Below are 48,108 nucleotides of genomic sequence, written 5' to 3'. Positions count from 1 at the left end.
GATCCTCGACTCCATCGCACACTACTGCGCCAGAATTAAAGACTCAGGACACTAGTGCACTCCCAGCGGCCTCACGGAGAGTAAATCTCGGACAGGGGCGGGGAGCAGGACGGCTAAGGAAGAGCGACTGCAGCGCGAACACCGAGCTGATCTCAAATCGGTTCGAGCCTCCGATTGGGTCTGCGTCTCTGACTGAAGTTTCACCAAATGACGCTGACCCGAATAGAGAAAATACACGGCGGGGCAATCTTATTCACGACGGAGGATCCTATCGCGATCCGCGGAGCGGCGTCATGCTGGCGGGACGAGGGCCGCCCTGTCCACACCCGTTCCGTGAGGTGACAGCGGACGAGGCCATCGAAGATAACCCGAGACCTATCCCGGTGCCTCCGCATCATGCGGCCGGGAGCATGATGCGGAGGTCGGGTCTACTCGCACTTGATTGATCGGGTTTGGTTCCCGGGGCTACGCGGGTGCGTGCGCGGTGGCGCGGCTGGAGTAGATATCGACGAGGATGTTGATGCGACGCTGCAGGTACCGGGTATGGGAGCCGAACCAGATCGGTGCCCACAGCCAGGTGACGATCGGGGACACCTGCGTCGAGGACCCGACCTGGGTGTGGGCCTGGTTGAGGCGCTTGGCGGTCAGGGACAGGCCGATGAGCCCGTAGATGGGGACAAGCTGGGACCACCACCGGGTCCAGGATTCGCGGCTGACGCCGGCGGTGGAGGCCAGTTCCCCGCCGATGCGGTCGTACCAGACCAGGTAGTAGATGCCGAAGGTGATGACGGTGAGCCACCACAGGCCCCAGGCCCCTTGTTTGCGAATCGCCGACGGCGGTTGAACAGTGGTCACAATTTCCCCCTTGATGTGAAGTTCTTCCTGACCGCCCGAAAGCCACGGTGTGAATTCTCTTGTGCGGCTGGGTCGGCGATCGAGAGTCGTCACCGGATCAGACCAGGTAGTCCGGAGCGGCGGTATAGATCGAATGACTGTATCTGCAGGTATCGCAAATGGGCGGAGGTGATGTTGTTTTGACTTGGAAGGCCCCCGCACACCGGGGCGACGCACAATTTTCATCCGGTGCGCAGGCTTTTCAGTAGCCAACGTCGGCGCAGAGTTTCGGGTCGGTGATGTAGCCGGCTTCGCAGCCGTTGCGGGTTTGTATCTCCCCTGAGGCGGGTGCCTCACCGCATCGGGTGCCGCATCGGTCGGCGCCGATGACCGGGGTTCCGTCGGGCCAGTAGCAGCCGTTGTCGTAGCAGGAGTATCCGCGATCGGAGGTGGTGCCCACGGGTGCACGGGTGACGGCATCGGGGTCGGGGTAGGTGCCGCCGGTGTAGGGGTTGCGGCAGGTCACGCCGTCGCATTCGAAGGTGTTGGCTTCGCGTTCTTGGCGTAGGTATTCGTCGCCGCCGAGCTGGTCGAAGCACCATTGAGAGAAGGCGAGGGTGCCGTCGCTGAATCGTGCAGGTCCGGGTGTGCCTTCGAGGCATTCGACGATGTACGGCTCCTCGTTCACCGGTTCGACGGGTGCGTCGGTGGTGACGGGCACGGCGGCGGTCGTCTCCGGCGGGGGTGGTGCGTCGAGTGTGGTGGACGCCGGGGCCGCGGTGGTCGTCGCCGGCGGTGGCGTCGTGGTGGAGGACGGCGCCGTCTCCGACCGGCTTGTCTGGTCGCCGCTTCCACATCCCGTCAACATCAGGGCACCAGCGAACACCCAGACCGCCAGATTTCGTGTCATTGAGGTTCCTTCCGATGGCGACGGCATCCCGTGCGTCGTCCAGACGCGATTGCCTCTCGGTTTCAGGCGGTCACATCCGATCGCTCCGAATACCAGCGCCGGGACGAATAGCCCTGTCAGGGCGCAGAACAGTGCCACGATCGCGCATACATTGGTGCGCTCAGCCGCCTCGATACCGAGGTCGGTCTCGTCAAATGCCACCACGGGGATATTCCTCTCAATCATTGGTGCAGAAGGTGCGGCCGGGTCGGGCCATTGAGCCTCGGCGCAACCGGTCACGCTGTCATGCGTGAGCTTGGTGCCGGAGTCGCACCGGAGCGAAGTGTTCACCCCGCCGTGGTTGGTGGGTGTCTCCGGTGCTCGAGGCGGACGAGGGCGGTGGCACTGACCGCCCATGCACCGAGCCCGATGACGCACATGGTGGGTGACCATGTGGTTGCTGTCAGGTAGAGGCAGTACACGCCAGTTGCCGTGACGAGGCCGGTGGCTGGGGTGATCCGTGGTGTCATCGTTCCCGTTTCGCTTGTTGCTCTGCGCGATGTGTCGTCGATTGTGTCAGAGCATCGGTGTGGCAATGCGGCGGGACCGTGTGTTTGCTGGGGTTTGCTGCGATGACTGTGGATGAGAGTGCTGGCGGTGGCGTTGGTCGCCGGAGTGGTGTGCGTTTTGGCGGGTCCTGTGGGGGCCGGTTGGATAGTGGCTGGTCTGATCCTCAATGGTGTTGCGCGTGAGCAGGCCGCGAAGCGGCAGGCGGCACGCGCGGCGGGTGTCGAGCCGCCGCGCCCCTTCCTCGAGTTGTTCGGCGGTTGGGGAGAGTAGCCGCCATCGCGCCGGGGATTGGGGCTGGCGCTACGTCCGCACCGCGGAGTGGCACCCCGATGCGCTTGCCCTGTGTCGTTCATGTGAATGACAGAGGGGCGCAGGGGGAGTGCCCGAATCCCACACCGCCGATCCGGAGGAGTTCGTGTTCTGGGTGGAGCGGTGGGTGTCCGAGCGGACTTCGTTGAGTCTGCATCTACCGGAGCGGCCGGATTTTGAGGTCCGTCCTGGGCCAGCCAGTCTCAACTGTTGAAGGACATCGAAACCGGGTGGGCCGATGCGTGGCTGAGCGCCACCCGGACGGCGTTGTCGGCGGCCGGCGCCGAGGACCGTCCTGGACATGCTGCCACCCGGCCCGTAGACGGACGGCAGCACCCGTAGCGGGTGTTGATGGGCGGATGGTGGGGCACCGCCGGGAACGCGCACGAACGCGAAGTGGGGCGCACCTCGTGATAGGCGCGCCCCCACTTCCGGTGTTCGGGTCGAGCGAGCAGGTAACGCGGCACCGCGTGACTGCTCGACCGTCACCACCCGGCGGCTGGTTCTAGCTCGCGGCCTTCCACCGGTTGCGTCCGTCGGAACCGGGTGCGCAGACCATCGGTGTTCCGGTGCTGGTGACGCCGGTGCCGCCGCTGCAGAAGGCGCCGGGTTTGACGACATTCCCCGAGGGTGCCGGGTTCGGTGCGGGGGTGGACGGTGTGGGTGCGGGGCGAGATTGCGGTGCCGGCGCGGGACTCGGTGCCGGGGTTCCGCCGTCGCAGGTCCACAGTCCGCGGTCGGCGGCGCGGGCGGCGGTTTCGGCTTCGATCAACCGGTCTGCGGTCCGAAGGTAGTCGGCGGTGTAGGCGCGGGCGGCGCCTTCGCGGGCGGCCTTGATCGCGTAGTCGCCGTCCATGTCGTTGTCGAGCGCGACGTAACGGTTGACCTGACCCGTGCTGTCGGTGTCGGGTTGCGCCGGTTCGGGGTTGAGTTGGATTGCCCGGCCGAGGAGGTGATCCTTCGCGAACTGGGTCGATTGCGCTGCCCAGCAGTCTTGGCCTTCGGGGGCGTCTATGCCGAGGACGGATACGGTGAGCGTCTCGCCGCTGGTGGGGTGTCGGGTGATGATGGTGTCACCATCGATGACCTCGACGACCTGGGTGACGCGCTCGATCGTGTATGGGTTTGCCGGTCCGGCCACCGCCGGGGATGCCGGTGCGCCGAGGGCGGCGAGGGTGGCGGCGCCGACGAGGACTGCTCGCGCGGCCTTGGGGTGCATCGTTGTCACTCTGCTGTGCACGTGAATTCTCCTGATCTGAATGGACGCCCGGAGGCCGCGGCCTGATTGCGGCCCATGTGGCGATGGTGTGGCTGTGTGGCAGTGCCGGGACCTACGCGTCATCCACTGTGGACGCGAACATCGGTGTGGTGATGAGAGGTTCGGGGGTGGCTGAGCGGCCCGGCTACTGTGGTGGCCTCGGTCCGCTGCTGCCCGTCCCACCGCCAAGCCGCGGCCGCCAATCTGAAGGGGCGGTGTGCCAGTCAGTCGGTGAGGTTGGCTGCTGATACGCGCCCGGGGGTTGCTGGCCGCCGGGGGTGGTGTGATCGCCCATCGATATGTCCTTCGAATCCAAGTGATGCGGGATGGCGGACATGGGCAGCTGATTGTTTGCTCAGAAATCCGCCGGGAAGATAGATACCAGACGAACCGGACGTAACAGATACCGTGGGTTGGTTCTCCGAGGATATGGGATGACGAGGGTTTCCCGTGAGCTTCCGTGGCAGTGCTTACGTCGGGTGTCCGAGTCCGCCGGACCTGGCTCCTGGAGAAGTCGACACCGCGAGGCCGAGCCTATTTCTGAATGCCAGGTCAGGCGGCGCATGGGCGTATCTGCTGGCACGAAATACCGGCCCGCCGTACCCGCACCACGGTGCTTCGTCGGTGCCAGCGGGCGACCGCACAGTTTTGTGAATCATCGAAATATGCGATGGCACGCGACATCACACGAATGCAGCGAGGTGTCATTCACACGATCGACATCTACATCCCGAAGCTGAAGGCCGCATGCACCACGTCGGCGTGGTCTGCTTTGATACGCGCAATAGGCTTCAATTGGCGCCGGCAAGCAGACGCGGCATCGCGGACCCGTCGTACCACGCCTTGCCTTCACACGTCGGGCGTGCCCGAGTTAGGAGACATATGAAGACAGCAACGCAGGTGTGGTCGTGACCCAACTGATCGAGATCGCATGCGATGAGTCAGGTTCCGAAGGCGAGAACCTCATGGAGGCTGCTCACAGTGTCTTTTCGCACGCGAGCGTGAACCTGTCGGTGGACGAGGCCGAAGCGATCATGTCTGATCTCGCCGGTCGCACGAGGTCGAGCGCGCAGGAGCTGAAGTCGAAGGTTCTGCTGCGACCAGCTAACCGGCGACACCTCATCGAAGTGCTCAGGCCGGACGGGCCGCTTACTGGACGCGTGAACATCTATCTCGCGGATAAGAGCTACTTCGTTGCCGGAAAAATTGTCTCGCTCCTGATCGAAGAAGATGCACACGCGCGCGGCCTGAACATCAACGCATACGAGCGGGCTCTCGCCAATCAGCTGTTCGATCTCGGCCCCCGTGCGCTTGGAGAAGCCGACTGGAAACGCCTTCTGGTCGGATTCAACAGTCTTGTCCGCACCAAGAAGAGATCCGACTCGATCCACCCCAGCTTTTCCGATTTTGTCGCGTTGCTTGACGACGTCCGTCTCCGGAGCAAGCGCAGGCGCGTCACGGAGATCCTCGGCCTCGTGTGGGAGGCCCGTGAGCAAGCTCGCCAGTTCGAGGATCCATCGGAATCGCTACTCCGCGAGTTAGAGCCGATTGTCCCCACACTGAACTGGGTCGCGACCAGTTGGCGATTACGTCTTGGCGACGTGCCCATCGCATTCATTCACGACGAGCATTGGGCGCTCAACGAGGAAGCGACCGAGTTGCTGGTCAATGCTGCGAAGGCCCGAGTAAGTATTGGTGGGCTTTTGATGCCCTCGGTGGATCTTCGCTCAATCACTCTGGTGGACTCCAAGTCGGATCCGCGCGTGCAAGTTGCCGACATCCTTGCGGCTGCCGGGCGGGTAGTCGGCGAGGATGCTTTGAAGGGAAACACCTCAGGCACGCTGGCCGATAGCATCAAGCCAATGCTCGATTTCAATGGCCTATGGTCCGAAAATTCCCCTCTTGGAACTCTTATCCCGCCCGAAGCGACGGCACACCTCAGTCGCGAGAGCTTCGCTTGATCACGGCTGAGGATTGCCGCGAGGCTGAGCGCCACGAGGTGTAGTCCGATGAGTCTCGTCCGAGGTCAGGGTTGTCCTCTCCGTGACGGTCTATGCGGGGATGTCGAACTCGGTGCGGGTCGCGGCGAGGAGTGTGTCCACGTGTTCGGCATAGGTGGCGCAGGCGTGCGACAACGTCTGGAAGGCTGCGACGATCGGTCGTGGGTCTGCCGCGCTGAACAGGGCCGGCATTGCGTAGTACGGGCGGTGAATCGGTCCGTGGTCGAACATTTTCGCGGTCGGTGACTTCTCGCTGCCGGGCGCCGTACTCGGGCGGTAGGGGCCGCCTCGTCCTTCGGGTGGAAGGTTCTCCGCCGCGAGACGGGAGGACGCGGATTGGGGATCGTCGAAGGGTGCCGGGAGTTCTTCACCACTGCACAGGGCCGTCAGTGCCGGTGTGACCCAGGGCCGGTCGGCGAGTCCGGCGAACTCGAACGCACGGACCACGGCCCACTGCGCCAGGCGCCGTTGGGTCTGCGGGTCCATCGCCACGATCGCGGCTGCAACGTCCGGTGCGCAGTCGTCGAAATCGCGTAACGCCAGGACTCCGCGTAGTTCAGGATGTGCGTCGAAGTCGATCGCCGTGGGCTTGTTGGTCGCGGTGGTGGTCGTCGTGCCAGTGGCCGACGAGCTGCCGTGAGCCGGCTCCTCCTCGCCTGCGGGTACCGGGGCAGGGGTGTTCTCGGGTACGCCGAAGCAGGCATGTCCCACATCTGAGCCGGGGACTTCGTGACCCCGTCGTACGGCCACAGCCGGATCCGCCACACATCGCCGGGTGTCGTCGATCCCGGCCACCCGTAGTTGACGAATCCCCGCCCGGAGACCTCCACGGTGTACCTGCCGGCAGGAACGGCGACCTCCACCGGGTCGGTCGTCGGTGACGACACGGCCAGCACCCCGTGACCGTCGACTTCCAGGCGCTCTTCGCTGGCCTGTTGCCACTGGTCCCGGTCCGCGGGTGGTCGTGACGGCCACACCTGCACGGTTACCGCCATCTGGAAGTTGTTCTGGTGGGGGCACAGCACCAGCAGCATGGCCCCGTTGCCGGCGCTGGGTTGATCGGCCTGGGCTCGCTCGAGGAGGGCGAGTTCGACGTCCGGATCTCCGAGGCCGCCGTCGAGACAGAATTGGCCGTAGTCCATCGCCACGGTCACCTGTGTTTCGCTGACCGGCCGGGTGCGCTCATCCATACCGGTGATCCTGTCACGGAGCCCGGACGCAGTGTTCGCACTTCGAAGCGAGACCGGCTCACTGCCTCCCGGTCGGAACGCGTTGCTGGTCGATCCAGCGAGTATCCGCTCGGCGCAACCGTGTACAGCGAATCGGGAAGGACGATCGACTGATCGATCTGACGCATCAGCGTCGATGCGTAATCTCACGTACAGACTCGCACCGGGCAATTGGTCCGCTCGTGAGCGGTGCTCCAGTCTCGACGCGAAAATGCGTCTGAACGGACGCAAAGAGTGTCAGATCAGATGCTTGTGGCGTCCATACTGGCGCTACTTGTGTTCCATATGGAGCACCTAGAGGTAGCATGTGCGGTGTCCGGGGTTGCTTGCGAGCAAGCACGGGCGTTTGCGCAAGCAAGCAAAGTGGGAAAGAAGGACGCCCGGGTGCGCGCCCGAACGCCCTTCCTCGATTTCCCGCAAGCGGGGGTCTCGGCTCGCTAGAAGAGTCCGAGTCCCGCAACAGCGAGAATCACTTTGGCGATGGCTCCGACGACAGCGCTAGCCGCTTGGACTAGCTGAAAGCGCTCCGTCGGGGTCATTGCCCTTTTTCGAGGGGATTTCATCCCCTCACCTCCTTCCTTCCCCTCGGCCCCCATATGTCGAGGCCGGGTCGATCGGAAGTTGAGGAGGTCTTCGTACAGGGTCACCCCCGCACAGAAGCACAGCTTAGCGGTAGTGGCCGAACATCACTGTCAGCCGAAAACCCAACGCCGCCTGTCATGGTGCGTAACGAACCTGCACTTTATGCGTAACGGTGCGAAGCGATCCTCGTAACGGTGCGCAACACTGCGTCACCGCTCGAATTGCGTGACATTCATCACCTTTGAAAGTTGGCTTGGGTCAATTGTGGGGCTGCTGAACGCTTCACCTGCTCGTTGGGCCGATCGTCCGCACCTTCGTGAGGGGTCGTGGTGCTCGCGTACTGCACGTGGACCATGCGGTGGCTGCCCACGGCCGCAGCTCCGCGCGAGGTCGCCGTCCGGGCATCGACGACTACGACCGCTGTGGGGCCCGCGCTATCCGGTGAGGGTGTCCAACAGTTCGGTGACGAGCAGCGCGGTGTTGATCGAAACCTGGGCGGGATTACCGACGCCTTCTTCGGCTTTGCCGGCCATGTCGGCTCCGGTCGCGGACGCGTTGCCGAACATTTCGGGTAGCCATGCGAGGGCGTGTTCGGTGGTGGTGACGCTGACTGGGTCGGCGAGGAGTCGGCGGAAGGCGTCGGCGAGGTCGTCGGGATCGGAGGCGACGAGCATGCGGTAGATGTCGTGGGCGTCCTTATTCTGCAGGCGCCCGGGGGTGCCGAGGCGTTCGTGGATCTTGTGGATCTTGGCGACCAGGAGCGCGGCGGTCCCGGCGACCCGAACGTCATATCGCCGGTGATCAGCATTGTCGAGGGCGGTGATGGTCATGATGGTGTTGTCGACGACGCAGCCCTCGAGGCCAGTGGCGATCCGCATCGCATTCTTGGCGTGCGGCGGCAGCCGCGGTGAGCGCCCGGTGGGACTGGTCCGGTTGGACAGGGCGGACGGGACCATCAGGTCGACGGGGATACCATCCCGGTTGACCCACGCGCCGGGCTGACCGTTGGTGTTCAGGTAGAACCCGGCACCGGTCATGGCGTCCTGCAGGTGTGGGTCGTCCCGGAGGTTGCGTGGGTTGACGGCGAGGTCGCTGTCCTTCGTCGACTCGGCCAACGCGACGACGGCGGCCCCGCTGCGCAGGTACACCGCCTGCGCGCCGATCACGATCAGCGCGTCACGGTGGTCGTCGAGGGCGTGCAGGGCGTCGAGGAGTGCGCTGCGTGCTTCGGCGAGGAGGTTATCGCCGCCAGGCTGATTCATGTACCTGCATCCATCCTATGAGTTCTTCGCCTTCGGCCGGGTTGCGGCCGGGCCCGGACAGCAGGTCGACGGCGACCTGCTCGATGGCCGCGATCGTGTACCCGTCCTTGGCCTGGGAGGTGTTCTCGAAGACGACAGGGTATTCGGGCTCTCCGAGAATCACGTTCGCCGCTTCCGCGGTGTCGGGGTCGACCGGGTGCAGGCGCCACTTCTTCACCGCCTCGTCCAGATTGTCGGTGTAGATGAACGCGGCCCGCGCCGGCGCGTACGGGGCCCATTCGGCCGCGGCGACGGATCCGGTGACCGCGTACCGGAACCCCGGGTCTTTGTCTTTTGCAAGCTTTTTCAGCAGTGATGGGACACCGCGGGGGTCGATGAACTGATACGTCTGGGTGTTGTCGACGAAACTGTAGTCCCGGCTCCACCGCCGGAGCAGCTGCGGCCAGTCGGTGACCTCGAACCTCTTGTCGGCGGTCCTGGTGACCAGCTCTTCTTCCTGCAGGAGTTCCAGGACCCGGTAGGTGGCACCGGTGGAGACCCCCGCCCGTGCGACGAGTTCGCGCGCCGACCAGGGTCCTTGCTCCCGGGCCAGGGTGCGGATGAGCCTGGCGGCGGGCTCACCCTTGAGCGTCGCCCGGGGCCGGCCCGGACCGCGGAACGGGTCCTGGCTGGCGCCCCGGTCGCGCAGGACCATGGCCGGTCGCCGCGCGGTGACCATCACATTGCCCGTGGCATCGATGTACGACAGGTTCAGCTCACGTAGCAGCTCTTGCAGGGGAGGGGAGATGTAGCGGGCCATCACCATCCCCTGGCCAGGACTGTCGTCGGTGGCATCGCCGAGCCGACGCGCCACCACACTCAAGTCCCGCCGGTTCAGCACGCGCTTGACCTCGACCAGGAAATCAGCGGCCTCACCGCCTGGAGGCGCGATGCGAAGGCGGCCATCCACGTCCGCCGAGGCCGACCGTGACCCTCGTGCCGATTGATCGGTGAACGCCTCGGACCGTACGTCCCAGTCCTGCGGCAACAGGCCCCGCAGCAGCTCGGTGCATTGCCGCAGGATGGCACGCTCGCTCGTGGTCACAGGCATCACATCACCTCCTCTGTTCGGAATATTACAGCATTCCGCTGTGTAGCGGACGGGAATAATTTCACGAACAGGATGGCGGTTCCGCCGTCTACCATTCATGTTCGGGATATAATCTTGTTCCGATGCGCACCGGAACGCTTGCTTTCTGTGCACAATTGGGGGAGATGAGGGCGTTCATGCCGTGCGAGGTGTCGGCGGGCGGCTGGTTCGCCCCGTTCAAGGAGACTCCGAAATATGTTCACTTGAGTCGGAGGAACAGCCGAAGTGACCGGGCGGCTCCACACGCCTACCACCAGTGAGACCACCGACCCATACGAGGTCGGCCAAAGAAAGCGACATAACCACAATGCGCGAAGTGCTCGAAAAGTTCGCCGCATCCGACAAGCAGGCGAAGGTTGGTCTGAAGAACGGGGAGAAGCACTCCGCCAAGGTCAGCAATGTGTCTGACACCGTCGCCACCATCACCTCCAGCGGGGGTCGGCAGGTGTTCATCGACCGGAGTGAGGTCGCCAGCGTCACCGAGTGCACCCAGCGCGCCGAGGTGATCTCTGCGGCTCGGCGGCGCCTCCCAGGGAGGCGGAACTACGGCCCAGGCAACACCTACTGACGGCTGCCGCGTAAGGCCCTCTCCCGACCTTCACTGGGGTCGGGAGAGGGCGGCTCTACCGCGCTCACCCCGATTGTCGACGTCCTGGACTCGGTCGCATCACCACGACCTCACGCTCACGCATCACCACCACCGGCTCGAACACACTCCCCGGACGCGAACGTCGCCGAGCACGTGCGCGATCGTCCTCCCGGGCCTCGTTCACCCAAACCTGCCGCGCCTTGTCCACCGACTTGCGCCGTCGGAGACCGAGGAAGACCAGACCAGTGCCTATCAAGAGAAGGATCGGGCCGAGCGCTGTGAGCACCACGTGCACAGTGCCTTCGGTCGCCCGAGTAACGGGGATCAACGCGTAGGAGGAACCCGTCAGTACCCACCCAATGACATGGAACTTTACGTCCTTGGCCGGATGCTTCCGCTTTGCTGCCAACCTCATCGCCAGCACGAAATTGTCCACCCGCATCACTCGCACCGCGGCCGGCGCATCCTTCCCGACCGCGTCAATTACCTTCGCCTGACGCTCGATCCGCGCTGCCCACCGCACCGCCTCAGACCAGTGCTGGATCACCGAAGGCAGGGACAGCACCAACACTAGCCCCGCGACTACCATCTGGGCCGTCACCACCCAGTTCACGTTCTGCCACCAGTCCATCCCGGAATCGTAGAGTCAGAAATCCCCCATCCAGATATGGAGAGTGGCGCGGAGCGGGACATCCGACGGCCCTACCCACGCCCAACTCGGCGGAGACGGTTGGCATCCTGCTTGCTGCGCCTACTAGTCGTCGAACGTCTGTGTGATGTCCCGGAACGCCAGACGCGTCGCAACGTCAGCATGCGTCACCGCGGCATCAATGTCGAAGCCCTCGCGGTCGGCATGCTGATAGAGCTGATCGGTGATCGTTAGCCAGCGACGCCAGGAGGTTCGGCTGGCTCGAACTCACGAGCGCCTGAACGAAACCCTCCTGTACCTTCGCCGCACTCGACAGATGCGCGACGTACCGGACAGCAGTCAGCTGGAACTCAGCGGTGCCGGCGTCTTCGGGAGGGGGAATAGAGGCGTCGCAAGCATGATCACGCGCATGACCCACGACACGGTCGTACACAGTATTCGTCATCGCCGTATTCAAACTTCACCTGCCGACGGCTGTGGTCAGGCGCACTAGTCCGACTCGGCGGCGGTTAGCAAGTTCACGAACGCGGAGCACGTCACCAACATGTACCGGGCGAGATCCTGATCGATGTCAGGCGCCGTCTCACCCCCGTGCCGCAGCCCGTTCTCGTCGCTTGCCCAGCCGTAGATCTTCTTCCAGCCCTCGATCAACGCAGGGTGTACGTAGGGGCCGTTCTTCTTCATTTCGTCGAGCGCCGCGCCCAGCGTTCCTTTGCCTGTCATCACGACGGCCTTGGACTCCACTGCGGTTACAGATTCCTTGATCGAATTGGCGTAGTCGGGATTCTCGCGATCCGCAAGGTGCTCTAGCGCCTGCCGGAGGTGATAGCGCACAGCCTCGTGATCAGATCCGATCGCGATCTCGATCTCCGACAACTCCGTCGTGTCCGAGATCGGAGCGACCTTGCCGTCGACTACTCGATATGCAGCCTTGACTTTTTCCAGCACGGAGTTAATGGGTGGCGTGAAGTCAGGGAATCGTCCGTCCAGCTCTTCGATCAGGTCGTATACGCGATACCAGGGTTCGTCCTTGATCCACCCCTTTACGATGTCGCCGATGTACGTAGCGCCGGGGTATTCGTCGACGTCCCCCCGAAATAGGTTCGCCCATAGCGGAATGAACGCCTTGTCGATCACCTGCCCATTTGACCGGTTCGGTCTCAGAATTAGGACGTATACAAGGTTCCAAATATCAGTCCGAGCTTCATCATCCAGATCCTCGAGTTGAACCGCACTACGGATGTCGGCATACCCGAACTTCTCAGAGAATCGCATCGCGCAATCATGCTCCTGTAAGAGGATCGTTCGAACTTGGGGTCTTCGGTCTATCTAGATGTCTAGGACCGGCAGAGCCGGTATTTTGAGTCAAGTTCGTTGTTCTCGGGTCGGCTTCGAACGCGTAGCGTGGAACGTGCTTGCTCCACAGCGCACAGACAGCGCACCTGACCTGCCGAAACTCATTTCGCGTCGTGGTCAACATACATAGGCGTAGCGGGTGGTGGCGGTCGGCCATTCTGACCGCGAGTCCCTGCGTAAGCCTGCGCCGAAACCAGAGTCGACACGGCATGCCTTGTCGGGCTGGGGCGCAGCCCCGGTAGTACTACAGTCGCGTTTATTTTGATCTTGTCGGTGTGTCGGCGCAGGTTCCGAGAGTCGCAGGATGCATGGTCCGTGTGTGGGCGATGATGTGTGCGTGGCTGAGGTGCGGGTGTGGGCAGAGGGGCTGGCGGAGATCGATGCCTTGATCGGGCATCGTTTCGCCAGGTCCGAGCCCCGCAAGCATGCGGTGGAATACGTGCAGGGGTTGCTCTCGGGCGAGGCGCGGAAGAATTCGTGGACCCTGTCCGAACGCGCGGGCGATCGGTTGCCGGACGGTATGCAGCGACTGCTCTCGACGGCGGACTGGGATCCCGACGCGGTCCGCGACGACGTACGACCTGACTTGCACAGGTCGATGGGGATTTCCGGCTTCGGCTGGCGTTTGTGCTGATAGTGGATTCGCGGGTCGGGGATATGGGGCACTAATCGGTCGGTAGGATCTCCGGTTGTGGCTGCCTATATCCGCAAGGTTCGGACCGCGTCGGGGGCGACGGCGGTGCAGATCGCCGCGAAGGACGGGGGCCGCCACAAGATCCTTGAGCACCTCGGTTCCGCCCACACCGAGGGCGAGTTGGCGGCACTGTTGCAGGCGGCCCGGGAAAAGCTGCAGGCCGGCCAGCAGGAACTGGAACTCGACCTCGACCTCGGCGGTGGTGGGGAACGCGGATCGGTGATCGCGACGAAACGGTCCCGCTGGCTGATCGAGGCGATCGAGACCGGGTGGCGACGCCTGGGTCTCGATGCTGTCGACGACGACGCGTTCTTCCAGCTGGTCCTCGGCCGGCTCGTCGAGCCGACATCGATGAGCGACACCAGCCGGGTCGTCGCCGAGATCGGCCTGACCCCGGCCCACCGCAACACCTACGCCAACGCATTGAAGCGTTGCGCCACAAACGATTACCGAGATACTGTCGCGAAGAAATGTTTCGAGCATGCCGCCGCGACCGGCGGATTGAACTTGGTGCTCTACGACGTCACCACGCTGTACTTCGAGGCAGAGAAGGAAGACGACCTGCGCAAGGTCGGATATTCGAAGGAACGCAGGGTGGATCCGCAGATCGTGGTAGGCCTGCTCGTCGACCGTACCGGATTCCCCCTCGAGATCGGCTGCTTCGAAGGGAACAAGGCAGAAACCCATACCATCGTCCCGATCGTCCGGCAGTTCCAGGCCCGCCACGACATCGAGGCCGTCGAGATGGTTGTCGCCGCCGACGCAGGCATGCTCTCCGCCGGCAATCTCAAGGACCTCGACGAGGCCGGACTCAAGTTCATCGTCGGGTCCCGCGTCACCAAAGCCCCCGCCGATCTCGCAAACCATTTCCATTGGAACGGAAATACTTTCGCCGACGGACAGATAATCGATACGGTCACTCCCCGGCACGCGAAGAGCACCGTCAACAACGTCAACAAGCGCACCGAACCGGTCTGGGACGCGGCCGGACATCCGAAGTCCTGGCGGGCGGTCTGGCAGTACTCGAAACGACGGGCGGTCCGCGACAATCAGACACTCAACGCCCAGGAGGCCCGGGCCAGGGAGGTCGTCGACGGCGGTACAGCTCCGAAGTCGACGCGGTTCGTCAAGACCACCGCGGGCGGCCGCACCCTCGACACCGCATCTCTCGATCGGGCCCGATCATTGGTCGGGTTGAAGGGCTACGTCACCAACATCCCCGCCACACTGATGGACCCGGGCGAGGTGATCGGCAAGTATCACGACCTTTGGCATGTCGAGCAGTCGTTCCGCATGTCGAAAACCGACCTACGGGCGCGGCCGATGTTCCACCACGCCCGCGACGCGATCGAAGCCCACCTCACGGTCGTGTTCACCGCGCTCGCGGTCGCCCGCTATCTGCAGGCCGAGACCGGAGTCTCGATCGGGCGCATCGTGAAAACCCTGCGCCCGCTGCAAGAATCAGCCTGACCATCGCCGGCCACCCCCACACCGCCGCCGACCCGCTCACCGTCGAACCCGCAGCCATCCTCACCTCGCTGGAACTACCGACACGTTGACCGGGGCACTAAAACTGTGCAAGTCAGGCGGTCCGCGACGACGTACGAGATTACGCGGTCGAGCACCTCGCGGATCCGTCCGGTGTGTTGATCCTCGACGAGACCGGGTTCTTGAAGAAGGGCACCCGCTCGGCCGGGGTGGCCCGCCAGTACTCGGGGACCGCGGGCCGGGTCGAGAACTGCCAGATCGGGGTGTTCTTGACCTATGCCACCCCGGCGGGTCGAACGCTGATCGACCGAGAGTTGTACCTGCCCACAGCCTGGACCGCCGATCGTGACCGGTGCGCGCAGGCCGGGATCCCCGCCGAGCGTAAGTTCGCGACCAAACCCGAGCTGGCGATCGCGATGCTCGAACGCGCCGTCGCCGCCGGTGTGCCGGCACGATGGGTCACCGGAGATGCCGTATACGGGCAGGTGCACCGGCTCCGGGCCCGTTGCGAGGAACTCGGATTGTCCTACGTGCTAGCTACTTCGGTGAACCAACACGTCATCACCGTCGACGGCGCCGAGCTCCGTGCCGACGAGGCGATCGCGGCGTTGCCTGCCCAGGCGTGGCGGACCCGCTCGGCCGGTGACGGCGCGAAAGGCGAGCGACTCTACGACTGGGCGCGCACACCGGTGCGCGGGTTGAACTGGCCGAAGACGGTGTACTGGCTCCTGGCCCGGCGCAGTCGCACCGACCCGGAGGATCTGGCGTACTACCTGTGCCACTGCCCGGCGCGCACCACCCTGACCGAATTGGTCACCGTCGCCGGAACACGTTGGGCGATAGAGGAAACCTTCCAGACCGCGAAGGGCCAGACGGGCCTCGACCACTACCAGGTTCGGCAGTACGCGGGTTGGTACCGGCACATCACCCTCTCGATGCTCGCGCACACCTTCCTCACCGTCACCCGGTCAAAAAGGGGGCCCGAGAACCCGGCGACGACAGCGAGTTGATCGCACTGAGCGTGCCCGAGATCCGACGGTTGCTCTGCCACCTGATCTGGACGTATCAACCCGATCCCCGCCACGTCCTCGCACGCTCCCGCTGGCGCCGCCGCCATCAACACCGAGCCCGACAATGCCACTACCGAGCCCGAGGACACCTGCCCTAAACGCGACTGTAGTACTACCGGGGCTGCGCCCCAGCCCGACAAGGCATGCCGTGTCGACTCTGGTTTCGGCGCAGGCTTACGCAGGGACTCGCGGTCAGAATGGCCGACCGCCACCACCCGCTACGCCTATGTATGTTGACCACGACGCGAAATGAGTTTCGGCAGGTCAGGTGCGCTGTCTGTGCGCTGTGGAGCAAGCACGTTCCACGCTACGCGTTCGAAGCCGACCCGAGAACAACGAACTTGACTCAAAATACCGGCTCTGCCGGTCCTAGACATCTAGTGCTACTGAAGACCACGACGACTTCGACCGTGCCGCCACCCGATGGTTCGCCACCCCGAACAGGACAGCGTCACGGTCCATTTTTCGAGTCAAGTCCGTGAGCCCCAGCAAGCGGCAGAACACCATGAAGCCGAGGTAATCGATTGCCGCACTGAGGATCGTCCGAGAGGACGGGTGCGAAGCGGCCCCGGGGGGCGCTCGAGTTCTCTACCGCCAGCCGAGCAGGGCATCGCCAGAAAAGTCGATGAGGCGAGCCTGGCGCGACTTGACTGGGAGGCCCAGCCATCTGACGTTGTTCGGTTAGTCGGTGCTCACCTTGACCACGACCTTCCCTTTGTTCTCGCCGGCGAGACTGCGGTTAAGAGTATGTCTCGCATTCTCCAGACCGTCGACCACGGTCTCCGCGGAGCGCAGGGTGCCGGCACTGAGAGCCAGCGATAGCTGTCCAATGATCTCTGCGTAGCGATCCACGTGATCGAAAACGATGAACCCTTGCAAAGTTGCCCTCTGCATGAGCAGCTGACTGACATTACGCAGGCCGCGTTGGGCGTTATCGCCGTTATAGTCGTTGTACTCGGAAACCAGCCCGCAGAGCGTTATTCGTGCCCCGATGTTCAGTCGGCCGAAAACGTGGTCCATGATTTCGCCGCCAACATTTTCGAAGTCCACGTCGATACCATCAGGCGTGGCGTCGTCGAGTTGCTTCTGCCAGTCACCAGCATGTCGGTCAATGCACGCGTCAAACCCCAACTCTTCTACCAGGTATCGACATTTCTCGGCGCCGCCTGCGATACCGACCACACGGGCCCCCCGCCGCTTTGCGAGCTGACCTGCAATAGATCCCACTGCTCCGGCCGCAGCGGATACAAAGAAAGTCTCTCCCGGTCGAGGATCACCGAACTCGACACCGAGGTACGCCGATATTCCGGTGTGGCCCAGGACTCCGACGAACGCGGGGAGGGGGGCCGGTAGCGGATCGGGTAGGACTGTGAATGACATATCTTCACTCGCTGCATCAGCTACGCAATAGTCCTGCCAGCCAGTCAATCCCACAACAAACGAGCCGACAGGAAGATCGTCACGTCGGCTGGCCACGACCTGCCCAACACCGGCCCCGCGCATGACCGCGTCCAATTCGACCGGAGGGATGTAGGAACGCATCGCACTCATCCACACACGATTCGTGGGGTCGACCGACAAGTAGTGCGTCCGAATAAGCGCTTGCCCATCAAGGATCTCGGCAACCGGCTCTTCCAACAATTCCAGGTTATCGGCAGTTACTTCCCCCTCCGGACGACTCCGCAATCGGTAGAGCCGGTTGGTCAAAGTACTCATCACATCTCCTTAAGTGGCGCATAAATGCCCAAAGCGGAATGCCTCTCGAGCCCGCCGGAATGCGGCTTCGCGGGCACCCTGTCCAGTCGATTCTTGGGCCGACCACCCTGAGATTAGACTCACAGTCGTCGATAATCAACACACCGTCCACAAATGCGGCGAAGGCTAGGTGCGCCTGTCGCAGAATCTTGTCGACACACTGTTGACTATAACCGACAGGACGGGCATTCTTTGAGGCTACGGCGGCTGGCGCATCAGTCGTCGCCAGAGCCCACCAAGGAGGCGACTGTGAGTACGCAAGCAGAAAATCGCAAGGTAGTGGATGGTTTTTGGGGCGACCTCGACAGCGGGCCGCCGACCGGGAAAGCGCTGGAGGCTTGGAAAGACTGGTTCGCCGAAGATGCTGTTTGGGAGATGCCGTTCGCCCCTGAGCCGCTTGCGAAAACCGTCCCCGGCCGCCAACTCATCGGCCACTTCATCGACTGGTTCTTCAAGTCCGTGCCCGACCTGAAGATCGACTCGTTGGTTGTGCACGACACGACTGATCCCGAGCTGTTCGTGCTCGAGCTACACGGCGAGGCGACCGTAACGCAGAACGGACACGTGTACGCGAACACCTATTGCACGCACATGCGAATCAGAGGCGGCAAGGTGGTCTTGATTCGCGAGTACTTCGATCCAAATATCGTCGAACAAGCCTTCGGCGTCGAAGTCATTGCCGAGGGTATGTCCCAGGTGATGGCAGCCGCAGGCCTGGAGGTAAGCAAGTGAAGCTCATCCCGGAATTTTCGTACACCGCAGAACTCGCTGCGCCGCAGGTCGTCGGTCCTGGACCATACGGAATGCGGCAGGTCCTCCCCGTTACCGGCGGCACTGTAAAGGGTGATCGACTGAGCGGTACAGCAGCCATCGGCGGCGGTGACTGGCTTCTGGCTGGAGATGACGGATTCGGGCGCCTGGATGTGCGCGCTCAGTTCCATACCGACGACGGTGCCGTCATCTACATGAGCTACCAGGGCCTGGTCGAGGTGACCGAAGCTGCCGCAGCCGCATTGACCGGCGGGGAATCGAGCACGAACTTTGGCGACCACTACTTTGTCACTACTCCGCGCCTCGAGTGCGGGGACGATAGGTACGGCTGGGTCAATCAGACCATCTTCGTGGGACAAGGGCGAATTACACCAGGACCCGTCATCGAGTTTCAGGTCTTCCGCGTAGCCCTGCAGTAGGAGGAACGGGAATACAGTCGGCGGGCCGCACATCGCATGAAATTGGGATGTGCGGCCCGCCGCTTTCGTGCGAAGCCCGCTTTCGTGTGAAGTTGGGAAGTTGGAAAGCGTGGCATCGACCGCCAAAATGAAGCCACGCAGCTCTGAGCGAAACCGGGCCGATGTGATGGCGAAACCGGGCCGATGTGATGAGTGATGACGACGTAGCGAGTTGCTCGACCCAGATCACCTAGCGCAGCAATCTAGACAACCCTTCCGCGAAGCCCGTGATAGCACGCTCTCCCTCGTCCACCACGCCGGCGAGTAGAAAGAAGCTATGCGGCATGCCCGCATACTCGTGTTGGATGACTGCGACGCCCGAAGCTTGCAGTTCAGACGCGTATCGACTGGCATCATCTGACACTGGATCGATCTCTGCGTTGATGATGAGCGCAGGCGGGGCGTTGTTCAGATTCATACTGAACAACGGCGAGACTTCCGGTGACTTTCGAAGCCACACGTTGGGCACGTATTGATCGATACACCATTCGAGTGCGGCACGCGAAAGAAGAGGCGCCGATCCGTATCTGTTTACAGAGTCACTACTCAAGGTCAGATCTAGCACCGGGCACAGAAGTCCCTGCGCCTTGACCGACGCACCGTCTGTACGTGCGTTGAGAGTCGCTGCGGTCGCCGCTGCGAGCATCCCCCCAGAGGAGTCTCCAGCAACCGCCAGTGCTTCGCCGTCAATTCTCAGTTCATCAGAACGATCGGCCACCCAGCAAAACGACTCGATCGCATCGGCGTGAGCGCTCGGATAGGTATTTTCGGGCGCAAGGCGGTACGCCACCGAGATCACGCGGAGAGCGCCCTGGACGCTCAACTCGCGACACAGTCGGTCATGAGAGTCCAGGCTGCCCCTGACGAAACCGCCACCGTGGAAGTACACGACACACGGCGCTGCCCCGGTTGTGCCTTTGGGAGAGTAACTCCGGGCATTGAGGACCCTCCCGCGAAGGGGAATCTCTAAGTCCCTCACGTCGCAATGTGGATTGAGATCACCTGCCAACCCGATCAATTTCTCGCCGACCGCCCTGTACGCGGTGATGGACACTTCCCACGGCTGCGCCGGTGGATTCGTTGACAGGGACGCCAGCAACTCGAGTACCTGAGGGTGCAGATCGCTCATGAATGGCCTGCACGGATCTTCGTCGCGGCACCTATGCGCTTTCGTAGCGGACTCACCAGTCGTCTCCTCCATTGCTGCTGTCAGGGGCGTACGACCGTCGACTAGTCGGGTCGCACGTCGGTGTTCCAACTTTGCACTTAGTGTTGGTCCTCGTCAACGTTGTGTCGATTATGCGCGGACCAGTGGCCTGGCCGCGCGTCGGCCTGCACCCGGATTATCCCTTTGAACTGCAGATTTGTCGAAATCCGACAGAGTGTTGACTCTTATCGACTGTGAGTCTAGTCTCAAAAATGTCCGAGCCGTGACGTCACTCATCACCACGGCAAGCAACGAAAAAGGGGCCCTCATGGTCACGAAGTCCGATGTCGACCAGATTCAGCCGACGACAAACCGAGACGGGGAGAGCTACGTCTCCCACCGCAGCGATGTGCATTTCAACATGACCGGCGACTTCATGACCGGTGTAGATTTCTGGATTCATGCGACCGGTGAAAGCACCAATGGCCAGCTGATCATCATCGAGACCAACTGGGTTCGCGGAACCGAGCCGGTCTGGCACATCCATCACCGCGAAGAGGAAGGCTTCTTCGTGATGGACGGTGAAATCAAGATCCACACCGAAGCCGGGTCCTACAATGCTGGCGCGGGTCAATTCGTCTGGGGGCGCAAGGATCAGCGGCATACCTACGAGGTAGTCGGAGAAGAGGCGAGGATCCTCGTGATCTTCGTTCCGGGCCCCGACAGCAGCGGATTCGAGCCCGGCGGCGGCATCGACAAGTACTTCTACGAAGCGCGCGATCGCGAATTGCGCACTCCGGAGCAGCTAGCCGCAGAGGTGGAGAATCTCAAGACGAACTATGGCTTGGAGATGTTCCCCGAGTTGCCGCACCCCCGGGACGCCAAAGCTTAAGCGGCCCACAACATCAACTCGCCTCTTCGTGACTATGGAGTTTCTGTGATTACAAACGATGTCCATCTTGCAACGGTGCCGCACTGGATCGCTGGCACCTCCTCCAGCTCGACGAACGGGCGGAGGTCGGAGGTTGTCGATCCAGCCACGGGTCACGTACTGAGGCTTGTTGAGCTGGGCGACGCTGCTGTCGTCGACACGGCTGTAACCAGCGCCCGAAGCGCTGCGGGGGCCTGGGCTTCGACCCCGGCCCCCGTCCGCGCGACCACTCTCCACCGCTTCCGCGCCCTGATGCTCGAGCACAGTGACGAGCTTGCATCGATCATCACCTCGGAGCAGGGGAAAACTCTCGCAGACGCGAGAGGGGAGGTCGCCCGTTCTGTGGAAGCTGTCGAAGTTGCGATCTCCGTCGTGCAGCACCTCAAAGGTGAGTACGCAGAACAGGTCTCCAGGGGAGTTGACACATACTCGTTCCGCCAGCCACTCGGAGTGTGTGCTGGTATCACCCCATTCAACTTCCCCATCATGGTGCCGGTGTCAATGTTCGCGGCCGCGATCGCCTGCGGTAACTCGTTCGTGCTCAAACCAAGCGAGAGAGTGCCATCCGCCTCGGTGCGGCTGGCGCAACTGCTCGCCGAAGCCGAGCTACCCGACGGTGTCTTCAACGTCGTGCACGGTGGCGTTGACACGGTGAACGCGCTGATCGACCACCCGGACGTCGCTGCCATTTCCTTTGTGGGCTCCACCCCGGTTGCGCGTGAGATCTACAGCCGTTCCGCCGCTGCCGGCAAGAAGGTGCAGGCACTGGGTGGAGCGAACAACCATATGGTCGTCATGCCTGACGCCGACCTGGACGCAGCAGCGGACGCACTGGCGTCGGCCGCATACGGCGCCGCCGGTCAGCGATGCATGGCCGTGCCCATCGCGGTAGCGGTCGGGGAAATCGCGGACGAGCTAGTTGCCAAGACCGCGGAGCGGGCCACCGCCTTCCGTACCGGACCGGGGAACGCCGAAGGCACCGACATGGGGCCACTCATCTCAGAGGTCGCCATCGAACGAGTCAGAGGTGCGTTGGAGGCGGCACCTAGCCAAGGCGCAAAAGTCGTTGTAGACGGCCGTGTCACCATAGCGTCCGACGCCGGCTATTTTATCGGCCCCAGCTTGGTCGACAACGTAAGCGTCGACAGCGATCTCTATCAGAACGAGGTGTTCGGACCGATCCTGAGTGTGGTCCGCGTCGATGATCTCGACGAAGCACTGCGCATCGTGAACGCCAGCCCATATGGCAATGGTGCGACCATCTTCACCGCAAGTGGAGTGGCCGGTCGCCGATTCGTTCACAGCGTCCAGGCCGGAAGCGTCGGGATCAACGTTCCCATTCCAGTTCCGATCTCTTGGTTCGGATTCGGAGGTTGGGGCGACTCGCGGTTCGGCGATGACGGGCTCAACTACGATGCATATCGCTTCTACACCAAGTCCAAGGTCGTCACCCAACGTTGGACTGAACCCCGAACGGGCGTGTCCCCTCATTTCGTCGCCGCGAGGCACCAATGACGATGATCGATCTCTCCTCATCCTCGCCTTCCGACGATGCTCGAAAAGACAGCACCCCGCGGCTGGATCATGTGGGGATACTCGTCCGCGATCTCGAGTTGGCCACCACACATTGGCAGAGCAGATTCAACGTCAGCATCGCGCACACTTTCCAGGCACCCTCTCTCGCCATCCGCGCGACGTTTCTCGCGATAGCGTCGGCCAATGTCGAGCTCTACACCATCGACGATCCGGACGTTCTCGATCTCGCGCTGGGCGGAGCCTCGGCAAAGCTCGACCACATCGCGTTGCGGTTCGACGGAAACACGAGCGAACTCGATCTCGCTGGATGCACGATCCGCGGGCCCGGACGACCGGACCCGATCGGAGCTCCTTTCATCATCGCCGACTCAGAGCATGTATGGACCGAGCCACCTGGAATCGACATACTGCTACAGCTCATCACCCCGACGGAAAGCACACCGTAGCGCTGCGAACGTTGCCTCCCGACGGCCTCCACCATTTGTGAATGTGGGGGAGAAACCGGGGCCAGAACTGCACCGCCATTAGGCAAGTCAACGAACACAAGTGGTCACCCGGTACCCGGTACGCCGATCACCGGGAGGCACAACCAATCCGATGCACACTCACAAGAGGAGAGACCAATGGGACGCATGGACGGAAAGGTCGCCCTGGTAACAGGTGCGGCACGTGGAATGGGACGGGCACACGCAATCCGGCTCGCTGAGGAGGGCGCCAATATCCTCGCCATCGACTGTCCGCCGGACACCGGACTCCCGTATCCGACCGGATCATCTGATGACCTCCAGATCACCGTCAAAGAGGTCGAAGCACTGGGACGACGAATCATTGCACACGAGGGAGATGTCCGGAAGCAGTCGTCGCTCGACAAACTGGTTGCTGACGGCGTAAAGGCATTCGGTGGTCTGGACGTTGCGGTCGCCAACGCCGGGATCTGGACCGTACACCCGTTCCACGACATCCCTGAAGACGAATTCACCGCTGTTCTAGACGTCAATATCACCGGGGTGTGGCGCACCTTGAAGGCAGTGTCGCCGGCGATCACGGAACGGGGCGGCGGCTCGATCATCGTGACCTCTTCCGGCAACGGCGTGGAAGGGTCACCCCATTACGCCCACTATGTCGCGTCGAAGCACGGCGTAATAGGGCTGGCGAAAAGCGCTGCGCTCGAGTTTGGTCAGTACGGAATTCGAGTCAATATCTTGCTCCCGGGGCCGACTGATACTCCAGCCCTCGACTGGCAGGGTGGATATGATCTCTGTGCAGGTAAAGGCCCCGGTCAGGGCGTGAAAGAAGACCTCGAAGGCGCGAAGTACTGGTCTGCCCTTCGCGATGTCGGGTTGCTGCCACCACTTGCCATGAGCGAAGCGGTGCTGTGGCTTGCGTCCGACGAGTCTCGTTGGACAACCGGACTCGAGATGCACGTTGACGGTGGCCATATGCTGATGCCGGGACTGAACATGGCAAAGATGGCCGCCGATCAACCACAGTAACAACTCGACCTATCTTCGACTGGAAGAGAACCCACTTCCTGAAGTCCGCATTTTCCATGCGCGACAAAGCTGAATAGAACAAATCGATCGCAGCGAACCGGTTTTTTTTTAACCAGTTCGCTGCGATTGCTCTGAACGACCCGAACTAATCGCTCTTCGAGCGGCCTCTCCATTCCAAACCGAATACCGTTCTAAGCCACACTGTGGTGACCGTCTCCACCATGTCTTCGGTGCGAATTGCATTCTCGCTTCGCATGCTCATAAGTCCCAGGTTCCGTTCGCCCATCCAAATGAGCGCTGCCGCCAGTGAACGAGCCGGTGGTCCATCAAGAGCCACACCCGCAACTCTGTCGCGCTCGATCGCAGCGGCCGCCGCATCGACAAAACGACCCAGTATTTTGTCCCACTGGGCCCCCAAAGTGGGTTCGGCCGCCGCTGCATCACCGACCTCGCGCAGGACGTGTCCATGCCGCTCCCACACGACCATGACCTCCGATACTGCATGCTCGATGGCAGCCTCCGGAGAAATCCCGGGAGGTCGCTCGAAGATCATTGCTGATGCAGTGAACACATCGGCCGTCACACTCGATAGAAGCGCCGAAAGAACCTGCCATTTAGATTCGAAATAAAAATAGAAGGATGAACGCGACAAACCCGCTCGCTTGGCAAGGTCATCAATCGAAACGTTCCGTAACGGCTCGGTGCGCAGAATCTCATATGCGCCCTCGAGGATTGCTTGCTCGCGCCTGTCGCCCTTGAGATTGCGCCTACCAGTCCGGGGTTCGGATCCGTTGAGACCGTTTGAGAACGAAGTCGCCATGCCTACAGAGTAGGCTAGTTCAACCTGCATATGTAGCCGGGGGTGCGGTGTCCGTCCACGATTTGCCATGCTGCATCGCCCGAGATGGTCTCTCGGATTGCACGGCAGTTCGGTAGAACTATCGGGGGCAAATTCCCAGTTCGGTCTTGACCAAGTTGGAATACAGATACCGATTTAATGGTCATGTTGATAGTCAAAGACTGGGGCGGAATTGGTGACTCGGCGTCCATTTCACGACTCGACAATCCATGTGCTTTCCGTGCAAAGTCCTCGGCTCGCGCGAGCGTCGACCATCAACGGCGCAGCGTCAAGTCAGCCCTCGTCCTCATTGCGTAGGCAAGCAACTGGCGAAGTGCCTCGACTGTACGTTGATTATACTCGACACATCGTCTATTGTACGTATGTGAACCACGACGGGCAACGTTCATCGGCACGCTGGCGAGACCCGCTCGCGTAGTAACTCGTAATTCAGGTCGGTACGCTCACTTGCGCGACGCTCTTTCACTTCCCGAAGCGCTGGCGCATCCGTAGCCCTCCTGACGCCACGCCAATCCAGGAGAAGTCGTTTCGATGTCATCAAATCTTGCGAACAATCTTGTCGAGACTGCTCGGCTACTGGGCGATCGACCCGCGATCCGGCTTGATGAAACCACCTTGGATTATGCAGAGTTCCATCGTGCCGCTGCGGCAGTGGCGGGCGACCTGCATTCGCGAGGTATTCGATCCGGCGATCGGGTCGGCATCGTACTGCCGAACGTCCCTGCGTTTCCGGTCATCTTCTACGGGATTCTGATGGCAGGCGCCGTCGCAGTTCCGATCAACCCCATGCTCAAGGAGCGTGAGATCACATATTACTTGGACGATTCTGGGATGGCTCTCATCTATGGCTCGCGGTCTCGCGGGGATCTGGTTGCGAAAGCCGCACTAGCGAAGAAGATTCCCGCGCTGTTGGTCGACGACCGTGGTCCGAGCGACGCTGATCTGACTGGGAACCCGATCGATGAACCTGTGGAGCGTAGCCGTGACGACACCGCAGTTCTTCTCTATACCTCTGGGACGACGGGGAGTCCTAAGGGAGCGGAACTCACCCACGAGAATATGTCGACCAATGCTTCGACGACTGCTGAGACTCTGATTCAGACCGGGTCCAGTGATGTCATCTTGGGGTGCCTGCCACTGTTCCACGTGTTCGGCCTAACCTGTGGGCTGAATGCCGCGGTGAAGTCAGGAGCGCTCCTGACTCTGATCCCCAAGTTTGACGCGGAATCAGCCCTGCGTGTTCTGGTTCGAGATGAGGTTACAGTTCTCGAAGGGGTCCCCACCATGTACTCCGCGATGCTCAACTCTCCCGACGCCGACTCCGTCGAGCTATCCCATCTTCGCTGCTGCATCGTAGGGGGGGCGCCGATGCCTGTCGAGGTTCTCAAGGCATTCGAACAAACATTCGAATGCGAGATTTACGAGGGGTACGGACTTTCTGAAACCGCACCCATCGCTTGTTTCAACCAGCCCGGACACCCACGCAAAGCCGGCACGATCGGGATTCCCGTGCGCGGATGCACGCTGCGACTAGTCGACGACGGCGACAACGAAATTGTCGGATGTGATGAGGCCGGAGAAATCCAAATTCGCGGCGAGAACGTGATGAAGGGATACTGGGCTCGTCCGGCGGCCACCGCGGAGGCCATAAGCGACGGCTGGTTCCGCACAGGAGACATCGCCACACGAGATAGCGATGGCTACTACAGCATCGTTGACCGGAAAAAGGACATCATCATTCGGGGTGGTTACAACGTGTACCCACGCGAAGTGGAAGAGGTTCTGTACGAGCATCCAGCTGTTGCCGAGGCAGCTGTTGTAGGTATCAAACACACCCATCTCGGGGAGCAAATCGGAGCTGCCGTATCGCTCAAACGCGGAGCGCACGTCGAGCCGTCTGAGATAATCGAGTTTGTTCGCGCCAGGCTCGCCGAGTACAAGTACCCCCGGCAGATTTGGTTTGTCCCCAGCCTCCCGAAAGGACCGACCGGCAAAATTCTTCGCAGGCAAGTTGAGCCGCCCGCCGTGGGCTGACCTTCACAGATCCGAACGGGCGGTGAGTTTGCCCGTTAGGACGCTCGCCCTTCACTTGGGGGAAGGTCTCACTGCTCATCTGTGGCCGGTCCATGCCTGAGACGCGCTTGGTCTGCGCAAACTGCACGTTGAAATAACGTCCTACCACCAGCCTCAAGCGGGGAGACGGTGCGGATCCCGCCCTGCTCCGGTGCGCAACCACAGGCCGACCGGTGGTTTACTCCACTCAAGTTTGACTGACTGAAAAATCCCGGCCGCCCGATTTCCTGTCGGTGGCGATCCGTAGACTCGGATACGTTCTGGTGAGCATCCCCCCAGATTTTGTTCCTAGAACACCCCAGTGCCCCGGCGTCACCCCCCCGACGCCGGGGCACACTCGTGCGCACCGGCGGACGAGAAGAGCGAGAAAAGACGGAGTCGAGGTCAGGGCGGTTCCCGTTGGGCGATCCCATCGCGCTGCGCTTCGACCCGGAGACCAAACACCGACTCGACGAGTAGTCCTCACGACATCGAGGTGCGGCGTCGGTTAACTCTGCGCGGCTCGACGTTGGGACGAGTAACTTCGAGCGGGCACACAATCGACACGGTTCGGCAATCCGAGGCCCTTCATGAATGAGTTTGATCCCTTCGCTACCCGTCCGGATGTGGCCGGGTCGGTCGTCGCAGACTTGGCGGCGGCCGGGTTCGCCGACGCCGCGGAGATCGGGCGCGGGGGTTTCGGGGTCGTCTACCGCTGTCGGCAGACTGCGCTCGATCGCACTGTGGCGGTGAAGGTGCTGACCGGGGATCTCGACGAGGACAGCCGTGCGCGATTTCTGCGTGAGCAGCGTGCCGCGGGCCGGCTGACCGGCCATCCCAATGTCGTCAACGTCCTGCAGGTCGGAGTCACCGAGCACGACCGGCCGTACATTGTCATGCCCTTCTATGCCCATGACTCTCTCGATGCCCGCATCCGCAGGCGGGGTCCGTTGAGACTGGAGGAGGTGCTGCGCGTCGGCGTCAAGATCGCCGGTGCCCTACAAGCCGCCCACGACCTCGGTATCCTCCATCGTGACGTCAAGCCGGCTAACATTTTGCTCACCGATTACGGGGATCCCGCGTTGACAGACTTCGGGATCGCGCACATCTCGGGCGGGTTCGAAACCACCGCTGGAGTTGTGACCGGATCGCCGGCCTTCACGGCACCCGAGGTCATTGCCGGTGGCGCACCGAGTCCGGCCGCCGATGTGTACGGTCTGGGCGCGACCTTGTTCGCCGCCGCCACCGGCCACGCTGCCTTCGAACGCCGGAGTGGTGAGCAACTGGTCGCCCAGTTCGTCCGGATCACGACCGAGCCGACGCCGAACCCGCGAGAGCACGGCATCGCGAACGATGTCAGCACTGTGATCGAGGCGACGATGGCAAACGATCCTGCCAGTCGGCCATCCGTCGGGGAACTGGGCAGACAACTGACGCACCTGCAACGCCAGCATCGCTATCCTATCGACGACATGGCCGCGCGCGCCGGCTACGAGAAAACTCACGCGGGCGACTCCAGTCACCCACCACCGGCGCACCCACCGCACGATAGTGAGTCACCAGCTGCTCATTCAGTCCGCACCGGGGCGCTGCCGCTGGAGTTGACCAGCTTTATCGACCGTCGCGAGGAGACGGCGAAGGTCACAAACTTACTCTCGACGGCCCGCATGGTGACCTTGACCGGGATGGGAGGAGTGGGCAAGACCCGACTGGCGCTGCGAGTCGCCGGTCGAACCCAGACGCGTTTCGCTGATGGTGTGTTCCTGATCGATCTGGGCGAGCTGCGCGATGACTCGCTTCTCGTCAACGTGGTGGCGGATGCGCTGGGTTTAAGCGACAGAACCGCGAGGCCACTTCCCGAGGTCCTCGCGGAATTCATCGCCCCGCGCGAAGTGCTGCTCGTTCTGGACAACTGCGAGCAGGTGCTCGACGCGGTCGCGAAACTCTCCGAAGCGCTGCTCCGCACCAGCCCGGGCCTGCGGATGCTCCTGACCAGCCGCGAGCCGATCGGCATCAGCGGCGAGGTAGCGCTACCGATAGCCCCGCTTGCGGTACCCGACGCCGACCATCTGCCGAGACGGCTGCCCGGCAACGACGCAATGGCACTGTTCGCCGAGCGGGGCGCCGCGGTCCTGCCCGGCTTCGAGGTCACCGACGACAACAAGGTGACCATCGCCCGGATATGCCAGCACCTCGACGGCCTGCCGTTGGCGATCGAGCTGGCCGCCGCACGACTTCGGGCGATCTCCCCAGAGGAGATTCTCGAGCGACTCACCGACCGCTACCGGTTCCTGACCCGCGGACGCAGAGACGCCCCGTCACGGCAACAGACCCTGCGGATGTGCATCGACTGGAGCCATGACCTGTGCACACCCCTGGAACAACTGATGTGGGCTCGCCTGTCCATGTTCGCCGGTAGCTTCGAACTCAATGCGGCCGAGCAGATCTTCGGGCAGGACCCGACCGTTGACGATTTCCTGGACACCGTCACCTCTCTCGTCGACAAGTCGATTCTCATTCGAGAACAGTCGGCTCCGGTCGCTCGGTTCCGGATGCTCGAGACCGTGCGCGACTACGGCCGGGAGAAGATCCGCGCCGACACCGACTACTCCGAGCTGCGCACCCGATACAGAAACTGGTACGTGCAGCTGTCCTCGGACGCCGAGGCTGACTGGGTCGGTCCGCGGCAACTCGAGTGGCTGACCCGATTGGTCGCCGAACTGCCGAACTTCCGACAGGCACAAGAGTTTTGCCTCTCCGAAGACCCCGAGTCCGGGCTTGGCATGGCCGCAGCGCTGTTCCCTCTCTGGTTATCGCGCGGTTTATTGACCGAAGGACGGCGCTGGATCGATGGGCTCCTGGCGCAGTCGCCCCGCACCGTAGGCGTTGACCGCGCCAAGGCAATACTCTGGGCCAGCGTGATGGCCGGAGTGCAGGGCGACCTGCAGGCATCGATCACCCTGATCCAAGAAGGACGGACACTTACCGATCGATCGGCCGATCCTCTGCTGCGGGCGCACATCGACCTTGCCGAAGGTTACCGTGCCTTTTACGGCGGCGACGTCGACTCTGCACAAGTTCATTTCGAAGCCGCACGACCAACCTACGCCGCCGTGCCGAGCGCGCTTGCTCTCCACATCCTCTTGTTGCAGGGTCTCGGGTTCGCGTACGAGTTGCTCAATCACACTGAGCGCGCCATCGAATGTTACGAGAGTGCACTCGCGGTCACCGAAGAGCATGGTGAAGCAGTGCATCGGTCGTATTTGCTGTGGGCCCTGGCCGTGGTGGTGTGGCGACACGCCAATACCGAACGGGCGAACGAGCTACTCCAACAGGCGCTCCGCGCTGCTCGGAAAGTCAATGAGCGGCTCGTCATCAGCATGTGCCTACAAGCACTCGCGTGGATCGCTGCCGAGGAAGGTGCTTTCGAACGAGCCGTGGTGTTGACCTCGGCTGCAGAAAACCTCAGCAATGCCATGGGGAGTTCCCCGATCTTCGTATCTGGGTTGGTCCCGTACCGCGAGAGAAGCGAACGGGATACACGGAGGGCGCTGAGCGAAAAGACATTTGCCGCGGCTCAGAGAAAAGGGAACAAGCTGGGAGTGGAGTCCGCGGTCGCCTACGCACTCGGTGAGCAAAGTCCGGCGTCAAACACACCGACCACTGGACAGGCCGGTCCGACCAAGCGCGAGCGTGAGGTCGCCGAGTTGGTCGCCGAGGGGTTGACCAATAGAGAGATAGCGTCCCGCTTGACGATATCTGTGCGTACCGCGCAGGGACACATCGAACACCTTCTTGCCAAGTTGGGCTTCACCTCGCGTGCCCAGATCGCCGCATGGGTGGTGGAATCACGGCGAATCATGCCCTGACACAATGTGGTACGGACGCTCAGTCTCTACAGGCGCCCGGAAATTCGTTGACGTTGGTCGATTAGCGTTCCAGAAGCAACAGCGACACTACTCGGAGGTTGCGAGGCAGGACTCGACACAGCGCGACGGAGGACACCCCGGCATTGCTCTGACGGAGAAGCGGGAACAGTTCGCGATAGCGCCCCGTGGGGTGGTGGGCTTTGAGGTTGAATCCTCGGTGCCTACTCGCCACGGGTGATCGCGGCGATGGCTTCAGTATCGCCGCTGGGGCCCAGCAACGCCATCGACCCCTCGGAGAGGTAGCGGCGCTCGCTGGAGTGCCACTCGCCGTGCATGTCGGCCGGGACCGCACCGACGAGTCGGATCACGGCCGCCTCGTTCGGGAATATGCCCACGACGCGGGCTCTGCGCTTGCTCTCCTTGTTTACCCGCTCCAACGGATTGGTCGACCAGATTTTCGACCAATTGACGAGGCTCAGCGAAATTCCTCAGTTGTGCTCGGCGAAATTCCCCACCCTTGAGCGGGGTTTACTATAGCGGTTGCCGGGTCGCGGTGGTGGCTTTGCGGAGATTGTCGGCGAGGGCGTGGTGGTCGCGGAGGCGGTAGGAATCACCGTCGAGGTTGAGCACGACCGACCGGTGCAGCAGGCGGTCGAGCATGGCCGCGGCGACGGTGGTGTCGCCGAGCACCTCACCCCACTCACCCACGCTTCGGTTCGTGTTCACGATTATCGAAGTTTTCAGATATCGTTGCGCCACAACCTGAAACAACGCCGATGCCGCCTCGCCCGGCAACGGAAGATAGCCCAGTTCGTCAACGACCAGCAGAGTCGGTCCGGCGTAGAACCGCATCGTCGTCGCCCACCGACCCTCGATCGCCGCCCGATGACAGCGGGCGGCGAGGTCGGCGGCGGTGGTGAAGTAGGTGCGGTAGCCGGCGTGCACCGCGGCCCGCGCGAGCCCCACCGACAGGTGCGTCTTTCCGACCCCCGGCGGGCCGATAAGCAGGATATTGGTGGCGGTTTCGAGGTAGCGGCAGGTGCCGAGCTCGGCGATCAGCTTCCGGTCGAGGTTCGGGGCGGCGTCGTGGTCGAAGTCCTCGAGCGACGCCGGGGTCGGCAGGCACGCGAACCGCAACCGTCCGGCCAGCCGGCGGGCCTCGGTGGCGTCGACCTCGATCGATAACAATTCCTCCAGCGTGGCGGTCATCGACAGGTTGTTCTGTTGGGCGCGGTCGAGGACCGCTGGGAGCGCTTCGGCGGCGTCGTGCAGTTTGAGCACCGCCAGGTGACCGCGGAGGCGTTGGTAGAGGCTGGCCGCCGCGGCGGTGTTCGGCGCCGGAATCGCATCAGTCGGTGGTGTGGTGGTCATGCGAGGGTGTTCCTTCCGCGGGCGGCCCGCTCGTAGGCGGCCAGGTCGATGACCGTCGATGCCGTCGGCGACGGCGAGGGTTGGGCTTCACTCGATGTCGGCGTGGTGGTTCCGGTGATGTTGCGGCGCAATGCTTCCGCCGCGGTGATCGACTCGGGTCCGGGTGGGATCCGTTCCTTGCGGCGGTGCGGGCGGCCACCGGCCCCGGTGGCCGCCATGGCCGCCTGCTCGAGGGCGTAGACGTGCCCGTGGTCGCGGACCATGATCCCGGCGCCGTCCGGGGCCAGGCGGTGTCGGGCGATGGTGATCTGCGCCGCGGTGACGATGTCGATCACCTCAGACCCGAGCACCCGGGTGACGGTGACCTGCGCCGACGCCAGCTCCGGGGGCACCGAGTACCGGTTGCCGCGGTAGGACACCATGGCCTGCCGCGAGGCGGTCCGTGGTTCGGTGAGGATCGCCGGATACGGCGCCGCCGGTAGCGCGGTCAGCGGTTCGGCGGCGGCAACCGTGGCCACCGAGGCCTTGCCGTCGGAGGTCGGACGCAGGCGGGTGTCGCCACGCACCCGGCAGAACTCGTCCAACTTCTGTTGGGCTTGTTCGACCGTGAGATTGTCCGGCAGGGTACGCCACCACCGTTGGGCAGCAGTGTGATTGGCCTTCTCGACCACCCCTTTGCGGTTCCCGGCTTTGGGCGGACAGATCGCCACCGAGACGCCGTAGTGTTTCAAGACGCCGGCGAAGCTCGCGGTCACCCGGCCCGATTCGGGGTGGCAGACGGTGGCCATCCGGTCGAACCGCCACACCCTGGTCACACCGCCGAGTCGGCGGCTGACGCGGTCGAGGCCGTCGACCAGATGCGGTTGGGTCATCGCCGGGGCCAGGATCCCGCGCCAGCGTCCCGAATGCGCCAGGGAGCCGACCAGCAGGTGCGCCGTCGCACCCCAGCCCCACGAGCCGGGTGGGTTCGGCAGGTCGACCCAGTCCCACTGGGCCTCCTCGCCGGGCGCGTGGTCGATCACCGCGTTCGCCCGTTCGGTGGCGTTCGCGCAGGCCGCGCACACCGGGCGCAGTTTGCGGTCGCGGATCTGGCGGGTCAGCGTCGGATACGACAACCGGTAGCCGAGCTCCTCGAGCTCGTCGCACAGAGTGCGGGCCCACAGGTGCGGGTCCTCGGCCAGCCGGCAGGTCACGTAGTCGACGAACGGTGCGAACGGGTCCTGTTCGCGGGGTTGGCGCACTCCAGGGGTGCGTTCGCCGTTCAGGTAGGCCCGGATAGTCTTCCGGTCCCGGCCGGTATGCCGGGCGATCGCCGAGATCGACCAACCTCGTTTGCGTAGGGCATGTACTTCCACATCGTCCTCCCATGTCAGCATGAGATTGCGGGTCTCCCTCAGGTCGCTGGTGCGTGGTCAGAGACCACCAGCATCGAGGGAGACCCGCCCTCGTCGGCGGAGCCACACGGGTGGGGAATTTCAGTGAGCGCTACTGGGGATTTTCAGCGAGCGCCGTCACAATGCGCCCGCGGAAATGTGCTGAACGCCAAAACCTCTGCCTTCGCCTGGTCCATCAGCGGACCGATCTTGGGGAACCGGCCGACCAACTGATCACGAACCTCGTCCCCCGTGGGGGCGGCGGTGGCGGGATCGGGCTGGGCGAAGTTTCGGGATCCGCAATGGGACGTCGCCGGCCTGGGTGGCCACCAACCGGGGCCTGACCCCGTTGCGTTCGGTGGTGCGGGCCTCGGTGCGTTCATAGCGGCCCGCGCCGATCTGTTCGGTGGCTTCGGTTTCGATCAGTTCTTGCATGACCATCCGGACCGATTCACGGATCAGATCCACGCCTTCTCCGGCACGGAATGCGTCGAGTAGCTCGGACAGGGCAGACTGGGACAGGGCCATCGGTGGACCTCTTTCTTCGATGCGTGCTTGGCGGTACACACCGAAGATCCCGCCGATGGCCCTCTCTACGTCGGAGCCGCGCCGCTCAGTCCCAAACCCCACTACTCCACCGGGACGCCTACCAGTTCGCTCGGCTGATCCGGCTAGGGGTGAGTAACTCTGAGGCGTGCCGCCGTGTCGGAATCAACCGCCGGACCGGGACACGATGACGGTTCGGTCGCACGATGACGTCCACTCGCCGTGGCAGCGCGGCAGCAATGAGAACCTCAACGGGCCTCTGCGTCAGTACTTTCCCAAAGCCAGCGACCTCAGCATAGCCAGCGACCTCAGCATCCATACGTCAGAGCGGTCTGGTCGAGGTTGCCTCCCAGTTGAATACTCGACCCCGCAAGACCCTGGAGTGGGCAACTCCGGTTTCGCTCCTTACTGAAATACCCTCATCCCACGACAAGCCCGACTGTTGTGACGTTCGCTAGATTCTGCCCACCAAAAGGCACGCCGAGTGGTCCGATTCTGATCCCGGACGCCAACCTCTGCCATGGAAGGTCCGATGGATCGGCAGCGACAGGGCCGGGGGCCTTCGCAACGAGAATGGAATGAGCGATCGGTTGGAAGTCCGCTCGGAAATGCACCGAACTCTTGACGACCACGATTTCGCTATCTTCGGGTTCTAAGCCGACCATCCGGAATTGGTTGCGGTCGAATAACTGTGACTTCCAGGTTGTGACGACGATTCTGACGCCGCCAATTCGAAGGCAGGCGGATGGGCCCTGGTCGATCTCATTGCCACGCATCATCGGGCCGCCGAAGCGGCACCGACCATCTGAGACTCGCTCCACTACGAACGTCTCTTTGAGGGGTTCATCGCCAGGGATACTCGATTGGCCGCCGAGAGCGACCGTGATCGGTTGCCCCGGTCCCGCTGCGTGCGCGGCTGAAGCGACGTCGGGGTCACAAATCGCACCGACTATTGCGCGCTCCGCATCGGCGTCGAGAAGAGCCCGGATAATGCCCATCGTATTGGCGTTACCACCAGCTCCCGGATTATCCTGGGTGTCCGCAATGATTACGGGGCGGGTGGATGCGCCCGCAATCCTGATGGCATCGCCCACGGCGGCCGACGGACCCTGTAGCGATACCATCCATTCGGACTCGCGTCCGACAACTTCGTTGTAGAGGAGCTCGACGGCGCGCTCAAGGTCCGCCCGGTCACTTCCATATCCCCACACTGTGGGCCCGCACTCAGGAAAGTCGCTGCTCGGGAATCCGGCGGCAAAGGACATGCACGAGGTATCGCCCCCAAGGGCTCCGAGTTTTTCGTAGACGAGTCCTGCCGGGTCTGTGAGTGTGCATCCCGCGTTGATCGGGATCAGAAATGGGATGCGTCGAATCACGCAATGGAGGGTTTCCCCAGCAGTGAGCCGGAGCAGCAAACCCGCGGCTCGCGCCCCCGTTTCGGCCATGTCGGTGTGGGGATACGTGCGGTAGGCAACGAGAGCGTCGGCGTTCTCGACCATTCGAGTCGTGACATTGGCGTGCAGGTCCAGGCTTGCGACGATGGGCACTCTCTCCCCGACGATCGCCCGCAATCGAGTTAGAAGTTCGCCTTCACCATCGTCATGGTGCTCCGCGACCATCGCTCCGTGGAGGTCGAGGTAGATGGCGTCGGGGGCGGCGACGGCAGCCGCGGATGTTATCTCACCGCAGATCTTTTCATATGTATCGCGTGTCACTGGAGCAGACGGGCTCGCCCCTGCCCAGATGACCGGCACGATCGTAATACCTTTGCTCTTGAGCTCCTTGAGGAACCCTCCCATCGGGATGTTGACCTCCTCGAGTTCGTGCACAGAGTCTCCCCGTCGCAGAGCGGGAAACCCCTCGCCGTTGACGAAGCTGTCGTAACTCGCGGGCGGTCCCACTGCGAATGTGTTCGTTTCGTGTTGGAAGCCTGCCACTAGTATGCGCACAGTAAATTCCTCCTCATGGTTCGGTTCTAAGGGTTTCTGTTGGCAAGGGGAGCAGAGTCGCGGGCCAAGGGTCGGGGGCTCGGGTCATCTGCCGCGAACGGCGATTTGCGGGGAAGGCGGTTCGCGAAGATCAGCAACCCGCCGACGAGCACCACCCCTGCCATGACCACTAACCCGGGGGACGCGCTTCCAGTCGAATCCTTGATGTAGCCGATCAGTGTCGGGCTGAAGAATCCGCCGAGTAAGCCGATGCTGTTGATGAAGGCAATACCGCCCGCGGCGGCTGTTCCGCTGAGGTAGCCGGCTGGGATGGCCCAGAATACGACATAAGCACCCTGTAGGCACGCTGTGGCCACGATGATCGCAACGAACGAGACGAGGAAATTGTTCGCCGTCAGCGCTGAGATAAGAAGCGCGGCCGCAGCGGCAAGGGCTGGCACGGAGCTGTGCAGGCGTCGTTCGCCCCGCTTGTCCGAGTGGCGGGCGAGTGGAAACATGACGATCAGCGCGACGAGATAGGGGGCTGCGGACAAGTGCCCGATTTGCGTCGTGCTTGCGACTCCGTTTTCTTTGAGAATCGTCGGCAACCAGAATGCGACGGTGTACAGGCCGCCGATCAGGCAAAAGTACCCGATGGCCAGCGCGTAAATGCGGGGATCCCGCAAGACTCGTAGAAAGTTATGGGTGGACGCAGCGTCCTCCGTATCCGACACCTCCTGCTGGATTACTGCCTTCTCGGCGTCGGTGAGCCAACTCGCCAGGTTCGGCCGGTCTACCAACGTTTTCCACACGACGAACCCGAGCAGGACACATGGCAGACCCTCGGCGAGAAACATCCATTGCCACCCTGCGAGACCGAGCGTTCCGTCGAACCTGGTGATTGTCCAGGACGAGATCGGCCCGCCGATCATTGATCCCAGCGGTCCAGGGATCATTAGCAGAGCCATCGCTCCAGCCATCCGAGCCCGCGGAAACCATAAGGTCAGGTAGAAGATGATGCCAGGCGCGAAACCGGCCTCAAAGACCCCGAGAAGAAATCGCAGTACATAGAACGTCACCGCGTTGGTAACAAACATCATTGTCGCAGAGGTGATTCCCCATAGAACCATGATCCGGAAAAGGGTCTTGCGAGTGCCGATTTTCTCCAGCAGCAAGTTGCTGGGGACTTCGAAAAGAGCGTACGCGAGGAAGAAGATCCCGGCTGCCAGACCGTACGCTGACTCGCTGATCCCTACATCCTCGGTCATCTGAAGCTTTGCGTACCCGATGTTTACCCGGTCTAGGTAGGCGAAGGTGTAACAGAGCACAAGCAGCGGCAGAATCCGCAGGCCGATTTTCCGATAAAGCTTGTCGCGATCGATAGTAGCGCCAACGTCGACCATAGTGGTGTTCTCCAACTCTTGCCAGATGTTCTGCACGGCGGCCGTTGCCATGGAATGTTGACAAGAGTGCGTGAGCACCGGCATCCCACCCACAGAATGATAGAAATATGCAAACTTTCGGCAAATTTTGATTGAAAACGACATTGTCGGATCCCGCCGAAGGGAAGGGGCCACATGCTAGACGAACTCGACCTTACGTTGGTAGATGCTCTGCAGGTCAACCCACGCGCCAGTTGGGCGGCGCTGGGTGATGTCCTCGAACTGGCGCCGATCACTCTGGCACGTCGATGGCAGCGGCTCGCTGAATCGGGGGCGGCGTGGATCTCGGTGTCGTTAAATAACTGGGGGTCCCGCGGTGCGGTAGTAGAATTCTTGTGTCGGCCGGGATCCGAGCTTTCCGTTGCGCGGGAGCTGTCCGAGGTCCCAAACATCAGCACGGTTTGCGTCACAACCGGTGAGTATCAGGTGCTGGCGCTGATGCTCGCCCCCACACTTACTGGGATCTCTGTTGCCTTGTTGGAAGCGCTGCCGGTTCCTGACGCAGTTGTTCGTCTACGCACTCACGTTTACGGAAGCACGTTCGGAGGAATTTTCTGGCGTCTCGGTGTCTTGAATCGCATGCAGCGGGACCAGGTCCGCGACGAACTGGGAAAACCCCCATCGCCGATAGCTCGTGCGGAAACCACTCCGCGAGAGAGCAGATCATTGGGCAGCGAGGATCACGCCTTGTTCCTGGCGTTGGGACACGACGGCAGGCGTGCCTACACCGATCTCGCCGAAGATCTCGGCAGCACACCCCAAGCAGTGAAACGAAGGCTGGACCGACTGCGTCGCCATGGCGATATCGTCTTTCGATGCGACGTGGCACGTTCGCTCGTAGGTTGGCATTCCATGGCTCTGTTCTGGATTCGGGTTCCCGACGCAGACCTGCAGGTGGTCGGTCGTTCCATCGGAACCTGGTCCGAAACACGCCATTGTGCAGCTGTCGCCAGCCCTGCAAACCTTTGCGTCGTCGCGAATCTGCGTTCTCTGGAACATCTCGACGAGCTGCTGCTTCGGCTGGCTCGGGAGCACCCTTCTGTGGAAGTGGTCGACCGTCGGTTGGTTCTGCGTCAGGTGAAGGTCTACGGGCGGATAGTCGACGAGCAAGGTCGGTGCGTTCGAGTCATTCCGGTGGATCCGTGGTTCCGTACTGAAGACCATCTGATATAGGCAGCTGCTGGCGGCACCCGCACCCGCACCCTGTCGCGTTCTGAATCGTCCGAGCTGAACACCGTGCGGACCGACCGGTCACAAAGGGCGGAGGACTTTGACGATCCCCGCGACTGTGGGGTTCTCGATCGTCGAGGGGATATCGGATGTTGCCCGTCCACGATCTGCCGAAGGGTTTCGGCGCAGGATTTTGCCGGATCGGGTTCTCGGCAGCCCGGGAACGATGCCGACTTCGGAGAGGGAGGCGATCGCGCCGATCGCGGACCAGGTCACTGAGTTCGGTTGGCAGGGGCGGTAGCGCTCGGAGTAGATAATTGTCGGGACCACGAGGGTGGCGAGAGCGACAGGGGGAGGCGTGGTTTTGATCCAGACCAGGCCTTCCTCGCAGGGCCGGGAGCGGGTTGCCGTCGCTGGCCTTGGTAGTAGGCGTGCTCAGACCGGACTGCGGTGGCACCGTTGATGTCGACGCGCGCCCAGCGGCAACGCCCTATTGTTTGAACAATCCGTGGATGAGGCGTTCGGGGTGAGACACAGAGGGTGGTGCCGGTCGTCCGGCGAGTGCGCACAGGGTGTCCGGCAGTTGCGGCGGTGGAGTCCTCGGGCTGGTGCGCGTCCTCGTCAGAGGACCGGCCATCGCGATCAGTCGCCGAGCACTGCCAGGGCGTCGACCTCGACGAGCAGGCCGGGCGGAAGCTGCATGTAGACGGTGGTGCGGGTGGGGAAGGGCTCGCCGACGGCGGCGGTGTACGCCTCGTTCATCTCGGCCAGATGGGCGGGGTCGGTGAGGTATACGCGCAGCATCACGACGTCCTCGAGGCCCGCGCCGCCCGCCTCTAGGACGGCGGTGACGTTGCGCAGGGCCTGTGTGGTCTGTTCGGCGACCGTGGTGCCGGCGACCTCACCGGTGTCCGGGTCGAAGGGGAGCTGCCCGGAGACTTGCAGGAGGGGGCCCTTGCGGATGCCTTGGGACAGCGGGGCCGGCAGGGTGGGTGCGTTCTCGGTGGTGATGACGGTTCTGGTCACGGTGTTCCTTGTAAGGTTGCGGACGGATCCATATGCGGGTCAGCTCCAGGCTTGGCGCTCGCGGCTTCTGGGGTCGTCGACCTGGGTCCAGTGGGCATTGATGCGCATAGTGGCCCGGCGCTCGGTGTCGTACGGGTCCCAGCCGGGGTTGCCGGTCTGGGCGAACCGGACCCAGGCGGCGTGCATGCGGGTGGCGAGATCGGTGGGGGGCTTGTCGGGGCCGAGTAGGGCGTCGGGGCCTTTCAGCTCGGGTCGATCCGTGCGGTCGAAGACGAAGGGCAGCTCGACTGCGTGGGTGGCGCCGAGCTGTCCGTCCAGGGCGTGGGAGCGCCAGGCGAACTCGTAGGCGTAGGTGGCGGACTCGGGGTGGGCGGCGTGTGCGCTGGCCAGGGCCCAGCTGCCCGCGCCGAACAGCGCGTCGCCCATGATGGCGGAGCGCAGCTCGCCGAGGGACGCCTCGGGGCGTGTCGTGCGATAGGTCTCGACTAGTTGCGCCGGTTTCGGGTGCGAGCGCACCGCCGTGTCGTCGACGTCCTCGGCGGTCGACGTGGAGTACTTGCCTACGGGGACCAGGTAGAGGTTTCCTTCTTCGGTGTTGGTCCCGATGAGCAGGTCGATGTCGCTGCTGTGTCCGGCGGCGACGGATTCGGCGGGCTGCGTGTCGAGGACGAGACTGAAGGGGCTGAGTCCGATCAGTGGGTCGTGGTGGGTCTCGGTGTGCAGGTCGATGCCCGCGAGCCGGGAGGCGGCCTCGACCAGGCGGGCGTCGGAGATGTCCGCGAAGGCGTCGAGGTGAGGCTCGATGTCCAGGGCCTCGGCTGCCGCCTGGGTGACGCGGGCGGCCTGATCGGTGGTGAATGCCCCTAGGCCGCTACCGCTTTGGACGATGGCCCGACGGAAGAGGCCCGTGGCGTCGGGGGTGGCGAGGACGCCGCTGACGATGGTCGCCCCGGCCGACTGGCCGAACAGGGTGACGTTGCGCGGGTCACCGTCGAAGACGGCGATGTTCTCCCGCACCCAGCGCAGTGCGGCGACGACGTCGAGCAGGCCGCGGTTGGCGGGCGCGCCGGGGATGTCGAGGAACCCGGCGATGCCGAGTCGGTAGTTGAGGGTGACGAGGACGACGCCGTCGCGGGCGAAGGCGGAGCCGTCGTACATCGCGGACCGCGTCGATCCGGCGACGAATCCGCCGCCGTGGACGAACACCATGACGGGCAGGTCGTCACCACCGCTACCGCCGCCGTCGGCGGGTGTGAAGACGTTGACGGTCAGGTAGTCGTCGCCGCGGCTCCAGCCGGTGCCGAAGTAGGGAGTCATGTTCACGCTGCCGAGCTTGCGTTCGGACTGCGGCGCGTTGGGTCCGGGCGCGGTGGCGTCCCGTATGCCATCCCACGGCTCGTGCGGCTCGGGCGGCGCGAATCGGCCGGCGCCGCGGGGCGGGGCGGCGTAGGGGACGTTGAGGAAAGCGGCGGTGTCGCCCTGGCGCAGGCCGCGAACGGTTCCCTGTGCCGTAGTCACGATGGGGTCGGGGTGGTGGAGGTTCACGGTGGTGACTTTCCTCAAGGTCTCAGGCCTGCTCGGTGTACGGGGCGAAGGGGGCCCAGCCTTTGATGGCGAATTTGTCTGCCTCGCGGACCACTTCGGCGGCGCCGCGGCCGCCGAAGTGCGCGGGGATCACGAGTGCGTTGTTGTCGGCCGCCCAGCCCAGCACCTTGCGGCGGGTGGCGCGCGAGCCCGCGGGGTCCTCGCAGAAGCAGCTGTTGGCGTGGGGCTCGACGATCTGCACGGGGCTGTGGAGCATGTCACCGACGAACACCGCGCGGTCTGTCCCGGAGGTGAGGGTCAGCACGGAGGAGCCCGGGGTGTGTCCGGGAGCCGGGTCCAGGCGCAGGTCGGCGTCGATCTGGTGGCTGTTCTCCCACAGTAGCGTTTGGCCGGCCTGGTGCACCGGGGCCACGCTGTCCTCGAAGACGTTCTGGTTGCCGCGGCCGAGCAGTGGCTTGTGGCCGTTTGCGGGATTCCAGAAGTCGAAGTCGTCCTTCGGCATCAGATAGGTGGCGTTGGGGAACGTGGGCACCCACTGCCGGTCGTGCAGGTACGTGTTCCAGCCGACGTGATCGATGTGGAGATGGGTGTTGATCACGATGTCCACGTCCTCAGGCTTGACGCCGGCCCGGGCGAGATTGGCGAGGAAGCCTGTTTCGAGGCGGTTCCACACCGGTGCGTAGGGGCGGTCCTTGTGATTGCCCACGCCGGTGTCGACCAGGATGGTCTTGCCCCCGCTGCGCAGCAGCCAGGTCTGAATCGCGGAATTGACGATGTTGGTCTCGGAATCGAGGAAGTTCGGCGTCAGCCAGGTGGCGTTGTCGTCCCACACCTCTTTCGGGCTATCCGGGAAGAAGGTGTCGGGCGTCATGTCGACGGAGCCGAAGTACTCCCATACCCGGGTGATGGTGACATTGCCGAGGGTGATCTGGTCCATGAAGTGTCCTTGGAGAATGCGGAGGATTCCCTAGAAACGGTACGAGCGGCCCCGGCGCGGGCGGTATCGGTAACGTGACTGCATCTGCGCGCAGGGCCCGGGCGCGGGGCGCTTGTAGCCTGGACGGGCCAGCGCGAGGCGACTTCGATCCAAAGGCCGCAATTCAATTTCCGGGAGACTCGGTGGACGAGCACACAGGCGACCTCGGTGCGGTGACGAGACCGGATCCGGATCCGGAGGAGTTGATCCTCGGCCGGGACGCGGAACTGGCACGCCTGTTTCGTGCGGTGGACTCGACGTCGGCCGACCCCGTGCTGATACTGGCCGGTGAGATGGGCACGGGCAAGAGTGCACTACTCGACCGTGCGGTCCGCCGGGCCGAAGCGAGCGGTGCTCGGGTACTGCGCGCGGAGGGCAGCGAGTCGGAGTCGAGCCTGGCGTTCTCCGCCCTGCATCAGTTGCTGCGGTCGCTGCGGGCCGAGATGGACGGACTACCGCAAAGGCAGCGCGCTGCGCTGGTGCACGCCTTCGGCGCGGGCCCGGCCCCGTCGGGACCCGATCTCATGCTGGTCGGGGTCGCCGTCCTGAATCTGTTGTCAGATCTGGGCGACCGGGGACCTGTGCTCGTGGTCCTCGACGACGCGCAGTGGTGTGACCGCGCTTCCCTGGACGTGCTGTCCTTCGCCGCCCGACGGCTGGCCGGTGAACCGGTCACGATACTGATCGGAGCCCGTAGCGGCGATCATGTCCCGGGATTCGACCGTCATGTGCCGACGCTCACCCTGGAGCCGCTCGACAACGCCGCGGCGGGTCGGCTGCTCGACCTGCAGCCGACGAGCCCCACCAGCCACACCAGGACACGGATCCTCGAGCAGGCCGGCGGTAACCCGCTGGCGCTGGTGGAACTGACGAGGGCAGCATCGGCACACGTCACGGCTGCGCCGCCGCCGTCCGCAGGTCCGCTCCCGCTCACCGATCACCTGGAGCGAATCTTCACCGCCCGCCTGAGCGGGCTCCCCACTTCCACGGCCGAGGCGCTGCTGCTTCTGGCCGCCATGGACAGCGCCGACTCCACGATCGCCGCCGCGGTGGGACTGCCGGCCGCCCAGGACGCGGCCTGGCTGCCCTCTGATCAGGCCGGGTTGGTCCGCCGCACCGGCAGGGACGTCCGGTTCCGCCACCCACTGGTCCGTTCCGCCGTCTATCACGCCGCATCCTCGGGTGCCCAGCGACAGGCGCATCTCGCGCTCGCCGAGATGCTGCGGGGCGAACCGGATCGGCGTGCCTGGCATCTGGCCGCCGCCTGCCCGGGGCCGGACGCGGACGTGTCGGCGGAGCTGGAGCGGACCGCCGCCCGGGCCCGTCGGCGCGGCGGGCACGCGGCGGCGGGCAAGGCCCTGCAGCGCGCCGCCGAACTCGCACCACGGCGCGAGGACAGCGCCCGGCTGCTGGTCGAAGCCGCTTCAGCGGCCGTGTTCACCGGAGACATCGCTTGGGTCGAGGAACTGGCCGCCGCGGCACGCGCGCGCACCGATGACCCGTCGCTGCTCGCCTCCGCCGCCGTGCACGCCGGACGGCTGGCGGTCCTGACGGTGCGCCACGCCACGGTGTTCTCCCGCCTGATCGAGGCCGCCGAGCAGTTGGCGCACTCCCAGCCCGCCGCAGCGCTGGACCTCCTGGCCGGCGCGGCCGTGGTCCGCTTCTACGCCGGAGAGGACACCCAGCGCCACCGCATCGAGGACCTCCTGCGGGGCCTGCCCGACGATGCCTCAAACACCGGTGTGCGCACCTGGGTGAGGGCCGTCTCGGACCCCTTCGACGCGCGGGCGGGACTCGTCGCCCTGCTGCCCCAGCTGGCCGCCGAGGCGGAAACACGGCCGGAGCAGCTCATCACCGTCGGGATCATGGCCTGGCTCTTGGACGAGACCCCACAGGCCGTCCGCGCCTTCGACGAAGCCTTCCACCGCTGGGAGTTGCAGGGAGCTCTGCCAGAGGGTCTCGGCGGAGCGGTCGCCTGGGCCTATGTCGAGCGCGGCAGGTGGGAACAAGCCCGCGAGGCGTGCACCCGCACCACCGCGGTCGGCCGAGCGGCCGGCCTCGACCACGCCGTGGCCTGCGCGGCCACCGTGGACGCCGCCGTGCTGGCCTTCCAGGGCGATGCGCCCTCAGCCCGTACCAGAGCCGAGGAGGCACTAGCCCTGATCGATCCGCTGGAAAGCCGCTCGGTCGCCGTGTATGCCCGTCGTGCGCTCGGTGCCGCGGCCGCCGCGGAAGGCGCGTACGAGACCGCGTATGACCAACTCCGCATGGTCTTCACGGCAGACGGCACCCCCGTGCACTACCACGCCTGCTACCCGGCCCTGGCGGATCTGGCCGCCGCCGCAGTGCGCTGCGGGCGCAGCGACGAGGCCGCCCGGATCGTCGAGCGTTCGGCAAACGCACTGGCGGACAACGCTTCCCCTCGTCTGCGTGCGCTGATCAGCCGAGCCCGGGGTCTGCTGGCGAAGCCCGAGGTCGCCGAGCCGCACTTCCGGGCGGCCCTGGCCGATCCGGTGCTCGAATACTGGCCCTTCGAACGCGCGCAAACCCTGCTCGACCTCGCCGAATGGCTGCGGCGCCGTCGCCGCATCGCCGAGGCGCGCGGACCACTCACCGAGGCCCTGGAGACGTTCCGGCGCCTGGGCGCACGCCCGTGGATCGAGCGCGCTCGGGCCGAATCGCGCGCGGCCGGCCTCGACGTCACGGACACCGCCCCCGACGCGCTTGCCGAACTCTCCCCGCAACAGCAGCAGATCATCAGGCTCGCCGCCCGCGGGCTGACCAACCGCGAGATCGGCGAGAAGCTCTTCCTCTCCCCGCGCACGGTCAGCTCGCACCTCTACCGCAGCTTCCCGAAACTGGGCATCACCGCCCGCTCCCAGCTGCGCGACCTCATCGAGGGCACCCTCGCCACGGCCCGCCAGCAGGAATGAGGGCAACCTCCGGCCCGGGAAGCAGTCACCTGAGGCATACCGCGCGCCATCGCGCCGGACCAAACGGTCTCCTGGACGCGCAGGGCGAGCAGCTCCGGGGAAAGCGTGTGCAGGAGTGAGAGCACCATGCTGAGCGAGCCGGTGATGAAGAAGGTCACCACGGTGGTGTGCCCGTCGGAGATGGCCGCCGAGTACCGCGAGCGCAGCCGCGGTGGTCACTTGGAATGCCTGCCGCGTCGTGTGCCGCCCCGGTCCTGAAAGCCGTGCTGGTTCTGGACGAATCGTCAGATTTCGGCGACGGCGGACCTGACAGACCGACCGGCGAGGCCGAATCCGAACGGCACTCCGGCGACGGTGCCGATCCGCCGCCGGCCGCTCTGCAGCAGGATGTCCCCGGTGTGGTGCATCCAGATGTCCGCAGTGGCCGCATTTCCGAACAACCAAAGGAGCGCAACCGGTTGTTCATCGGAAGTATCTGTGCTTGACTCGCGTGGGGAACCGATCGTCGGCTCACCCATTCCACCGCCGATCCTTCTCGGATCACACACATCGCACATTCGAGGGCAGCATCAGAGATGATCACGAACTGGAAAGAAACATCAATTGTCGGCACTAACTGTGACCTGCCGGTTCTCGACACCGTCGACGTTCTCGTCGTGGGCGGCGGCGCCGCTGGTGTTGCGGCCGCGACGGTGGCGGCCGAGGCCGGCGCGAGCGTGGTCCTGGTCGAGAAGTACGGATTCTGTGGTGGCGCTGCCGTCGCTGGGATGTCCGGCACCATCTGCGGAATGTACGCAGCGTCAGAGACACCCGGTTCGCCCCTGCAGGTCGTGCAGGGCTTTTCCGAGCGATTCTCCGTCGAGTTGTCCAAACGAGGTGGTCTGACAGCGCCGCAGATGTACGGCAAGACCTGGACCGCTGCGCACGATCCGCTGGTCTGGCGCGAGGCGGCGGAATCGATGCTGCTCGACGCTGGCGTGCGAATTCTGTTCCACACCAACGTGGTCGGTGTGATCATGGATGGGGCATCACACGAGGGTGTGGTGGTGGAGTCCACCGCGGGTCGCTCATCGATTCGGGCGCGGCGCACAATCGACGCCTCCGGTGACGGTGCGGTCGTCGCCCGTGCGGGCCACCGATACACCTACGGGGACAGCGGGCGTATCCAGAATCCGACGATGTTCTTCCGGATCGCCGGTGTCGACGTCGACCGGTTTCTCGACTTCTACGGCCACGACACGATCTGCCCGCCGGAGGTGTCCGCCGACATCGTCGCCGCGCGCGAGGAGGGGCTCGACCTCCCTCGGCAGAAGATCTGGATCTTCCAGACGCCGCGGCCGGGGGAGTTGATGGTCAACGCCACTCGTCTGGTCGGGTTCGACGGGCGCATGCTCAACGTCGTCGACCCGGTCGATTTCACCGAGGCCGAGATCGGGGGACGTCGTCAGGTCCGCAACTACGCCGAGTACCTGAAGCTGCGCATACCCGGGTGCGAGAACAGCTATGTCGTCGATACCGGCACCGAGGTCGGCATCCGGCAGACCCGCACCATCGCGGCCGCGGAACGGCTCACCAATACCGATGTGCTCGAGCACCGCAAGCGCCCCGACGGTATCGCGCGGGTGCCCTGGCCGATCGAACTGCACGACGGTGACAAACCGAAACTGCACTGGATCCTCGACGACTTCTACGAGGTTCCGTTTGCCGCGCTGATCCCCGAGGTGGGGGATAACATCATCGTTGCCGGCCGGTGCCTGGGAGCCGAGCACGAAGCGCTGGCTTCTGCCCGGGTGACCGCCCAATGCTTCGAGTACGGGCACGCGGCGGCCGTCGCGGTGCACCAGTCGCTTCAGCGTGATGTGCCCCTCCGGGAGATCCGCGGCGAGGCTGTCCGCGAGCGGATGGCCGCCAACGGCAGCGACCTGTAAGCGCTGGGTGGTGCAACGCAACAGGTCGGGGCAGCCTCCACTTGGAGACCGCCCCGACCTTGTTGTGTGTGCTGGGTCAACGCCCGGTGAACCGGGCCGGCCGCTTCTGGACGAACGAGGCGATGCCTTCCCGACCGTCCTCGGAGGCGAATAGGTCGAAGAGCAGGCTCTGCTCCAGGGCGTAACCGGGTCCCCGGTTGCCGGGCACCGCTGCCGTGGCGTAGCCGACGGCCTTTTTGATGGCGGCGACCGCCAGCGGGGCCCGCCCGGCTATGTCGGTGGCCAATGTGCGCGCGGTCTCGGTCAGGTCGTCGAGAGCGCAAATCTGCGAGACGATGCCCGACTGGTTGGCCTCGGCGGCGCTGAGGCGGCCCGCGGTCATGATCAGATGTCGTGCACGGTTCGGGCCAACGAACTGGGGAAGGCGTTGGGTGCCACCCCAACCCGGCAACAGGCCGAGGGAGACCTCCGGCAGGCCGAAGGACGCCGACTCGGCTGCGATCACGATGTCGCAGGCGAGGACGATTTCGAATCCGCCGCCGAGGGCGAGTCCGTTCACCGCGGCGATGACCGGCTTTTCGAAGGTGTCGATCCGGTCGCACAAGTCGTTGCAGGCGCGGGTGAACGCGGCGAACTGGGCGGCCTCTGCCTTCTCGTACTGGGCGATGTCGGCGCCGGCGGCGAACGCCTTCCCCGTGCCGGAAACCACGACGGCGCGGACATCGGGATCCTCGGCGACAGTGTCGAGGGCCTCGTTGAACTGCTGGATCATCGCCGAATTGAGGGCGTTGAACTTTTGCGGCCGGTCGAGGGTGATGGTGGCCACGCCCTCACCGGTTTCCAGTGCGACGAGGATTTCCTCAAGCGTTGTGGACACGGACAACTCCTTCCTGTGCGAGTGCGTCGATCTCGCTGTCGTTGAGCCCGAGTGTGCTCAAGATGGACTCGGTGTGTTCTCCCAGGGCGGGAGGCAGCGTACGGGCGGCCGGTGTCTGGCCGTCGTAGCGGATCGGGTGAGCGAGCACCTTGACCGGGCCGCTGCCGGGGTAGTCGAACTCGAGGAAGCTGTTGTTGTGCAGCACCTGGGCATC

General features: G+C 63.7%; 38 protein-coding genes and 5 pseudogenes (1 of these 43 only partly in view). 20 read left to right on the top strand and 23 right to left on the bottom strand.

Features of this window, described 5'->3' with window-relative positions:
- Positions 1-465: 465 nt before the first annotated feature.
- Together QM841_RS28355 and QM841_RS28350 are read right to left on the bottom strand one after the other, a co-directional pair.
- Positions 466-855 carry a hypothetical protein gene (locus tag QM841_RS28355; RefSeq protein WP_283334606.1) on the bottom strand — a complete coding sequence of 130 codons (390 nt, stop codon included), beginning with the start codon at positions 853-855 and terminating at the stop codon, positions 466-468.
- A gap of 241 nt (positions 856-1,096) precedes the next feature.
- Complete coding sequence (locus QM841_RS28350; RefSeq protein ID WP_283334605.1) at positions 1,097-1,744, bottom strand: hypothetical protein; 648 nt, start codon at positions 1,742-1,744, stop codon at positions 1,097-1,099.
- Positions 1,745-2,440: 696 nt separating this feature from the next.
- Here QM841_RS28350 and QM841_RS28345 point away from each other — a divergent pair.
- Positions 2,441-2,563: a hypothetical protein gene (locus tag QM841_RS28345; RefSeq protein ID WP_283334604.1), complete on the top strand. Its 123-nt coding sequence runs from the start codon at positions 2,441-2,443 to the stop codon at positions 2,561-2,563.
- Between the two features lie 249 nt (positions 2,564-2,812).
- The gene (locus QM841_RS28340) at positions 2,813-2,944 is read left to right on the top strand and encodes a hypothetical protein (protein ID WP_283334603.1); all 132 of its coding nucleotides are present in this window, start codon (positions 2,813-2,815) and stop codon (positions 2,942-2,944) included.
- A gap of 163 nt (positions 2,945-3,107) precedes the next feature.
- Here QM841_RS28340 and QM841_RS28335 read toward each other — a convergent pair whose 3' ends face one another.
- Positions 3,108-3,821: a thermonuclease family protein gene (locus QM841_RS28335; RefSeq protein ID WP_283334602.1), complete on the bottom strand. Its 714-nt coding sequence runs from the start codon at positions 3,819-3,821 to the stop codon at positions 3,108-3,110.
- Between the two features lie 947 nt (positions 3,822-4,768).
- Here QM841_RS28335 and QM841_RS28330 point away from each other — a divergent pair.
- Positions 4,769-5,821: a hypothetical protein gene (locus QM841_RS28330; RefSeq protein WP_283334601.1), complete on the top strand. Its 1,053-nt coding sequence runs from the start codon at positions 4,769-4,771 to the stop codon at positions 5,819-5,821.
- Positions 5,822-5,911: 90 nt separating this feature from the next.
- Here the strand turns inward: QM841_RS28330 and QM841_RS28325 are convergent, their stop codons facing one another.
- The 3 genes from QM841_RS28325 to QM841_RS28315 form a co-directional block, all read right to left on the bottom strand.
- Positions 5,912-6,610, bottom strand: a complete 699-nt coding sequence (locus QM841_RS28325; protein ID WP_283334600.1) for a hypothetical protein — start codon at positions 6,608-6,610, stop codon at positions 5,912-5,914.
- A 1,495-nt stretch (positions 6,611-8,105) separates the two neighbouring features.
- Entirely contained in the window at positions 8,106-8,933 is an 828-nt protein-coding gene (locus tag QM841_RS28320) for a hypothetical protein (RefSeq protein WP_283334599.1), read from the bottom strand.
- Positions 8,911-10,023, bottom strand: coding sequence for a helix-turn-helix domain-containing protein (locus tag QM841_RS28315; protein WP_283334598.1), 1,113 nt, complete (start codon positions 10,021-10,023; stop codon positions 8,911-8,913). Before QM841_RS28315 ends, QM841_RS28320 begins: the two co-directional genes overlap by 23 nt.
- Before the next feature lie 355 nt (positions 10,024-10,378).
- On the opposite strand from QM841_RS28315, the gene QM841_RS28310 reads away from it, so the two are divergent.
- Complete coding sequence (locus QM841_RS28310; protein WP_283334597.1) at positions 10,379-10,630, top strand: hypothetical protein; 252 nt, start codon at positions 10,379-10,381, stop codon at positions 10,628-10,630.
- A gap of 64 nt (positions 10,631-10,694) precedes the next feature.
- On the opposite strand, the gene QM841_RS28305 is transcribed toward QM841_RS28310, so the two are convergent.
- Positions 10,695-11,282 carry a hypothetical protein gene (locus QM841_RS28305; RefSeq protein WP_283334596.1) on the bottom strand — a complete coding sequence of 196 codons (588 nt, stop codon included), beginning with the start codon at positions 11,280-11,282 and terminating at the stop codon, positions 10,695-10,697.
- 507 nt (positions 11,283-11,789) lie between these two features.
- Positions 11,790-12,575, bottom strand: coding sequence for an AbiJ-NTD4 domain-containing protein (locus tag QM841_RS28300; RefSeq protein WP_283334595.1), 786 nt, complete (start codon positions 12,573-12,575; stop codon positions 11,790-11,792).
- A 418-nt stretch (positions 12,576-12,993) separates the two neighbouring features.
- Between QM841_RS28300 and QM841_RS28295 the strand changes: the two genes are divergently transcribed.
- From QM841_RS28295 to QM841_RS28285, 3 genes and pseudogenes are all read left to right on the top strand, one after another.
- Positions 12,994-13,290, top strand: a complete 297-nt coding sequence (locus tag QM841_RS28295; RefSeq protein ID WP_477956521.1) for a transposase — start codon at positions 12,994-12,996, stop codon at positions 13,288-13,290.
- A 57-nt stretch (positions 13,291-13,347) separates the two neighbouring features.
- Positions 13,348-14,909 (top strand): annotated as a pseudogene (locus QM841_RS28290) (IS1634 family transposase).
- A 30-nt stretch (positions 14,910-14,939) separates the two neighbouring features.
- Positions 14,940-15,848, top strand: a pseudogene (locus QM841_RS28285) (IS701 family transposase); the annotation flags it as partial.
- A 741-nt stretch (positions 15,849-16,589) separates the two neighbouring features.
- Here the strand turns inward: QM841_RS28285 and QM841_RS28280 are convergent.
- Positions 16,590-17,624 (bottom strand): NADP-dependent oxidoreductase, encoded by a 1,035-nt coding sequence (locus tag QM841_RS28280; protein WP_206017090.1) that lies wholly within the window; start codon positions 17,622-17,624, stop codon positions 16,590-16,592.
- Between the two features lie 288 nt (positions 17,625-17,912).
- Between QM841_RS28280 and QM841_RS28275 the strand changes: the two genes are divergently transcribed.
- On the top strand, positions 17,913-18,395 hold the full coding sequence (locus tag QM841_RS28275) for a nuclear transport factor 2 family protein (protein ID WP_206017091.1): 483 nt from the start codon (positions 17,913-17,915) through the stop codon (positions 18,393-18,395).
- Positions 18,392-18,853 carry a DUF3237 domain-containing protein gene (locus QM841_RS28270; RefSeq protein WP_133988331.1) on the top strand — a complete coding sequence of 154 codons (462 nt, stop codon included), beginning with the start codon at positions 18,392-18,394 and terminating at the stop codon, positions 18,851-18,853. The genes QM841_RS28275 and QM841_RS28270 overlap by 4 nt, the downstream gene beginning before the upstream one ends.
- 229 nt (positions 18,854-19,082) lie before the next feature.
- Here the strand turns inward: QM841_RS28270 and QM841_RS28265 are convergent, their stop codons facing one another.
- Entirely contained in the window at positions 19,083-20,021 is a 939-nt protein-coding gene (locus QM841_RS28265) for an alpha/beta hydrolase (RefSeq protein WP_206017092.1), read from the bottom strand.
- Between the two features lie 346 nt (positions 20,022-20,367).
- Between QM841_RS28265 and QM841_RS28260 the strand changes: the two genes are divergently transcribed.
- The 4 genes from QM841_RS28260 (at position 20,368) to QM841_RS28245 (ending at position 23,999) form a co-directional block, all read left to right on the top strand.
- Entirely contained in the window at positions 20,368-20,931 is a 564-nt protein-coding gene (locus QM841_RS28260; RefSeq protein WP_133988475.1) for a cupin domain-containing protein, read from the top strand.
- 48 nt (positions 20,932-20,979) lie between these two features.
- Positions 20,980-22,485: a CoA-acylating methylmalonate-semialdehyde dehydrogenase gene (locus QM841_RS28255; RefSeq protein WP_133988473.1), complete on the top strand. Its 1,506-nt coding sequence runs from the start codon at positions 20,980-20,982 to the stop codon at positions 22,483-22,485.
- Complete coding sequence (locus QM841_RS28250) at positions 22,482-22,952, top strand: VOC family protein (protein WP_241031889.1); 471 nt, start codon at positions 22,482-22,484, stop codon at positions 22,950-22,952. Before QM841_RS28255 ends, QM841_RS28250 begins: the two co-directional genes overlap by 4 nt.
- Before the next feature lie 177 nt (positions 22,953-23,129).
- Positions 23,130-23,999, top strand: coding sequence for a mycofactocin-coupled SDR family oxidoreductase (locus QM841_RS28245; RefSeq protein ID WP_133988329.1), 870 nt, complete (start codon positions 23,130-23,132; stop codon positions 23,997-23,999).
- Between the two features lie 145 nt (positions 24,000-24,144).
- Here QM841_RS28245 and QM841_RS28240 read toward each other — a convergent pair whose 3' ends face one another.
- Positions 24,145-24,819, bottom strand: a complete 675-nt coding sequence (locus QM841_RS28240) for a TetR/AcrR family transcriptional regulator (protein ID WP_133988328.1) — start codon at positions 24,817-24,819, stop codon at positions 24,145-24,147.
- 570 nt (positions 24,820-25,389) lie between these two features.
- On the opposite strand from QM841_RS28240, the gene QM841_RS28235 reads away from it, so the two are divergent.
- Positions 25,390-26,892, top strand: coding sequence for a long-chain-fatty-acid--CoA ligase (locus QM841_RS28235; protein WP_133988327.1), 1,503 nt, complete (start codon positions 25,390-25,392; stop codon positions 26,890-26,892).
- A 608-nt stretch (positions 26,893-27,500) separates the two neighbouring features.
- A complete protein-coding gene (locus tag QM841_RS28230) occupies positions 27,501-30,779 on the top strand; it encodes a protein kinase domain-containing protein (RefSeq protein ID WP_283334593.1) in 3,279 nt (1,092 codons plus the stop codon).
- Positions 30,780-31,000: 221 nt separating this feature from the next.
- On the opposite strand, the pseudogene QM841_RS28225 reads toward QM841_RS28230, so the two are convergent.
- The 4 genes and pseudogenes from QM841_RS28225 to QM841_RS28210 form a co-directional block, all read right to left on the bottom strand.
- Positions 31,001-31,246: pseudogene (locus QM841_RS28225) on the bottom strand (transposase); the annotation flags it as partial.
- A gap of 64 nt (positions 31,247-31,310) precedes the next feature.
- A complete protein-coding gene (gene istB, locus QM841_RS28220; RefSeq protein WP_283334592.1) occupies positions 31,311-32,150 on the bottom strand; it encodes an IS21-like element helper ATPase IstB in 840 nt (279 codons plus the stop codon).
- Positions 32,147-33,526, bottom strand: coding sequence for a Mu transposase domain-containing protein (locus QM841_RS28215; protein WP_283334591.1), 1,380 nt, complete (start codon positions 33,524-33,526; stop codon positions 32,147-32,149). The genes istB and QM841_RS28215 overlap by 4 nt, the downstream gene beginning before the upstream one ends.
- Before the next feature lie 279 nt (positions 33,527-33,805).
- Positions 33,806-34,051, bottom strand: a pseudogene (locus QM841_RS28210) (transposase); the annotation flags it as partial.
- Positions 34,052-34,277: 226 nt separating this feature from the next.
- On the opposite strand from QM841_RS28210, the pseudogene QM841_RS28205 reads away from it, so the two are divergent.
- Positions 34,278-34,527 (top strand): annotated as a pseudogene (locus tag QM841_RS28205) (transposase); the annotation flags it as partial.
- On the opposite strand, the gene QM841_RS28200 reads toward QM841_RS28205, so the two are convergent.
- On the bottom strand, positions 34,489-36,006 hold the full coding sequence (locus tag QM841_RS28200; protein WP_283334613.1) for a M81 family metallopeptidase: 1,518 nt from the start codon (positions 36,004-36,006) through the stop codon (positions 34,489-34,491). The pseudogene QM841_RS28205 and the gene QM841_RS28200 overlap by 39 nt on opposite strands.
- Before the next feature lie 38 nt (positions 36,007-36,044).
- Positions 36,045-37,451, bottom strand: coding sequence for an MFS transporter (locus tag QM841_RS28195; protein WP_283334590.1), 1,407 nt, complete (start codon positions 37,449-37,451; stop codon positions 36,045-36,047).
- A gap of 123 nt (positions 37,452-37,574) precedes the next feature.
- On the opposite strand from QM841_RS28195, the gene QM841_RS28190 reads away from it, so the two are divergent.
- Entirely contained in the window at positions 37,575-38,612 is a 1,038-nt protein-coding gene (locus tag QM841_RS28190; protein ID WP_283334589.1) for an Lrp/AsnC family transcriptional regulator, read from the top strand.
- 639 nt (positions 38,613-39,251) lie between these two features.
- On the opposite strand, the gene QM841_RS28185 is transcribed toward QM841_RS28190, so the two are convergent.
- From QM841_RS28185 to QM841_RS28175, 3 genes are read right to left on the bottom strand one after another with little or no spacing between them, the layout of a single operon-like run.
- Entirely contained in the window at positions 39,252-39,635 is a 384-nt protein-coding gene (locus tag QM841_RS28185; protein WP_283334588.1) for a RidA family protein, read from the bottom strand.
- 39 nt (positions 39,636-39,674) lie between these two features.
- Positions 39,675-41,180: a carboxylesterase/lipase family protein gene (locus QM841_RS28180; RefSeq protein WP_283334587.1), complete on the bottom strand. Its 1,506-nt coding sequence runs from the start codon at positions 41,178-41,180 to the stop codon at positions 39,675-39,677.
- A 22-nt stretch (positions 41,181-41,202) separates the two neighbouring features.
- A complete protein-coding gene (locus QM841_RS28175; RefSeq protein WP_283334586.1) occupies positions 41,203-42,117 on the bottom strand; it encodes an MBL fold metallo-hydrolase in 915 nt (304 codons plus the stop codon).
- Positions 42,118-42,299: 182 nt separating this feature from the next.
- On the opposite strand from QM841_RS28175, the gene QM841_RS28170 reads away from it, so the two are divergent.
- Complete coding sequence (locus tag QM841_RS28170; RefSeq protein WP_283334585.1) at positions 42,300-45,089, top strand: helix-turn-helix transcriptional regulator; 2,790 nt, start codon at positions 42,300-42,302, stop codon at positions 45,087-45,089.
- Positions 45,090-45,215: 126 nt separating this feature from the next.
- On the top strand, positions 45,216-45,347 hold the full coding sequence (locus QM841_RS28165) for a hypothetical protein (RefSeq protein WP_259376164.1): 132 nt from the start codon (positions 45,216-45,218) through the stop codon (positions 45,345-45,347).
- A 26-nt stretch (positions 45,348-45,373) separates the two neighbouring features.
- On the opposite strand, the gene QM841_RS28160 is transcribed toward QM841_RS28165, so the two are convergent.
- On the bottom strand, positions 45,374-45,496 hold the full coding sequence (locus QM841_RS28160; protein ID WP_259376165.1) for a hypothetical protein: 123 nt from the start codon (positions 45,494-45,496) through the stop codon (positions 45,374-45,376).
- Positions 45,497-45,664: 168 nt separating this feature from the next.
- Here QM841_RS28160 and QM841_RS28155 point away from each other — a divergent pair, with 168 nt between their 5' ends.
- The gene (locus tag QM841_RS28155) at positions 45,665-47,017 is read left to right on the top strand and encodes an FAD-dependent oxidoreductase (RefSeq protein WP_202715253.1); all 1,353 of its coding nucleotides are present in this window, start codon (positions 45,665-45,667) and stop codon (positions 47,015-47,017) included.
- A 76-nt stretch (positions 47,018-47,093) separates the two neighbouring features.
- Here QM841_RS28155 and QM841_RS28150 read toward each other — a convergent pair whose 3' ends face one another.
- A complete protein-coding gene (locus QM841_RS28150) occupies positions 47,094-47,894 on the bottom strand; it encodes an enoyl-CoA hydratase/isomerase family protein (protein ID WP_241031891.1) in 801 nt (266 codons plus the stop codon).
- Positions 47,878-48,108, bottom strand: partial view of a CaiB/BaiF CoA transferase family protein gene (locus tag QM841_RS28145; RefSeq protein ID WP_133988314.1) — the end only. 951 nt of this gene lie beyond the right edge of the window; the window shows 231 of its 1,182 coding nt (coding positions 952-1,182); the start codon falls outside the window, past its right edge; the stop codon is at positions 47,878-47,880. Before QM841_RS28145 ends, QM841_RS28150 begins: the two co-directional genes overlap by 17 nt.

The sequence above is a fragment of the Rhodococcus sp. IEGM 1307 genome (genome assembly GCF_030056915.1).
Taxonomy (GTDB): domain Bacteria; phylum Actinomycetota; class Actinomycetes; order Mycobacteriales; family Mycobacteriaceae; genus Rhodococcus_F; species Rhodococcus_F opacus_D.
Note: the sequence above shows the minus strand (reverse complement) of the source record. Positions and strands in the feature narration are given on the sequence as shown.

Coding starts and splice junctions, on each gene's coding strand:
- QM841_RS28350 (WP_283334605.1), bottom strand. CDS start 1,744: ATGACACGAAATCTGGCGGTCTGGGTGTTCGCTGGTGCCCTGATGTTG.
- QM841_RS28335 (WP_283334602.1), bottom strand. CDS start 3,821: ATGCACCCCAAGGCCGCGCGAGCAGTCCTCGTCGGCGCCGCCACCCTC.
- QM841_RS28320 (WP_283334599.1), bottom strand. CDS start 8,933: ATGAATCAGCCTGGCGGCGATAACCTCCTCGCCGAAGCACGCAGCGCA.
- QM841_RS28315 (WP_283334598.1), bottom strand. CDS start 10,023: ATGCCTGTGACCACGAGCGAGCGTGCCATCCTGCGGCAATGCACCGAG.
- QM841_RS28305 (WP_283334596.1), bottom strand. CDS start 11,282: ATGGACTGGTGGCAGAACGTGAACTGGGTGGTGACGGCCCAGATGGTA.
- QM841_RS28300 (WP_283334595.1), bottom strand. CDS start 12,575: ATGCGATTCTCTGAGAAGTTCGGGTATGCCGACATCCGTAGTGCGGTT.
- QM841_RS28280 (WP_206017090.1), bottom strand. CDS start 17,624: ATGAGTACTTTGACCAACCGGCTCTACCGATTGCGGAGTCGTCCGGAG.
- QM841_RS28265 (WP_206017092.1), bottom strand. CDS start 20,021: ATGAGCGATCTGCACCCTCAGGTACTCGAGTTGCTGGCGTCCCTGTCA.
- QM841_RS28260 (WP_133988475.1), top strand. CDS start 20,368: ATGGTCACGAAGTCCGATGTCGACCAGATTCAGCCGACGACAAACCGA.
- QM841_RS28250 (WP_241031889.1), top strand. CDS start 22,482: ATGACGATGATCGATCTCTCCTCATCCTCGCCTTCCGACGATGCTCGA.
- QM841_RS28245 (WP_133988329.1), top strand. CDS start 23,130: ATGGGACGCATGGACGGAAAGGTCGCCCTGGTAACAGGTGCGGCACGT.
- QM841_RS28240 (WP_133988328.1), bottom strand. CDS start 24,819: ATGGCGACTTCGTTCTCAAACGGTCTCAACGGATCCGAACCCCGGACT.
- QM841_RS28235 (WP_133988327.1), top strand. CDS start 25,390: ATGTCATCAAATCTTGCGAACAATCTTGTCGAGACTGCTCGGCTACTG.
- QM841_RS28230 (WP_283334593.1), top strand. CDS start 27,501: ATGAATGAGTTTGATCCCTTCGCTACCCGTCCGGATGTGGCCGGGTCG.
- istB (WP_283334592.1), bottom strand. CDS start 32,150: ATGACCACCACACCACCGACTGATGCGATTCCGGCGCCGAACACCGCC.
- QM841_RS28215 (WP_283334591.1), bottom strand. CDS start 33,526: ATGCTGACATGGGAGGACGATGTGGAAGTACATGCCCTACGCAAACGA.
- QM841_RS28195 (WP_283334590.1), bottom strand. CDS start 37,451: ATGGCAACGGCCGCCGTGCAGAACATCTGGCAAGAGTTGGAGAACACC.
- QM841_RS28190 (WP_283334589.1), top strand. CDS start 37,575: ATGCTAGACGAACTCGACCTTACGTTGGTAGATGCTCTGCAGGTCAAC.
- QM841_RS28175 (WP_283334586.1), bottom strand. CDS start 42,117: ATGGACCAGATCACCCTCGGCAATGTCACCATCACCCGGGTATGGGAG.
- QM841_RS28165 (WP_259376164.1), top strand. CDS start 45,216: ATGCTGAGCGAGCCGGTGATGAAGAAGGTCACCACGGTGGTGTGCCCG.
- QM841_RS28160 (WP_259376165.1), bottom strand. CDS start 45,496: ATGCACCACACCGGGGACATCCTGCTGCAGAGCGGCCGGCGGCGGATC.
- QM841_RS28155 (WP_202715253.1), top strand. CDS start 45,665: ATGATCACGAACTGGAAAGAAACATCAATTGTCGGCACTAACTGTGAC.